The organism is Macrococcus sp. S115 (genome assembly GCF_030067655.1).
Classification (GTDB): domain Bacteria; phylum Bacillota; class Bacilli; order Staphylococcales; family Staphylococcaceae; genus Macrococcoides; species Macrococcoides psychrotolerans.
On sequence record NZ_JASJES010000001.1, the window covers coordinates 1 to 54,549 of the forward strand.

The window sequence follows — 54,549 nt, forward strand, 5'->3', positions numbered from 1 at the left end:
TTAGATATTTGATTTTGATTATATATTCATTTTGTTTAATACCTGGCATTTACTAGATAAATTCTATTTGTCTTTGATTTAATAAGCAATATGCAGCCTACTTCTATTAATACTGTTTCATATATTGGTCACGTTCCCACTCAGACACCTGCATACGGTATACAATAGACATTTATTTCATATTTTTCTACATTATCCTTCCTTATATTATCAATAATTCCCCTTAATTTTTATCTTTCAATTTTCACACCATTATATATTATTGAGACATCTACTGAGACATCCGAAAAATATTCAGTAATTAGGTCTCAACTCTAGAAATTCTCTTGATTTAATACGAACATACGTTCTATAATTTAAATAAAGGAGATGATAAATATGAGAGTATACGATTTAATTGATGAAGAACAATTTGAAAAGATGAAAGATGATTATGATTTAAAAGAGCTGCAGATGAACTTAGGCGATGAGTTCAAGTATATGATTTTTCTGATCAGCAAAGAAGTCCAGGAGAGAAGCCCTTTAACTTTCTTAACAGAAATGAATGATATTCAACTTTTTGATGAATTGAATGGAGATGACAAATTTTACTTTTGTGTGGTGAATAACTTTGAAAGCCCACAATTTAAACGTTAACCACCCTATCGTTCCAGATCACCTAGTGGAAGAAACTAATTATAAAAATGTTCCTTCACAATATCTCGAAAGAAACATACCTAAAGGTCGTGGTATGATTAAATGGGCGCCATTCGCAACTATGCCACAACAGTATGCCGACATAAAACGTCAAATAGAAACGCAAGACTATTTTTATATGCCTGCATTAAGCGATGAACAAATAATTGAAATCAACGTTAAGTTACATCACTATTCGTGTATGCCTTCATCGTGTACTATAATCTATCACAATGATCATCAATTACATGAAATTGATTGTGTCATTGAAAAAATAGATGAATTCAATCAAGAAGTGCAAGTCAGAATATGTTATGATCACGAGAAAATGCAACTTAAGTTTAAATTTATTGTCGAAGTAAGATGATAAATACAAGGATATTATATTAATATGATTTAAAAAGCACCCTACTATAATCCGTAAGGTGCTTTTTAAGTATAAAAAAACACCTATATTTATAGGTGTCTGAACTTTTGGTGCTTTGAGCTGCAGGCAATATACAATATCTTTGTGCGACTCGCATTGTTATAGTCGCAATTAGTCAAAGTAGCAACTCATTGACGAGCTAACTGTTTTATTGGTCGTAGTCGACGTTGACCAGCTCATGTTCTTATCGGCGTATTATATATAACTGCGTGTACTATAATTCTACAACAATTTACTTGTATAATCAAACATTCGGGTAAATAACCGAATTTTAAAATATTCGGGTATTTACCCGAAATAATCAAAAGATTATAGATAACGAATAAATCTTTTTAATCTTTTTCGTAGTAATTTAAAATGTATAGTCTTAGATCTTCTTCATTCTTAAACTTTAGTTGCTTCAAAATCAACCTATTATTATTGAGTTGTTGTATGAATTTATTAATTTCATCTTTGTTTTGATCTATTATACAATTAATCATTTCTCCGATAACAATTTTATGACTAAACTTTTCTATACACTTACTTGGATAATCTTCTAATTTAGTCAATTTTTCATGAACCGTCACTTTTATTTCTGTTGTCCTATGTCCCGAATGATATACATCACATAAACCATGGAATGTTACTTCGTGTATATTAATTTGATAATTATCCTTATCTTTTTTCAAATCATTTTCTATATAATTTTTAATATCCTGGTTTAATCTATTATTTAGTGTTGCAGCAGAAATCCCACAATTTCCGAAATCTTGAATAAATAATTCAGTAGGATATCCTATGATTTGAGAAGTATCAACAAGATCAGTTTTAACTTTGTTGAATTCTCGATTAGCATTAATAGTAGGAATCATACGTTGAGAGAAAGTTAATATATCAACCTCTTTATATAAATTATGATTATTAATAATTTCACTAAACTCTTTTAGGAATCTCATATCTTCTTTTTTATGTTCTCTAAAATCCGACATAATTAACTCGTTCTTCATTAATCGAGTAGCATTTTCTCCGGATATCTTAGCCCCTAAGTATGCACCATATCCTGTCGCAAAAATATTTAAAATAGCTATAGGAATCGCAATTGCTTCTATAGTACTTCCGGGTTGAATTATACTCAATGCGAATACAATTATTAATGATGAAACAAATACCGCTATTACAACAAAAAGTACAATCATATATTTATTTTTCAATTCAAATCACCTCAATAGGATTATACTTTTTTCTTCAAATAAAAAGAAGCACCTAATCATTGATCAGGTGCTTTATTATATATATTTCATTAGATGTTATCTTTTTTAGTTTTAATATCTTTTTTTTGTAGTTTTTAAGATACTAATTCTCTTTCTAACAGTACATCAACACTAGCATTAAGATGCTTAGCCATTTTCAACAATGAATCTTTTTCTTCTTGCATTTCATCTTCTAAAATAAAAATAATGTTTATATCGTTTAATATAGAAAAGGAGATATACGATTTAGCAGTAAATAGTGCTTGATTTGATTTATTTATTATTTTATATGCTATATGTTCATCATTATTATTAATATAAAAGTCAAAAGTAGCATTATCCTTATCTATAAAACCTTTAATTGTCTTAGATTTCTTAATATTAGGATTTTCATACTTATTGATAATATAATTAGATATATATCTTTTCCTGTCTTTATCATTTAAGCGACTTTCTTTCGGCAAGCCAATGTGTAGTATATATTTTTTTGTATCATCGACAAAAGATTCAACCTCTTTTAAAGATTCAAAATTTGTATTTACAGTTTTACTAAATTTGAAATTATTAGCATATACTTTTTTATATTCCTCTAGTGACACATTGCTATTAACAAATTGATCTTCTAATCCATCTAAAAAATACTCCGTAAATTCTTTATCTAACTCATCATCAAAAGTGTATAGCTTTTCTTTTTGACTAATAAATTTAACTGTCTTTTTATAATAATCATTACTTGTGATTTCGAAAAAGACGCCCACAACAATATTAGAAAGTAGAAACACATCTGGATAGTAATTTATACTCGAATATTTTACTTGATACATCTTAATCACCTCACAATTATTTTAATTAATTCATCTATTAAGTCATCATAGACTTCTTTTTGCTTTTCTAAAAAATTTACTAATAAATCTATATCATCACTAGTCAAATTTTTCAACAATTCATTGGGTATTCTACTTATTAATTCAGTAAAATCAATAGTATCAATTTTTACTTTGATAACATCTGCACATTTTTTAACTTCTTCTACGGTAAAACTTTTGTTTTCAATCAAAAATTGATGATAACCATGATCATATACTCTGCCAACGGTTTCTGATGGGTTAGGAATACTTTGTCGTAAAATATCTCTCCATAAACATCTGCCAGGTAAAATATGAGTGTAGTCTATAGGAAATAATTTAGGTATCCCATTTTTAGGCGGCATTACAATTAATATATTCCCTTTATTTCTATCAGTATTACTTATAAAAATGTCGAAAATAAAAACATTTAATATTTCACTATTAGGTATTTTATCGACCATTTTTGGAGAAGTAATCTGCATTACTTTAATTTCGTGCTCAGTAAATGTAAATAAATCATTATGATTACATTCAAATGGTGCATTTGATTTATCTGTGATTGCATCATCAACAAAACCATACCCAAAAGCAGGATATCTTAGGCCTAATTCTTTAGCTAAATTGTAACCTAATAATTCATTGAATAGAGCTATATAGCCATCATCATTCCTTATACTTTTGGCAACAACATGTTTTTGATTAACCACTGCATAAACTGGAGTTGTAACACCTAGTTCTACATAACCATTTATTTCAGAAAAAGTGTTCATTATTGTTATTACCTTTCAGCAAACATTATTAATAATAATAGGGAATAATAATGAATTAGTCAAATAACTAAAACTTATCATTAAAAATATAAGTTACATTTAACTAGAGATTTTCCTTATCATTCTTAAAAGGTCTAGGAGGTTAATGCTCATTGCTAGTTACATCCTAACAAATTAATTTCCATCATAATGGAGGTACATATTTTATAATATAAAAAAGCCCCACACTCTAATTTGAGTGCAGGGCATGAAATGTTATCTATTTAATTGTATGCTTATGAACCCAACCGTTATTGCTAGGCGAGTAAGTTCTGCACCATATGTTACCTTGTGCGTCTTGAATTTCTTCGAAGATATAGACAGTCTCTCCTTTTTTAAGCGTTCCAATTTCTTTACCGAAACTAAAGTTACTGAAATCACTACCTGAGCGTTGTCTTAGTGATGCGTTATATTGAATCGTTCCTTTATAGTGTGGTGTCTTTGACCATGGTTTGATACGTTTACACCCTTTAGCTTTAGCAGGTTGCTTAGCAGGTGCTTTTTGTACAGTTGGTTTGTTAGCAGGCGCGTTACCACCATTCGCATAATATTGAATACGCTCAACGAAATACTTCTTAACACTCGCTACTGAACGACCATGTAACTCCCATGATCTATGTGGGCATGCAGTAGGCGATAACTCTTTGTGCAACCAAACTGTTTTCTCATTGATAGGCATATTGTATGACTTCATCACTTCTGCAACTAGCTTGAATGTTTCTTCTTCGTTACGTAGGAATTGTGCATCACTCGCACTCATAGATTGACATACTTCAAAACCGATTAAATTAGCGTTCCCCCACTGATTTCCTGTATGCCATGCGATTCTATCTGTATACTGTGCTAGCAAGATACTACCTTCTGATACATAATAGTGTGCGAATCCATTTTCTAACGGGTGGTTCGCTAAAAATGATTTATAGCCTACTCCTGTAAGTGGCCCAGCATCATTATGAATCACTACGCCCACTGGTCTCATCGGTCCCGGATTTACATTTACTATACTTTTTACTACGTTTGTCATCTTATTTCCCCTCCATATTGTCGTTGTTTTTTTCGATGTCTAATACCTTTTTAAATTTCTGTGCTTGTTGCGCATTGCGAGTAATATTGTTATTTCTCCAATAAGTCCACGCAATAGATCCAATTAAAAATAAGTCACTTAATGTTTGGTAGATAAATGTTTCGTCACTTTTAATTAATGGCTTTCCATAATGTGCTAAAGCTGAATTGATTAGTGCAATTAATAGTACGACTAAACGTGTCAAAGCTAACTGTAATTCTTTATTCATTTATAAATTCCTCCAATTAAAATAGACGTACCATTTTGGCACGTCCTTTATTTAAAAAAAATTTGCGCAAAAACAAAGGCACTTCCGCCGATTGTAGCGAAAGCACCTATTATTGCGACTATGATCTTGTCGTTCGCATTCTTACGTTTACTGATAAATTCTTCATGTGAATCTACTTTACCTTTTAACTTATCAACTTCACCTTTAAATCCACTCATCGTATCATTTAACGTTACCATCTGACCCTCAATGTTAGTAAGTGACTTTACAAGTGGTTTCTGTGATTCGCTAAATAGCGTTATCGCTTTGTCGAGCAAGTGATAGTTATTTGTGTGTTTGTCATCAACTTCGTCAATATACTGATATATCTTACGTTTATCACGCTCATGCAGTATCTGCAAATCCTTTAAAGACTCGACTCTATCGTTTTGCAAAATAGCTAACACCACCTATAAATCCAATTACACCTAAACCTGCTGAAAGTATCAAGAAGCCTGTAGGTGTTAACCAGTTAATCGAATTGTTTATTCCAGCAACCGCTAAAAAGAAATAAAAGATTGATAGTCCGATACCACCTATCATTACTAGAAGATCATAAATCTTTCTTGTCAGTCGATGCGGGATATAGAAACAGCTCGCTATCAGACATATGCTGAAGAACATAATGACTGCTCCCCAGGTCCATAAAGGGAAAACTTGGTGGAGCGCTTCATATAACGGACTATCATTCACTGCAGAATCAGATTCTAATATCCAGAACGATGCTCTAGCTAATGAATATAGTCCGAACGTAAAGGTTGATGCACATGTCAATTTTTCAGGTGTTGATAGTGGTCGTGAAATCTTTGAATCATCAGGTGTAACATCTTCAATTCTGTTCATTTAATCAACTCCTTTTTAAATTTATTTATAATAAAAACCCCTTAATAAAAATTAAGGGATTGTGTTTAATGCAGTTTTTCATTTCATTATTTTCCAATTAAATTATTTCTTATGGCCCAATCGTACCATCCTGCGTGTGTCAAACAATGCTGTGCCAACCCTTTTTCTACAATGTAATCAATAAGTGCTATAAATTTATCTTTCGACCAGCTGATATAAGGATTTGCAGTTTCATCTTGAACAGTATCATCTATAGGGATTTGATGGAACTGTAAGAATGTAGTACCACCACTTTCAATAGCATAGTCAATCCATTTTTTTGCTTGTTCAAGAGTAACATTTTTAGTAAAGTTCCTACTCGCTATTTCAAACTCATTATCAATCTGGATAGGATTATTCTGACGACACTTAGCAGCACGGGCCGACTTAAAACCCTTAGCTTTCATCAATGCTATAACATTCTTATCATACTCTCCATTCGGATAACATACATGTAATGCACCTTCAGCTGCAAGTCCATTATCTAACATCCAGTCTCTATTCTTTTCTAGGGTGGCAACATATGAAGTTGGCGTGTGATTTCCTCCGAAATAATAGTTATGTTGCCATGTATGATTTGAATGCACCCACCCATTCTTCTCCATCTCTTTTAACTGGTCTTTAGTACAGAAGTGAGGAGAAATTGGATTTGATGGATTATCAACATATTGACCTATCAAATAGAACGTTCCTACAACATCAGCACTTTTCATCTTAGGATATGCATTCTCATACACCGTTTTCCAGCCATCATCAAAAGTTAATACAAGTTTCGGTACACCTATACCGTTATATTGTATGCTATCGAATACAACTGTCGTCTTTTCATTGCTCTTTGGAGTAACAGCTACTTTAATTCGTTTGACTGGTGCTTTCCAATTAAAATTGTTTGTATTTATCATTTCAGAAGGAATTAGCGATACATAGTTCCAGCCATCTTTCAGTAATCCACCACCAACAGAAGCACTGCCTGATGCATCACCCATAACGGTCAATCTTGTATAGTTCCCCCATACAGTATCTTCATTACCTAGATAGACTGTTAGATTTTTAATCAATTTAGAATCTTCAACATACACCTTCAACATTAAAGCGCTTGATTTATCTGAAATAATCATATTGGTAGTTTTCTCTATTCCAGAAGAAACTCCCGCACTATTTACGACAGTAATTCGTTTACTAAGTTGTCCTGTGATATTTACGCGCCTATCATTTTTTATAGCGACATTCGATGTATTTTCGCTAATTTTCCAAGCTTCACTAAAATCTGTAAGCAAATGATAATCTCCTATCTCGTTCATATTAAGTCTCTCCTCTAAGGCACTTAGTTTCTTTCTAAGATTTGCCAAATAATCTTTAAATGACAAGAGCACAGCAGAACCTTCGAACCATGAATGATTATAATTATTAAGATAATACCTTATATCTTCAATAGAAGGCAAGACGAAACCTTTGAATATTTTTGAAACATTTATAGATAATGGTCTGAAGATTTGCAGAGTATTATTCTTTGCTATCGTAGGAGAGGCATAAACAGCTACAAAAAATATCGCAATCTCTTGATTGTTAAACGATTGAGGTATCTCAATGAATCCATCAATGTCATACCAAGTATTCATGGTTGGTTTGCCTATAATTTTTTCTACATTGTTTAGATAAACAGTATTTCCATTAGCCACAGCATACACCTTAAAAAATTCAGCCTGATCATTAGTCACACGCATTCTAGACTTTATATAAATCTTATCGCCTGTTTCTGCTGTAAATCTATATCCTACTTGAGTACTTACCCCTACTGTTCCATAAGTACCCTTACCTGTAACTGATAATGTATTAGCAGAAACATTGAGTGTCGAATCGTTAGCAAAAGCTGAAAAACCTGTCGTTCCATTAGAAAAAGCACCATTAACTATATAGTTTTGTCCATTAAAAGTAAGCTCATCAGGTATTACCGTTGATTGAAATTGTAAGCCTTTAATCCATGATTTATCATAGTAATACCAGTAACCATCTGACTTCACAATATAAATACCAGAATCTCCTTTTGGGTATGCCTTCCGTAAATCTTCTAAAGTATTGAAGACTGCTTTAGGAGTATTATTTAACAGGATTGCTTTTAATTCCTCTGAAAGGAGGTTAATATCGATTTTCCCTCTCGATACATCTATGTCATTCACACTGACTTTACCTTTCTCGATATAACCATCGAGCACTTTATTGAGTATATTTAGACTGTTCCAAAGCTCATTCAGATCAGTTTTATTTACAGTAGAACCTAATGTATCCATGATAGTATTGAATCTATTCATAACTTGTTGTGTAACAACACCTAGAGCCAATTCTGTAGGAACGCTTTTTATAATTTCTAAAAGTTTATTATCATGCGTTTCTGTTACATATATGTGAAAATTATCATCTGCAGGAAACTTTACTCCTGAATAGGTAGTAACTTCTAATTTGTGTGTGTAAGGCAAAAGGTCATTTGCAATTTTAAAACTTAGTACACCATTAACCACTTTTTCTTCACTGATCTGTCTAATCTCGTTTGAATTAGTATCATAGATAGATACTGTACAGTCTTCATTTAAGTTTGAAAGTAATGCGCCCTTTGAATCACATAAAAGAACCTCTATAGGACTTGTATTGTCTGATTGCTTTATAGTAACATAGTTGTGAAAACTATCCTTGGTCTTTATAGAATTAATATCCATCTTATTCCTCCGCTTCTTTCGAGATTACTACTGGAATAATCTCCTTTAGTTTTGTTGCTTCATTAAGTTCTTTTAAAGTTAAAAGAGTCGCATCGGCTTTCACTGATACAATTCCGTCTTTTACTTCTAATTTTTCTGATTGTCTTGCTTTGACTTCATCGACAATGATTGCTCTGTCGTAGTCATCATCTACTACGAGATTCAGTCCTGCTCTAACTATCTTTTCTTCTCCATCAATCACCTTAGTTAATACTGCCCAGGCCTCCATATCATCCCTCCTAATAATCTGTTGTTCCAACATATAAGGTCTTTACATTAATACTCGATGCACTGTTCGATTTAATTCTGAAATAGAAGTTAAGCACTCTTTTTGTCGGTCTTCCTAAATCAATTAATAACTCATTCAACCTCTGATTGCCTTTACCTATAGAATCTACAATAACTGAATTGTAGTAAGTCGTTGTTACACCGTCATAGCTAAAGACCTCTATTACTCCACTTCCAGCATCACTCATATAAGATGAGAAACTTACTTTGAGATACCTTTGGAAATGTATAACGGTATATCCATCAAACTGAAGTGGTGTATTACTCGTTGTAGTGAAGAAACCATCGCTAATCTGAACACCGTAATCTATTTGTGGCGGACTTACTCTGAATACTGACATCCCAACGTTCAACGTACTATTCTTGATTGGTTGAAATCCGTTAATATCACTCAATGTCACACCTGAAGTCACACCGGTGATTAACTGTTGTTGCGATTGAATGTTTGTTTGTAATGTTGAAGTTGATTGATTAAATCCCTTTGTTACGTTTTGCAGATCATTAGATACTGTACCAATTTTAGAATTGAGGGCTGTTGTTGATTCTGCTAACTTTCTTTCAACTTCTTTTGTGCGCTCTCTGGCAATCTGCTTCTGAACATCTTCCATTGTCCAAGGCTTATCTCCTATTGTTACAGATTTGTTATGCGGTTGAATTAAATCAATACTCTCCCCGATTATTTTCATCTTGTCGTTAATATTCAAAGGTGATACTTCTACAAGATGTGTATTATATATTTCCAAAGAATCAGGACGTAATCCAATCAACTCTAAATCAATTGCATCTAATGAGATAGATACGTTTGCCACTTTCTTATTCTGCTCTTTTATCCATTTGTTAGCTGCTGCTTTTAAAGTTTCTGGTGTATACATATCGTTAAAATCAACTGCACCTGTTTGAACTCCATATATACTAATCAATTCAGGAATATCTATATATGGATTACCTTTATTAACATTAGCAATTGTTAACTTAATCTCTTGCCCGTTTGCAGTTTCACTTGATACTCCTAAAGGCTTTAATCTTGTAATAATGTCGGTAGGATCTATCTTGTATTGGATGTTCTGTAGATTTTCTCCGAGTGCAATTTTAGTACTCTTTTCTTTAGAGTAATCTTTATACCAATGTATGATATTTGCAGATTCAGTGATTTCAATGATTATTACACCACCGTATTTATTTACTAAATCTTCCTCGATGGTCGTCAAAGTATCTTTGTCATCATACCTATAAAAGTATTTCTCTTCTTCTCGATATGTTTCATCTGCTGGTATCACAGGCTTAGGTACATCTACAGTCCCTACAGTAAAGCGTTTATATGTTTCAGTCCCAACTTCACTATTATGATGGTTGATAACTAACTTAAGTAAGTCTATTGGTGCTTTATCAAACTCAAATGACTGCTTTTGTAAGCTATCCTTAAGAAATGCTTTTGCACCTTCAAATGTCAGCTGATGTTTGAATTCGCCACTTGATTCCATAGAATGATCAGGAGTTATTACGCGACCTCTAAACTCATATCTATTCTTCTTCGTATTATAGATTTCAAGCATTGTCTTGAAAGATTTAATGTTAAAGTCTGATTGTTGCAAAAAACTATGAAACAACGAGATATTCGATGAATCTATGGAATTTACCTGTCTTTCTAAAGATGCTGATGATACTTCTGATATACCGTTTGATAAATCTAATATTGTATGTTTCTTAGTTGCATCATCAACGTTATATAACTTTAACCGGTACATCATATCACCTCGCTATTATCAATTACATTTCTAGCAAATGGATGACCTTCAAATACTATTTTGAAGTTGATACCATACGATAATATTTCAGGTTCAATATCAACGCATTTAACATAGTATTCTAAGTTTTCGTATACATCACATCGTAATTGACTCATAGGCTTACCATATAGCCACTTTTTAATATCCGTAATAATAACTGACCTATCTTGATAATCGTTGCAAAATACTATCATTTCGAACGATATTTGTCTGTCTTCATAAGATGGTTTTCCATATAAAAAAGAGAAATCATAAGAACCGCTCATATAAGGAACGGTTTCTTTGATTTCTTTCATCTTAGGAGTTGGAAAGCTATAGCTACTCATTAACATATCTCTAGAATGTGAATGTTCACCGTATATACTGAATCCAGCTTGTAATCTATTAGACATTCGCTAACCCCCTATTTCTATACTTAAGATTTTGTGCCATTTCTTTTTCGACATCAGGTGCAACTTCTTTTGCGAATACCTTTTTATCAATTTTTAGTACTGTCTCTCTTTGCGCCATAATACGCTGCAATTCTTTCTGTTCTTCTAGTAGTTGAATCATTCGCATAGTAAGTGCATCATCTTTAGTGAATCCAAGCTTATCGCCAGTATCTTTCCATATCTTCTGCTGTTGAACACGTTGTGATGGATCATGACTGATAATCGATTCTGCAAAGCCACCCTCAGCAATCCATGCTATTTGAGGGATATTTACAATACCACCCTTCGCATATCCTGGTATCTTAAGCTTTCTTCCAGCGTAAATCATATCTGATTTTAAACCATTCAATTTTTTGATAGCAGATACAGATGTATGATATTTTGCTGCAATTCCACCTAATGTGTCGCCCCATTTAATATTATGAGTTCTTGCTTTTTTAGGTTTTGCTTTAGGTGTTACCTTAGCTTTAACTTTTGAGGCTACAGTCTTCTTAACAGGTGCTTTAGGTTTTGCTTTAGGCTTGGTTTTAGGTTTAGCAGTCAAATAGCTAGTTGCTCGACTTTGTAAAGATGTCTGTTGTTTCTTGATTGATGCTACTTCTTTGTCTTTAGCTTTAATTTCATTGTCGTAACCAAATCGTGAATGTTCATTTGAAAGATTGTTAACATAGCTTAATACTTGTTTCTGTAACTTATTAATTTCAAGAACATTCTTCTTACCTCCACCGACTAAAGTTTCTACACGAGGTATAGCAGATTCGATACCACCTGCAAGTATTTCTCTTAAGATTGTTGGATCTAATCCCATCTTTCTTAATTTAGAAACGTTAGCAGCAAACTTCTTCATTCTGTTAAGTCGATATTTCATAAATGCTATAAAGTCTCTTGATGTATTACCTTTTGCAGCTTCAAAGCCTGCATATCCACGATAAGAATCTCTTATGCTATCTCTAAACGACATTTTCGATTCTGTTAATGCTTTGCGCTCTTCATTTTTCTTATTAAGTTCGTTTTGTAGTCGTTGTTTCTGTTTGACTAAGCTATTAAGGAAATTAGTTTTCAATACTTCGCTTTGTTTCAACTTCTTCAAACTATTGATTTGTGCTTGATATGCAGCGATATCCGCACGTGCATTGTTTGCTACTTTGTTGTTAGTGGCACGCTTAATTTTATTTTCAAGCGAAGATATTTTTCGTTGATGCGCTTTGATATCTTTCTTATATTTAGCAATGAGTTTTTTGTTTGAAGTCTTTTTAATCTTGCTATTAAGTGTAGCGATATTATTCTTACGGTTTTGTATCTCTCTGCTTGCACCTTTAATTTCAGCAGACTTAGAAGATTTTACAATCTTATTATTTAGAGTTGCTATCTTACCTTCATTTGATGCAATAACTGAATTTATCTTCTTGTTAATCGCATTAAGATTAGCTTGCATCTTCTCGACAGGTAACTTACCAATATTCTTCATGTTGGCCATGATTAAATTACCGATAGCAATATCTTCTTTACCAGTAACTTTACCGCTCGTTTTACCTCGTTTAGCGATGGCACTACCCGTATTGTACATTCTTTGCGCTTTACTTAATGCCTGTACTGTTGCTTTATGCGTCTTTGTTTGTTGTGATACATTCTTTTTTAACCCTGTAATAGCACCTGTTAATTTAATAATCTGACCAGGATAGATTAAATGATTTTTAATACCATTTAATAATTGCAGCGCTTTTACTGTAGTACCATTTTTACGACTAATATCCCATAGCGTATCTCCCCATTTCACTTTATGAGTAGATGGTTTTTTAGTACCTTTGGCATAACGCTTAGGCTTACCATTAACCATTCTGTCAGCTAAAGCTATGAGTTGATTTGCTCGTTTTTTACGCTTAGGAACAGTAGGAATTACAACCTCTTTACCTTCTTCACCACCACGATAAATGGAATCTTTAGGAATGATACCGCCATTCGCATAGCCACCACGCCATGTACCAGATGCCATACCCGGAATGTTCGTAATGGTCCCGTAACGAGATTTAATCCATTTGATTGAAGCAGTAATGTTATTAATAGGATTCATCATACCTTCAGTTGTTCCCATCAAACCTCTGTATGTTTGAGGAGTTACCTGCATTAATCCACGCGCTTCATTTCCACCTGTATTAACATCGACATAACCATGTTGAACAGCTGCAGGATTAAAACCGGATTCGTATTTAGCAATAGTTTTAAGATACGGAGCCCAGGATGATGGTACACCTGTTCTTTTAATAGCACTTGAAATCCAGTTTGATATATTGCCAGGTGCTGAAACTCCTTTAAGTATTCCAGCACCGCCGCCGCCTTTACCTTTCAAGAATTGTACAGGATCTAGTGTGTTAGCATTAGTAAGCTCTGCAGATGCAGGGCTTTCTACTTGATAGTGTAAATGTGCGCCTGTAGTCCAAGCTCCACTATTACCAGACTTTGCGATTGCATCACCTTGTTTTACAGGTCCTGTTTTCAATACTTTACTTAAATGTAGGAAGTATTGAGCGATTTTACCTGATAACAAACGTGCTACAATACCGCCACCATAGTTACTTTGTTGTTCAACTGTTCCACTAGTTGGCGCATGAATAGTAGTCCCTGATGGTATACCTAAGTCGATACCATAGTGTCGTCCTCCATTGAAAGAAGCAGGATATCCGGGTACTGCAGCATTAGGACTATATGGGGTAGTCATCGGCCATCCAAGAATTTCAGTACCGTCTGCATTACCACCTGTTGCTTCATCTATCCAACCTGTAACTAACTTTACAGTTTGGTCTTTTAGCTTCTTATAAGCACTTAACATCATGTCGCCAGGTAATCCAGCAATACCACTAAAGTCTACTCCGAATTTTTTCATCGCAAGATCTACTAATTTACTAGGATTTTCAATGTAATCCATAATGTCTCCAGCGATTTCTGCACCAGCTCTAGTTACTTTCTCAACTTCTGCACCTTTTTCAGCAGTATAATCAAGTGCCTTCCTAGTATTCTTTGCACCAAATAGTTTAGTCGAACTCGTAACTGCATTACTAGTCGCTTTAACAAGCATTCCCATACCAGGAGTACCTCTTGAATACCTAGCAGGTTCTAATAACTCTTCAGTTTGCTTATTGTTATAAACATGTGTTCCTTTAGGCATCCAGAACGTTGTTTCTTTCTCGAATAATGCTGTGCGTCCGTTTGGGAATTGAACAATTTCTCTTGTGCCTTTTCCGTTACCTGGACCTTTATCTCCTACAGTTGCCCATCCATCTTCAGGATGACCTCCAGTACCACTAGAGTACTTACTAGCATCGATTTTAGATAACGGTTTACCCATTCCTAATTTATCAGCTACCCAGTTTACGCCATCGATCATGGAATTTAGTCCACCAACGACTTTATCCTTTAGACCGGACGCCATCTTTTTACCTGTTTCAATGACGGAATCTTTCATACCGATTACGCCATCTTTAATCGATTTAATCCAACCTTTTATACCATTCCAAGTGTTTTTAAATGCACCAACGACACCGTCTTTTAATCCAACCGCTGCATCAACCGTTGTTTTCTTTATTGCCACCCAAGAATTATAAAGTCCTGATTTTAAATTCTTTATGATATTCATTGAACCTGTCCACAGATTCTTGAAAGCACCAATGACGTTTTTCGATACTTTTGTTGAAGTATCCCATATAAATTTACCGAAATTCTTAAATAAATTGAGGATACCTTGCCACATGGATTTAAAGCTGCCTGCAAATAATTTAGCAAAGGCTAAGCCACCTTTAAGCAGTTTCCCATAGAATAATAATTGGACACCGTTCCAAATTAACTTTATTGCTCCGGAGAAGATATTTTTAATACCCTCCCACATCTTTCTAAAGTCTCCTGTAAATAAACCACTGAAAACTTGAATCAAGCCTTTAATGACTTGAAGACCGCCTTTTATTACACCCTGGATATTCTGCCATATTGAAACTATGATACTTTTAACAAGTGGGAAGACAAACTTAACGACAGCAAGTATTCCATTAAAGATATTCTTAACTGCTTGAAGTAGCTGTTGGCCATCAGGACCTGTAAAGAACTTTTTAATTGATCCTAAGTTATTCATAACAAAGGAACTTACTGCCCGTCCTGCAATTGACAATTGTTGTTTTAACGTATTGAACCAATTTATGATGTTATTTGCTTCTCCGTTACTAAACCCTAACTTTTTAAGTATATTAACTTGTTTTCCACCAGTTAGTTCCTTAATCAATTTACCGATAGTACTAAACCCTTTAGCCATATCTTCAATGATTTTGATACCGCCTTTCAAACCTTTATTAGCGATATCTAGCGCAGGTCCACCATAAGAAGCAAGAAAGTCTTTCCAGGTGTTCTTCAATTGAGCTAAGTTCTTTTCATAGCTATCCGCTTCTTTTACACCCTGACCAAGTACACCAGCTGAAGTATGTTGTCTTATTGATTCTTGTACTTTTAGCTGTTCCTGTTGAGTAACACTTAACTGCTCCCATTTCTTACCGTATTTTTCTTGAGCTTTATCATTAAGCATTGTTTGAGACAAGTTAATCATAACTGTATCTGCAGAATCGTATTCGCCTTTAATAACAGCCATCATACGTCCAGTTGATTCTTCAATCGATTCATTAGCAAATGCTGAACCGTCAACAGTACGTTCTAACCACATTTTAGAAGTTTCATATGCATCTTGTTCATTTAATCCTTTCGATTTAAGAATCGCTTGATATTGAAGCATCGACTTCTTTAATTCGTTAGGATGCACATTATACTTCTGAGCCATCTCTCCAAGATACTTATCAGTTGTATTCTTCATTTTGCCCATTACTTGTTCGTACTGAGAGTTTAATGCTTCGATTTCAGCAGTAGATTCAACTATCTTCTTTGTAAATTCCGTTATGCTTACAGTAGCTAATGCACCTGCAATAACAGGTCCTAATCCTTTAAATGCACCTTTCAAGCCACCAACCGAACCAGTTGCGCCATCAATGTCCTTAGAAATGTTTTTAGTAGAATTAGATAGATTAACATCATCTCCAACGTTCCTAAGTTTTCTATCGAGTTGTTCAGCACGTTCTTCAACCTTACCGAATGCTACATTAGCGCTCATAGACATCGATTCAAAATCAACATCTTTAATATCCTTATTTATCTGATCAAGTGTGTTATCTGCAACCTTACCAGTTGATTGTAATTCTTTTTTAGCTTTATTTAGCTCACTATTGAGCTTATTAAAATCAACCTTATCATCAGTTTTCTCAAGTGATTTACTTGTCTTCTCAACATCTTTTTGTAGTGCTAGTAAATGTTTGCCTGCTTCTTTTGCATCATCAGGTAGTCCTTCAAGAAACTTAACATCATTCAGCTTATTCATATTGCGCTCTACACTGTTAACATTACGAATAACAGTTTTGAATGTATCGCGTGAATTTGCATCTAAAGACTTCCAATCAACACTCTTAATTTCCTTTTGAAGTGATTGCATCGTCTCTTTATTGATATTACCTGTATCTTTAAATTCCTTTTGAGCCTTTTGTAATTCAGACTGCAACTTCTTAGTGTCGAAATCTTTACCAGTTTCAGATAAACGCTTGTCAAATGACTTAAGGGAATCATCTATAGTAGCAAATGCTTTATCCATACGCTTTGTTGATTTTTCGGCCACCTTTGGCAAATTATCAAAGTTCTGTTCAAGTACCTTGAACTTATTCAGCATCCCATCTACAGACATCGTAAATTTAGTGCCTATTTCTTGTATGTTAGCCATATTATCCTCCTTTCCTTATATATTCATTTAAATAATTAATTAAGTTTGTAATGCTTTTAATTGTTCAAGCTGCTCAAAGTTCCACTCTAATTCTTTAGGCATTTCTAGCGCTTTATTTTCTTTCATAGGATCAATACCTTCGATAAATTGATTCTGTCTTTTAACATCATCCTTATCTTGCGCAGGATTCGCATTAATACGTGATAAGTGATTCATATATAATTCCCATTTCTTCGCTTCTGCTTGTTGCTCTTCCTGTTCAATAATGATAATTAAATAAGCTAACGCTTCTTCAAGTGGCATATCAATGATTTCTGACCTTCCACCTAATTTATGCGCTAGCTTATATACGAGAGCATCTTCAAGCTCATAACCACTTAGTTCACTGGACTTAGAGTCGCTTGAGTAACTTTCTCGCCCCATTTGAGACTCTTCTGAAAACTTTTCGTAGACTTTTTTACACGTTCAACAACCTTAGCTAAGTCATTAACTTCTGCAATTGCATCTACAACATCAAAGAATGTATCCATCTCTTGAAGTTTTAATTGATCAGGATGCACATCGGATAGGATTGAAATCAGTTCTAAAGCACTTTCAGGAGCAACCTCTAATAATAATCCGATTGATCCAGCTGAATCCTTAACGAACTGAGCTGATAATGCACTTAATAAGTCCTTAGTATCCATACCTTCTTCTACCGTATCGAAGAGACCAACTAATGCACCGTTGATATTTTCATCAGCATTTAGCTCATTGATTAACGTTTTTAAAACTTTAGTAATAGCAAAGAACTGATATGGTCGCATCGCTTTGATTACTACTTCTTTTTTACTATCGTCTTTTAATACACCTTTTTCATTAACGTATTGAGTGATTAATACTTTTACTTCGTTTGTCATGTTTTATTCCTCTTTTCAATTAATTATTTAAATAAATATAGAAATAACCCTACTAGCATAAGTAGGGTTATATTGTTAGTCAGCTGTAGCTTGTCCAATTTGGAAGAAGTTGTTTGGTTGACTCATATCAAAGTTATCTTTAGGATAAGCTACGAACTCTAAATCAAATTTACCTTGTTCATTTTTAAATGCTCGTTCGAATCCTGATGTAGATGCAACTTTATAGATAACGATGTCCATAGATTTATCCTCAGCTGCTAATTGGCGTGGGTGGATTTCCATTTTTACTCCACGATCTCGGTTAGATGAACCTAGTGGACCATCTGTAATCCCGATTAATTTTGACCCTCCACTATCCTTAATTGCATGTGCACCGGCCATAGCCAATTGAATCAATTCTAGAGTTTCTTGAGATACAGTCATTTTAACTTTTACTTCCCAACCGACAACTCGATTATCGATGTCACTTTCACCAGTATCTTCAAATTGAATTTCTTTAAACTTAGGTTCAATAGTAAGAACCCCACCTTCTGTTTGTAAGAAGCTAGTACCATCTCCTGTTGCTTTACCATCAAAGTTGAGAGCTTTGCTGTCTGTACCTGTCAATTTAAAATTAGCCATACCGAACATGATACTTTTATCAAATGCATTCATATAATTTATTCCTCCTGTTTTTTTGCATAAAAAATAGACATCGTTTCAGATGTCTAAATATGCTTTAGTTTTCAATTCTTAAAGTTGTTCTAAAATTAATGCTATACTCCATCACATTATCCTCTACACCTATTCTAAGTGGCTCAGACAACGCTTCGATGAAGTAAACATGTATTACATTGTTTTGCTCGTTAACTAACCAACCGCTCTTTTTATGGAGCAATGCATAGACTTTAAAAGCTATGTCTCTGCACCTATCAAAATCGCTTGATCTAATATAGATTTGATAGTGCGGATATTTCATTTCATCATCATAGATACCAGGCTTTTCTCCACCGTCCGAATATACTGTACCTGTATTGTCGCCCAACGTACGGTAGTCGACTGACCAAGTAAGCCCAGCTATATTTTCTCTTAACAGATTCATGATTGACTCTTGTATCATCAGTCTAACCCTCCAATACTCGCGCGAGAATTCTTTCGCACATTATATTCCAATCGTCTTCAGTAACTTTAACTGCATTAGTAAGATACTTTCTTCCTGGCTTATATCCATTGACATTCGGTTTGTTACGCGTGTTCTCTCCACGTCCATTTTTATAGTATTCCGGATACTTAACACCTCTTTGATATTTAGGTCTAACACCTTTACTTTCTGGCTGCTCATGAACTCTTAGAGCGTATTTCATGTTAGTACCTATGGTAATCGAGAATGTTTTACCTTCAACTATTACTTTAGAAGTATTTATTGAGTCTTCTAAGTCTCCTGAATCACGTGGAGCAAGTGCTTTTGCGACTTCTTCTACTCTTAATCCAAACTTACTGAGTTCTTGAATAACGATCTTAGTAAAGCGTTCATCAAATTTTTTGAAGTAACTTTGCAGTTCTTTGTAACTATCATCAAATTCAAATTTGAAGTACTCATCGGCCATCAACAAACACCGTCCTAAATAGAACGCGTGAACCTGTAACGTTATTTGCTTCCTCGTAAGAGATAACTTTACCTGTACCATCGTTACCATCCATATCGATATAACTGATTTCTTCTCCTTCTTTAACAATCATTTGAGAAGGTACATCAATCTCGATGTTAGTATTTGTTTCAGTACCATTTGCTGTAATAATCAAGTTAGACTTACGTCTGACACGAGCTTTAGACTCTACTCTTTTCGTTAAAGGCCTTCCGTATTTATCAGTCGTAGGTGTACCATGTTCATTCAAAATCGCTTTATTGACTAAAACTCTTTGATTCATTGGAGGTCTCATTATATCAACCTCCCTGTTCTACCTAAGGATGTCTTTCTTTCCTCAGCTAGTATTCCATCTATTATCGCTAGTAGCGATGGAGATAGCTTTTCATGATTGAATACGACTTTAACATCTTTAACTGTATAGTCTTCAACGTTATGGCGCTTAAGCACTCCAAAGCCCTCTTCTTCCGCTTCTAACTTGTAATCAAGTTGCAGATAAACCATTCTCGGTGTTAACTCGATACTAGGAAAGTAATCCTTAATATCTTGAATGGCCGAAAACAAATACTTCGGTAAGTCTTCACTTGGTACTTCATTAATATAATCAGGTAATGGCATGATGTTCATGTATGCCACTGTGCCATCGATTAATGATTGATGTTGTTCCAATGTTTCCATAACATCACACCTTTACATTATTCTGCTGCTGCTTCTAATGCTTTCACGTAGTCAGGTTTTACTGCTCCATTTTTACCTGTAGCAACGACTTCAAGGCCTTTTTCTTCGACTAGTGCTTTAAGCTCTTCTACATCTAAATCTTTATAAGATTTTTCAGTTGTTTCAGTTGCATCTTCAATTGTCACTAAGTCTTTCACGTTCTCATACTCTTCTTGAGTAAGGTCTAAAGACTGTCTAAAATAAGCTTGTCCTTTGTGAATTACAGTACCTTTATCTACATATACTTTTGGCATCCTTAAGTCCTCCTATTATTTAATAAATAAGACTGCACTAATTAAAGTACAGTCATTAATACTGTTGAGTTGATTGCTTGTAATGCAGGAATAGCAACTTCTCCAACGATTGTTTTTTCGCTTGATGGGTCTTTTTCGATAACAGTCTGAACATATTTACCCGGAACATAGTTATTTTCAACTGAAGGACCAGTAAATGTTTTACCTAATTGAGCTGCACGAAGTACTACTTTTCCATCTTCTAAGTTTTGATACACTTTTACAGTACCGTCTAATTGCTCGATACCAGTGATATTATCATCGATCTGAATTGGCGGTAAGCCTAACTCTGTAAGTAATTCATATACACTGGCATCTCTAACGATTCGAGTATCTGTAGAGTTGCCATAGATTTGACCTTTTAGTTCAGGATTACGTTTAAATGCTGAGAACGTCTTCGAGTTCATAACAATGTAATCAGGTTTTTTGTTACCATTTGTTTTTTGATACTGCTCTACTGCACTTACTAAATCAGCAATCGGAGTACCTTCAGGTGTATTCCATTTGTTAGTGATTTTAATATCATTTTCTGATGGACGCTTTAACTTCACATCGATTTCAATTTTATCTACCGGATTTGAATATTTAAACTCTCCGCGGTAAGTTAAACCAGCTCTTAAAAACTCTTTAATATCATCAACACCATAAGATAAGTCTGCAATCTTTAAGAATACTTTCTCGATTACCGCTTGTCGTTCTTGTGGATCACGTGGTTTGTTGAATTGTAATAACTCAACCTCATCTAAGTAATAACCATGTTGAATCTTTGTTAATTCAATCATTGCTTTTTCGCCTTCGCCTTTCGAACGTAATGGCGCTCCGCTATTAAAACCTGTGATAGATGCAGCAGCACGAACAGTATCAGATACAACATTATAAATTGCATTAATGTCATAAGTAACTTCCTGTGGGAATGCTTCTGCTAATGGATAGTTGTTTGTATTTCTATTATCTGCTTCACGTACAAATGCTTGTAGCGTAGCATCGTCAAATTCTTTAATTTCTAACATCTATTAATTCCTCCTATTTTTTATTAGACATCGAAGTGGAAACGTCCGATAGTCGCTTTGATAAAGTTGTCTGTAACTCCTGTTGTACGCTCTTTAATAACTGATGCTTCACGTACTGCAGGTGCTAAAGCATCTTCTTTCGCAAATACTTTTACATCATTAGCAGTTAATACCGCACCTGACATTGCTTCTGGTGTCGATTCTTGAACTAATTCAAATTTGTTTGACTCTGCATTTCTAAAAACTGCAGTTCCGGCTTTTACAACTGTATCTGCTGAGAATTTAGAACCGTCTAATAATACGTTACCAACAGTGTATTCCACGTTTTTTGCATCACGTAAGAATTCTGGTGCTTTTTTGAAGCTGTCTACTTTTCTAGGGTTAAACATTTAACTTCCTCCTTATTCTTTTTTACCGAGTAATTTATCGGCCATCGATTTTCCAAGTTCACTTGGGTCTGGGTCTTTACCACCATTTCCTTGTTGTCCTCCAGGATTAAGGTTGTTAGGTGGTTTAATACCGTCTTGCTTATCACTATCATCGTTACCTGGTGGTGTCTCGTCACTATTAGTAGGTGTAAATAAATAACTATCTGTTTCTCTTAATGAACTGATAGCTTCATCTAATCCTTTAATAGTTCCGTCATCTTGAACTTCAAGAGATTCACGATCAATTAATTTAAGAACAGCTTTAGGATTATGTGCATCTTTAGCAGTTGCGACTTCAATTGCAGCATTTAGAATGATGTCTCGGCGCTCATCTTTTAATTTTTTATTCTCTTCGCTGTACTCATTCACTTTCTTTTGCAATTCAGGGTCAATCTTTGGATTGCTCTCTAAGTCTTTTAACTGTTTATCACGATTCTCTAAATCCTTTTCAAGCTCATCAATCTGAGTGTCTTTACGACCTACAGTTTTACCATGTTCTTTCATGATTTCATTAATCGTTTCTACTTCAAGTCCTAAGTCTTCTAAAAATTTTCGTCTCATACTATTTCTCCTTCTCGTTTTTATTCGCTGAACGACAGCGTTAGGATAGTACAATACGTTTGTACAAACGTTTCGACTTTTTGCGACTTTCGACAGGTCGAGTGGTATCCACCACCATCGAGATACTTAAGTGATCACTATTCCTTTCTGGACGTGAGTTTTAAAGCTATCCATAATAAAAAGACCTTTTAACGTCATGTCTAGGACGGGTTATTAATCATCGATAAATATACTCATCTTGGTCATCTCTAACATCCCAACTGCTTCGGTATCAGTTATATCTGAATGCATTAAACCAATGTTCTTTTCCTTATCTCTATAAATGATGATGACATCCTCGACATCATACTCATCAATCGCATTTTGTAATTCATCTGCTAAATTTTGAGGTGTAAACTTTTTATAACTATCCAGTTTTACTGTTTTCATCTTTAACAACACCTTTCATTTGTTGTCGTAATGCTTCAAACTTACTTGAGTTATTACGCTTGATATTTCGATATGCACCAATATTCTTTGGCGCTTTATCACCTAATATCGCTTTCATCTTTATGTAGTGCTTATCTTCTTGTCTTGCGATACGTTTCTTATCCTGGTCTTTCTTGTATGCGTCTTTTTGTTTCTGTGCTCTTGGATCAATATCAGGATTAAATGACTTCGCTTTGACAACAGCTTTATTGATTTCAGACTGACTTTTATATTCAATTACAAATGGTCTTATACGACACTCACAGTTCGGATGCAATGGAAATAGTTCATATACATTGACATGAGGAAATCGTTTATCTTCTCCATCAATACTGAAGACGTGGTTACGATATCTCGCACATATTCCACAAGTAGGCTCTCTTCCTGTTATCGTTACAAGATTGACACCCGCTTCTTCATATCTAGTTAGATGACCATGATTCGTTGCTGTCCTCATTTTCGTTCTGACCACTGTACGTGAGTAGAAGTCCAAAGGTAACTGCTTACCATCTACAGTCTTAAACGAAGTAAATCCATCTTGTAAGAATGTATCTGATACTCGCTTTATGATTGCTTCACGATTGTTGCCATCCAGCATTCCTTTGCTTATGTCACTTCTGACTGCTTCTAATGTCTGCAAGTAAGTATCATTAAAGTTTTCTTTAGCGGTTCTAATTGCTGCTTGCATGTCTAACATCGCGTCAGTAACGATATTGGATAGCGCTTCAACGTTTGCTTGTGTCTTAAAGTTTGCCTGCACTACACCATCAACAATTGCTCGACCATTCAACTGTATGCCTTGCTCTTGTAAATCTTCTGTAGCTTCATCAATCGCAATAAAAAAGGACTTCGCTAATTCAACAGATAACACCTCTTGAACGGTAAGTCCTAGCTCATCAAATATTTTATTGATTGTCAGTAATGTCTTTTGTACATCACTATCTTTTAAATGATCAGTATTATGCAGGAGTGATACAATGTGTTTCTTCAATTCATCAATCAGCAATGTTAGTTGTTCAGCGTTCATCTAATCACTCCTTAATTGAATTCCCTAATTCATCTAATGGCGTTCCATCAGGTTGTCTATTGTTTAGGAAGTTATTCAACGTATTATTGCCATTTAGAACGCTCATGCTGTCTTGTGATGTCGATTCCGACTTGATACGTTCTACCTCTTCATAAACCCATTCATCTGTCTTATCAGGGTTGTTTAGTCTCACTGTTTCTTCAAGCGATTGTACTTTAGCATTGTACTTCGCAATATTCGCATCAGTGATTTCCTTTTCTGGCACCGGAATCATCGCTTGTACTGTGATGTTAGGCTCTTCAATGATGATACTGTCATTCTCTTTGTTCGCTAACCATAAGGCACTCTCGAATAACGTCTTAAGGAATTCAACATAATCATTTCTGATTTGTTCTGCTTTCATCAAAGATACAAGTAAGTCATAGAATTTTGCTACACCAGACTGTGGACTTGCAGTGTCTGTCCTTACAAATTCCATTGCTGCTTGTGATGTCTGCGTTTCTGCTAACATCCCTCTGATAATGTCTTTAAGATATGCCATATCACCTATCTTATCGACATCAATCTGATGTATCTGCATGACTTGACCATTCTCACCGATTTCTTGTATCTCTAAATCACGATGATCAATCTTGTTTTCATCGCCATATCTATCAGCTGCAATTGCTCGAAGTGTATCCATTGTTTCTCTTGTAATACTGATACGTGGCTTACCATTACGCTCAAATGTCTGAGATGCTCTTGTTAAGGTCCAGTTCACTTCGTCTTGTCGCCCTGCAAGTCCTTTAAGTTCAGATGAACCTAGCTTATTATAGAACGTTGCATTATTCGCAAGATAAGCTATAAACGAACGTTTACGACCTTCAAACTCTTGATATAACTGTTCGATGCCAATTTTTTCTTGAATGAAAGATAAATCTTCTACCTCTTCAAGTTGAGATTCACCATTTCTTTTGAATAACTTATGAAGTATAAGAAGTCTATCCTCATCTTCACGTTCAGTATAAATATGGACGTAATCAATACCCGTTTCTTTCTCTTCTTCAGTTTGAGGTAATTCATATACTAAATCATATCCATGTCCATCATCATGAGGATAATAAACATTACGCTCCTTGAACATCAGCTTTAACTGTCCATTAATCATAGAAGGTACAGCTACGATACCACCATCAACTAACAATTGAGTGATGTTCATCTTATGATCAATCTTTGAGTTCTTAACAATCTGGTCTATCGTTTCTTGCTGCAAGTCAATGACTTCACTGTTGTACGAATTATCAACTGTTCCCTCAATCATTTTCGCTTCTTCTGTCGTTGTGTCATTCGCTAACTCTTCCTTATTCGGGAAGTTAGTCTTAACCTTACCAATGCCACGACTGATTAACAGCGAAGGTGTATCAACGATAATTTTACAGATGTTAAGCATGAGATAAGGTGTCATTACGTTCTTAGCGTTGTACTCTCCGTATTGCAAAATATCAATTATCTCGCCTTTACTGATTAACTCTTTAGCTCTAGGAAAGATATTTGCATGTTTACCATCGTATAAATCACGATAGAAATACATGTCATCATGCTTTTTCTTTATAAAGTCTTTATCAAACTTCTTCCACTCGTTCATTGTCGCCCTCCTTTACCATGCGCTTTGTTGTCTAATGTAGTCACCCTTAGGAACTGCTACATCATAATCATCAAGTCCGTACCACATAGCCGAGAATGTATGTGGGTCAATATTGAATTGGTCCTCAATGATTTCATCGTTATTGTTAGTCTTATATGTTAAATCTTGTAGCTCATCGATATGATTTACACATTTATCTGAACATATAATACGTTTGAACCGTTTCACCTTCTTTGTGTATTCGGCACGTGAACCGGCATACTTCTTAGCTTTTCTTAGATTCATACCTTTTTTGTTTAGATATTTGATTGTGCTGTCTTCATGGTCAGCTTTTATAAGTGTTCTGCCTAGATAAGCTAACTCCTGGTACAGTTCTTCATCATCTTGCTCTTTCGTATAGACTTCATCATAAATGTATAACCACATATTCTTTTCATCTATGGCCATTCGTGATAATGCGTTGAATGAAGTAACAAAACCAAAGTCGAGACCGTTCTTTAATAATCTTGCACTCGTTCTGTTTACTACTTTCATTACTTCATCATGCGCCATGACTTCGAATTGAGGTAATACCTTCTTACCATTTGCTCCAAATTGTCCTAGCCTAGCAACTCGGTGCAGATCAATATCATAGTTCTTCATGTCATCAAGCTGTGCAATATAATCATCAGGTAAAAAGTAGTTATCATCAGCTGTTGAATGATGATAGTACGTGTCCCCTAAAACGATTGTCTTTTCTTTGTATAAACGGTAATCATCTAACTTTATGACTTTCGCATCTTTGTTGATAAAGAAATGAAGATATGTCCAATTACTTTTACTCACTGGATTCGTAGACAATATCATGTAGTTTCTTAATCGTGGATGTCTTAAACGACCAATCAACTCTTTAAATCCTGCATACTTTATCTCTGAACACTCTTCTAACCATATCAGTGAGATGTCATTAATCGATTTCAATTTACCTGGCTTATCCATTCCTTTGAAAATAATCTGACTTCCATTTGGAAATGTTATCTTCATAGGACTTGTAGTAAGCCTTACACCTTTTGCATTCAGTTCTAAGTCATATATTATCTCTTCAAAGAGCGAGAAACATGAATCTCTAATAGTCTCAAATACTTCACGAACAACTAACGCTTTCCGCTTCTCAGATATCAATTTAAGAATGATCTTTAATGCAACGTGATACGATTTACTGCTACCATAACCACCAACAAGGAATTGAAACTTCTGATTCCAATCAAACAAGAATTCTTCAAAACGAGGATTAACTTCTTTATTCAACTGAACAGCTTCTGTCATTCTCGTCCCTCTTTTCTTGTGATTAAGATTTCTAATGGTTTATCAGATTGTGCTCCATTCTCATTCTGTTGCTTAATCTGTGTTAATTGTTCATGCATAACAGCAACTTGCAACTTACGATAATCATCATCAGCTGCATGTAATGAGAATTGCTTCAACGCACTCCTTAGTTCAGCCATTGCTCGTGATTGTGCACTTAAAAAAGATGCATACTTTTCATAAGCGAATGAAATCTTATATCCATCTCCAAACTCACTGGTAGATGTTATTCCACTCGTATGATCGTTAGCATCTTCTACCCACATTACTTTTTGCGCTCTTATTATTGCTGCAAATTGTATTTGTATCTGAGCCCATATAATATCTGCTGCATCCATTGAATCAGCTATGCCCATAAGCTCCATCGTCTCTTTAGGAATGTACCTACTCAGTAATCCATGCTTCACAGCAAAGTTGTTCCGTTCTGTGAACTGATTAGGTGGATTAGGATTCCCACTCTTTCTTCTTATATCTGTTGTATCTTGTGGATGCTTCTTTTTTGCAACTTTCTTAGTTGCATCCTTTTTCTTGGTTGCAACCTTATTCCACCCTTCACGACTAATTTTAGATTTCAATGTACCTAATTTAATGTCGTGCTTTTCAGCTAAATCCTTAAGCTTAAACTTACCTGTGTCATAATCTTCTTTTACTGCGTCCCAATTTGTACTCATGCATCATCAACAACTTCAATCTCGTTCATCTCATATCTCACAACCTTTACGTTACTAAACTCTATTTATTTTATTGCATTAAAAAACACCCACATAAGTGAGTGTTAAAATTATTTTATATCAGAATTCATGTAGTGCATTCCCACCGAAGCGATAACATTTCCTAATTTACCATATTCAGTACTTCTGATATAAGAATTATCATAAATTACACCATCAATTGAAGTAAATTGTTTTCTGTTACTAATAATTGATTCTGCCTCTTTATGTGCATCTTCTACCTCTACTGCTTCAACCTTAATTGCCTCAATAACTTCATTGCCGTTTAACATAGTATGTTTTACACCTAGAAATAAATTAAGCATTTCATTCGCTCCCTTTGTAATTAATTGGCACATTTACATGTACAGTTTAATAATACAAAAACCACCTAGAAATTACTAGATGGTTTCCATACATATTTTTTGAAAGGAGATTACTCATGGCAAAGTAAACGAAGAACCGCTAGGTTCATGCAGTGCGAGGTACAAAAACAAGTTTTTGAACGATTGTAGTGTACTACGCTCCGACCTACCTCCCATTATAGAGAATTTTTATAACCTTTCATAATTTTGAAAATAAGTAAAGTAAATTTGTGGATAACTTAGTCTTTCAATAGTTCTGCAATTTCATTAAAAATCTGACTGATTCTTTGAGGGGAGCAATCAAGTTTTTCAGCTGAATCGTATATTGTATATCCTGATAGTTTGTCTGATAATACGATTGCCATTCTTTCATCGATTACTCTGTCCCATCTATTTTGAATGTACTTCACTTTGTTCTCAAGCCTTGTAATTGTCTTATCCGTCTTAAGAATTCGATTAATCTCGTTAAATACTGGATCAGAATTACTTCCATTACCTTTTGGCAGCGTTGCTTCAATGCCATATAACGCTGTATTACCACCCATAATATTTTCATAATAACTTCTTTTTAATTCGAATATTCTTTTGATATAAATCGGATAATTATTGATGATATCTTTAATCTGTTCGGTCGTATAAGTCATGGTTTATTGTTCCCCTTTATAAGTAGTTGTAGATGATTCCGTTACTGCTTGTGATTGGCCTTTTATTCTCTTTAAACCAGGTATATGGAATACTAGCTCTATTTAACGTTTCCTTGAGCTCCTTTAGTTCTTGGATGTCTAATCTATATAACTCGTTGAACTTCGTAAATAAGATAAGAATAAAGCAAATGCCACCCTTTTCATGAGTCTTGGTCAAGTACTCGATCTGGTGCTGCTCGATATTCTTAAATGGCAGATTGGTCAGTGATGTCTGCTTTGTATCGAATGCGATAAATTTACCGTCGTGAATGCCGATAAAGTCGACTGTTGATTTCTTGGTGTACCTAGCATCAAATATCTTTCCGTTCCTACTCCTGTGTGTCATCGGCGTTGGAATCTTATTGATTGTCGCTATACCTTTTAAATCATATTGAATATTGGATCGTTCGATTAATGTCTCGAGGTATTTACCTCTATTACGTTGACTTGTTTTCTTTTGCATTCCTACCTCCCAAGAAGTTCTTTAATACGTTTAAAGATGCCTTTGTTTTGTCCTTAGTACGTTCCACGTTTTTGTCTTGCATGATTCTCTGCGTTCTTTCTGTCGTATGCTTGTTCGATGTCGTCTAACGTGAATGCGTAGTGGTCTGCTAATACGAGTAGATATGCGTAAGTTTCATGTAAATTATCTGATTTAATTAAATGATTTATTTTACACACATCACCTAAATAATTAGTTACATCTTTTAACTGTTCTTCAGTAGGGATATGTTTGTTTATTTTTCCTATATGATACTCCGTATTGAAGCTCATTTTATTCATTATCAAATGCAGGAAGTGAATAACGTCCACTAGTTCATCAATGATTCTATCAGGATTCACTGCTTTCTGTTTCCAATACTTCCATACGTCGTGACATTCATTGACCAACTCGTGCAGTTCTACTCTCAAAGCGATAGAGTGTTGAATATTTAAATCGTATTTCCACTCATCTTCACTAATCCCAAACTTCTCTCTAATCATGCTGTCTAACTCTTCTTGTTTCTTGCTGAACTTCTCGAATAACTCGGTTGTCATTTTAATCATTACTTATCCCTCTCTTCTCATCACTTTATGTTCTTTTACTTTGTAAAATTCTTTATATGGTACTTCTAATGTTTTTAGGTAGTCCTTAGCACATTGTTTGTTTGAAAATGATTCAACAATCTGATTCTGCGGATCAATTACATTCCAGTCGCTATGTGAGTATATAATTTTCATTCGTCATTCTCCTTAACTTTTATTAGAACTCCTAGTTCAATTTGTTTCTCTATATCGTATGGGAAACGGTAGTTGGCATCGAACCACGTCTGATTCTTCTTATCTTCAATTCCTACAGACAAAAAGTAGTAATCGTTAGGTTTGTTGTAGTTTAATGTGTTAGCCATTTCTGTACCGTATTTATATTTGAGTTGGAACATCATTCATTCTCCTTTTCTGTACTTAAATCTATCTACAGGCATAAATAGCTCGAATGGTTCTACTTCTAAAAAATCGGCAATTTTAGTGATTGTTTCATTTTGAATTCCTTTAAACGTTCCGTTCGTCAATGATGTGATTGTTGTTTTAGACATTTTTAATTGATCAGATATTTCTGTAGATGTCACATCTTTAATACTCATGAACACTCTTATATTAGTAGCAACGATTTGATTCAACTCCACAATCCTCTCTCCTTTCGTGATTTACTCTTCTGAACTTATATACTTTCCATCTCTGAATCGTCCTATTACGTCCTCACTTTTCAATGCTCTGTTCATTTTAGTTTTATAAAGTATTAATTTAAGCCATTCATTTTCAGGTCTGTTTCCTTCTTCTAATGCTTGCTGAAACGTGTCATAAATTCCGTAAGCTGAATCGTATGGTATAGAAAGTACATAATATTCTTTCTCGTCTTTACTCATCTCTCATTTCCTCCTTATAATTTACGCATTTAAGATAGGTAGTTCAAAATTCCCAATTCTTAATGAAGCTACACTATAATAATATCCACCATTACCTCCATCAGCTTCCACCATGTTTTGTGCAATTACATTCTGATTATGGAATAAAGTCAATACTGCTTCACTTTCTCTTGTATCTCTACTTTCATTCCACTCGTTGTCTTTAACAACGTTATATTCAACATTAGTAATTGCTGCATCAAGTTCGACATTTTTAAATGTGCCATCAGCCCATGCACAGCAGTCTTGATCTGAACAGTAAACTTCAACTTTTGTTCCGTCTTCTAGGATAATGTAATCTTCTTTCCACTCAATAACTTTCTTATACAATAGTAAGTCTTTCACTTTTTCAAAATCTTGTTTGTTAATTTCCATATTAATCCTCCTAATTGTTCTCGATAAAAGATTGCTTTTAAATGTTTTCTAGTAGTTCTGGATGCTCATGAATGTTGCCGATGACTTCAATCGTCTGGTCTGTATTCATTAAATAACTCAATACATTGCATTCGTAATTCCAATCATCTGGAAATGGAACATCGAATCCAGGGTAATCAAATTCAATCATATTTTTTACAAAACTAATAAAGTAATCATCATCTTGCGACACTTTAACTACATCCCCCTCAAAAATCTCCTTACCATTCTTATCATGTAAGCCTGTTGATTGCATGAGATATTTTTCATCAACATCTTTCCAACCAACCCCCTCTGTTACTTCAACAAAAATCTTATTACCTCTAAAGCGGTTATAAGTTATCCTAACTTGGTCATTCATGAATTTAACATCGTGTTCCCAAACCCTAAACTTCGGTATCATACTTTCTCCTCCTTAAAATAACTCCATCTGTTCTCCCTGCTGTAGCAATCCTTTATTATCTTTAGACCATAGCAGTACCAACTCTCCGTCAATTCTTTCGAATACTTGAATAAATGGACTATTGTATTTTCTAATTGATTCTAGGAACTCATTAACTGAGCCTTTAAATCCATAGTTCGTGTGCTGCTTTCTTAACCCTGTGCCATGTTCTACCATCATGTCTCTATACTTATCCATGTAGCACCTCACAATCAAATATCGTTACCTGCAACCCAGGTACGTAATCAGCTTTATTCTTATAAAATCGTTCCATGTCGTTCATTGAATCGAATTCCTCAACATAGACTTCTGATCCAACGTCTAATGCGACATAGGTATCTCCCTTTTCTTCGTCAGCATCAACTGAGAAGTAGATAGTACCGTAATGGTTATCAGTACTATCAGTCTCCCAATTATTTCGCATGTAATGATTGAAGAGTTGTCTCCACTTGCTATAGCTTAAAAATTTAATCATCTCGCATCAGCGACTTTGTTATCACGTTCTAAGAAGCTGATTATTCTGTCTGCATAATCCACAATCTTTTTAAGTTCATTGATTTCTTCATCCTTACGACCTGTTCTTGTCGCATATTTGATGATGTTACCAATCATGAAACCTTTATACGCTTCATAGCTGAATTGAGATTCCAGGAATCCGATAACATCTGTACCTAGTCCGTTTGGAGCATAATGTGATGGTGGATTGATGTTTTTTATAGCCAGTTCTTTATTTTCAATCTCGCTTAATAATTGAGATTGGATTAATTTATTTCTATCAATATTGAGAGTTAAATGAGGACCTTTTTCCCATTTCGCATTTGAAACATCATCATCTTTCGACATTAATGCTTCATATGATTTTTCTAATGTTACAAACTCAGTTTCTAGCTTTTGAATAGTATTTTGTTTCTCTTCTAATTTCTTTTCATAGCTTGTAACTAATTCTGTTTCTTTATCCTGCTGCTCTTTAATCACTTGATTCGCTTGTTGTAACGATTCTTTCAAATTCTTGTTCGCTTCAGCTGATACTTCAATCGTGCGTTTGTGTTGATTTAACTCTTTCTCATATTTCGATGTTAAGAATCTATCGTTTATCTTTAATGCGTCTGCACTCTTTTTGTCTAAACGATCATAAGAATGTTTTAATGATTTAATGTCACGTTCTTTAGCTTTGATATTTAAATCTTTTAACTGTAGTTCTTCGTCTTTTTTCTCTGCTTTTTCAATGTGCTGTCTGATTTGATTCAATAAATCGTTTCTCTCAGCATTCAGTTTGATAACTTCTTCGTTGCTCTTATTATGTTCTTTTTGAAGCTCTTCAAATTTATTCTTAAGGTCATTCACAATCTTCTGATGTTCTGCTTTCTCAATCACATCATTAACAGGGATAGTGCTTGCTCCTTTATTCTTTTCTACAGGCTTCGTCTTAACTACTGGCACTTCATCAACAATAAGTCCCTGCTCTCTTTCTGCCTTTAACTTTTTAAATTCTTTCATATTCTCACTTCTGAATTGCAGTAGCGTTTGATATGCCACACCAATTTTAGCTGCTGCTTCTTTTAGCGTTTTCGTTTCATGAATGATTTGATCAACCTCTGTTATTACTAAACCTCTTAATGTCTTTGCCATAATTAAATCTCTCCATTCTCATCGATGTTTATCAGTTCATCGATTGTCATATTTAATTTCTTACACAAACTGTTCAATGTATCTGTAAAGTGTCGTTTTCTATTAAGTTCGATATCGCCGAGATAACTCTTAGATATTCCTATAGATTCAGCGAATTCACGTTGCGACATTCTTTTATGTTTTCTAATCCATCTGACTTTTGCACCAATATTCACATTTCCATACTGCATAATCAGGCTCCTGTCCTAGCGTTAAATAGATCCGGATAACGCTCAATGTATTTCTTCGGAATAGGTGCGCCTGCTTCAATCATTCGAATAACAGTCTGTCTACCGCTATCCACCGCTTTTCTCTTTCTTATCGGTGTTGTTGCTGCTTTTTTCAGCGACCATTTGAAAGTGAAATGACGATGCCAGAATATATTCTTGTTGATGCCATTCTCAACTGCTATATCGCTCCACTTCTTGTATTCATCAGAAGTATTGTTAAATCTTTCTTTAGGACTTGTTATCGCTTCTTCAAACGTCATACCTCTTTTGACTACTCGCTCTCTATAAGCGTTGTAACTAACCTTTGAACGGTGTTTGTTATCTATCCAATATTGTCCCATCGGTGTCGCTTTCATAAGTATCTCCCCTTACTCATATTCAACTTCATGCGGCATTGTCATACCTGCGTATGTTTCTTCATTCGTTTCTTTCACGACTTTATAAATAATTGTTTTATCTGAACCATGATTTGTTAATTCGATACGAGCGACATCATCGATGCCGACCTCGTATACGAATAACTCACATCTAATCTTTTTTATTTTCATAAAATCTGAAAGATATCAATTTGTCCTAACTCTTCTTCTCTCATCAAGTTATGGATATTGATAAACTCCTGTAGTTCTTCGCGTGTAACTTCTTTTTGTACATGTTTCAAAATTCCTATTCCAATAAGTCTGTAACCATCACGTCCTCTTAATGGAATTACTGTAACTGTCCATTCTTTCTTCTGGTCATAAAGTTTGAATCTATTTAGCAAACTCATAAGTTCACTCCTTGGTCATATAATTCATGGTTTATATTGTGATTGAGTTGATTAACATTAAACTTGTTGCTGGTCTTATCAACTCTATCGATGCACATCTTTATTTTTATACCACCTTTTTCTCTGGTCATGAGTGTGACATATCCCTTAATGCCTTTGGTCGATAGGTACTCCTGGATTGCATATTCTTCTGAATAGAATCCCGCTTCTTTAAAGCGCTGATCAAAATGCTTTGCAACATCTGAATTCAAGTAATAGACTTCTGATTTTGACATTTGAATCACTCCTTTAGAGCATTATAATTTTGTATTTATCACCATTTCTATGAACTGCAACATCCTTTCCCCTAGTTGTTATGCCGCTGATGTAACCGTGAGATCTTCCTAGAAAAAACCCTGCTCTAGCCTTACTTATAAATTCATATTCAATTCCAGTCTTTATGTGAATTAATTTTACTTCCATATTTGTATTCATTAATCCGTTTTCGAAAGCATGTCTGCTATTTTCTAAATGATTACACCATTCAAGATTTGACACATGATTATTTCTAGGATTTCCATCTATATGATTGATGCATTCTTTTCCTGGTATCACAGGTAAAAATGCTTTTCCAACTAGTTGATGAACTAAGAATGACTTATCTTGTTTATCTTTCCACAAAGAAACTCTTACATCTCTACCTTTCGGATTTTTTTCTTTCAAAACCCTAGATTTCCACACTCTTATTCCGTGCCGATCTGAGTACGTTACCTTACCTTCTTTCGTTCGTACTCTTCCGTGATTACTTACTTCATATATCCCTTCATAACCAACTACGTCTTTCCATATTTCAATATCAGAATGGCAATGTTGAATCATCGGCATACACTTCACCTACAGTTGAATTAGCAAATGGATTTTCATGTTGTTGCGAGTATCCGTTATTTGCGTTATTTTGCCCTCTGTTGACGTTTTGGTTATTTTGGTTATTGTTGTTCGTCTGAGTATGATTCGCTTGTTGTACGCTGTTATTTTGTTGATTTTGGCTATTCTTTGGTTCTAGGAACTGAACGCTATCACAAATCACTTCTGTAACGAATACACGCTGTCCTTCTTTGTTATCGTAGCTGCGTGATTGCAATCTTCCGTCAACACCGACTAGACTGCCTTTACTTAAGAAGTTGTTAACATTTTCTGCTTGTTTACGGAAAGTCACACAGTTAATAAAATCTGCCTGTTTTTCTCCCTGGTCGTTCGTAAACATGCGATTTACTGCTAATGTGAATGTTGCGACTGATACTCCTGATGTTGTGACTCTGAATTCTGGATTTTTTGTTAATCGCCCCGTAAGTACTACTCTGTTAATCATTTCATTTCCTCCATCACAGCATTAATTTGATTGATCATTGAATCTGCAAAATCAAGAAACTGTCCTCTGTCGACATCTTCCTCTGATGCTCTCACGTTATGCCTAGCAATAACGACCTGTACTTTTAATTCCTTAACTTTAGTCTTAAGCTGTCGCAGTTTCTGTTGGTCCATATTCCTCAATCCCCTTTCGAGTTTGTAACTCGTGGTCCTTTTGTGCTACTAGAACACGTAACTCTAATTCATTTGTTGCCCAGTCAATCATTCGTTGCGCATATATTTCTGTACAGTTAAGGCGTCTCATGATTTGTTCTTTAGTCATGCTTGATCACCTCCGTAACATTTTCTAATGCAGAAACCATGCGGCCAGCTATTTTACTTAGCACACGTTCTTTCATTTTCAACTCCTGCATTCTTTCGTTCGATACAACTACGAAGTTTTCATCATGAAGTAGCCTTGCGTATTCCTTAATTGCTTGTTCTTTCGATTGTTCTTTTTGTTGATCCTTAATTTGTTCTAACTGCTCAAAATCCCATTTATAACTTTGTTTTTCGCTTTTTCTATCAACCAGCTTGTCGATTGTTCTTTTAAGAATATCTTCAACATACTGCATCGTTCTGTATTCAGGATTTAGAAATGTTGGTGTACCTAAACCAAACTTTTCATCCATTTCGATTTTCTTTGGTGATAAATCTGTTGCGTGTGCACAATCAAATCCGATGACACCATCGTTCTCATAAGTGATGCCACCATGAAAATTGTTTTCTATAATATCTCTTTCTCCCTCATTTTTAGGCGTGTAATGAAGATAGCCACATAGATGACCCAGGTGCTCATGCCTAACAATTTCATACTTAAAACCTTTGTAGGTTTGAGATTTGAAGTTCCCCTCGTTCTTTATTGCTTCTTTCATTTCCTTGAGTTCCATTCGTTTCACTTCTCCTTTTGTATGTTTATTGCATTCTTCTGTCTGCACCATCTAATGTTAAAAACGTTGCACCATTGCATATTCTTGAATAAGCACGTTTCAGCATAAAATCTGATGGCATTTCATTAATGATGTCTAAGTTCGTTGTATAGATTGTATTCAAGCCTTGTCGCTTATTCGTGATCTCATACAACTTCTCGCATGCCCAGTCTGTTTGCTTGTTTGCTCCTACATCATCCAGGACCAATAAATCTACTTCACTAACTAATCGCATGATTTTTTCTTCTGTATCATCATTCTTTTTGTTAAATGATGCTTTGATGAGTGATAAAAGCTCAACATTATCGATGAAAAGCACTGTATTACCTTTGTCTTTCAAGTATCTTGCTATTGAAAATGCAAGGAATGACTTGCCTGTTCCTGTATCACCCTGTATAACGATTGTTTTAGGATTTTGTTTGCTAAATTCCTTACAAAAGTTAGATGCTACTTTATAAGCGTTGTATATCTCAGGACTTGCTTTTTCGAGATCGATATCATTATTTTTGAATGATGCCTTTTTTAGATCCGGATTAATCAACGATTGATTGAAGTAATAGTTAATCTTTCTTTGCTGCATTCGTTTCTTATCTGCTCTCACTAACTCTCTAAGGTGACAGTCACATTTGATTACTAGCTCGCGCGTTCCATTATCATTTATTTTATATGTGTTCTTTGTACCGCATTTATCACATGTTTCCTCTTCGATTTCTGGAATACCTCGATTTGCTACTGCTTTCATAAGTTCACTATTCAGTAATGATTTCAACATCTTCACCACCTAACATCTGTCTCATGTTTCTTTCGTTACGTTCTTTAAGTCTTGCAATTTCTTCAGGCGAACGTTTTGTCGTCTGCACATTAGGTTTAACTTGATTATTATCCTTAGACTTTCTTCTGCGTTCATTAGCATCTATTTCAGCTATTGTTCTAAATCCTTTGTTATACCAATTCTTCAACGTTCCATTGACATAACTATAGTTTTTAATACCTGCTTCAATACCTACATCTAATGCTTTGCTGACGATAGAGTCTCCTTCATCTCCGAAATCATCTATCCAAGCAAATAACTTCTGCATTGTAATTGGATCGAGGTAGCCATAACCACCATTTTCGAAGATATCGAATGACGAAGGACGAGTTGTTTCTCTCTTTGTCTTCTCTTTCTCTAAATCTATCTCTTTCTCTTTCTCTATCTCTGTGTAACGGTCAGGTAACTCTGCAGTAACGTTGTTACCTTTCAATTGTTTTTGTTCTTTCTCTCTTGCTCGTTTCCTTCTCATCATAGCTGCTTTATCTGTCTCACTACCTATCATTGAAGCTATATTAGTAAGTTCGAATTCATCTTGATGTTCTGTATCAAAAGCGATTAAGCCTTTCTTTTGTAAGAACTGCATAGTTACCTGTACATTCTCAACTGATTCATCGATCTCTAAAGCGACTTCTTCAGAAAATTCATCTGTCAAACCGTCAAAGTAAATTTTTCCGTCATTTTTTAAGCTGAGCAATAATAACTTAAGATATATGATTGTGTACGTATCTCCCCCAGCAATCTTTCTCAGCAGTTTTATTTCTTTTTGATTGAAAAAGTCTTCTTTCAGTTTCAACCAAAAGTACCTTTTTGTCTTGGCCATAACTTACTCCTTTCTAAAACACATATACAGGTTTACCAGTAACCTTCTGTACCTCTTTCTTAAATAACTGTTCATCTGAATTTAAGTCTGATAAATGAATTAAGTATGTTTCTTGTAATTCCGATAAATCACATGACTCAAGAAAAGTTATCAGATTTTCCAAACTAAAATGACTTTTTTCTATACGTTTTTTCAGACTTCCATTTAATCTTCCGTTCATAACATTCATTTCAAGTATTTTCAGGCTATTGTTACATTCAATTAACAGATGTGTGATGCCTTGGAAGTAATACCTGACATAGTAAGTGTCAGTTGCGAAAAGTAACTTCTCACCGGTTAATTCTGATTGAATCAGATATCCCAAGGGACATTCGGTGTCATGCTCTGTTTCAAAAGGTAATATCGTGAATGTACCTATGTTAAACAGCGATAATGGATGCAAACCTTTTAGTCTATGATGGTTATACGCATTATTTTGAGTTATCAATGCATCCTTCTCATCATTTGCTATGAAACAATCAATTCCTTTTGTGAGAAGCGATTTCAAACCTTTAATATGATCACCATGCCTATGACTGATGATGCAACCAGCAAGAGAACTTAATCTGAAACCACATGCTTTTTGAATAGTTTTAATCGTCAATCCACATTCTATTAATATTTCAGTAGCTCCATCAGACAACAAATAGCAGTTGCCTGATGTTCCACTACCGATACATTGAATGTTCATTAGAATAAGCTCTCTTCAAACAATGTGTCTTCAGCTTGAACAGGTAATCCTTGATTAATAACTACAGGTTCTGGCTCTTGTCTCGGTTTTTGTTGATTAAGATCAGGCGCTTGTTCAACAGTTGGGATATCGATTAGCGTTTGATTTGCTTTCTGTTTGATTTCTTCTTGAACATTTACTTGTGGTTCTGATGGTGCTTCTTCTTCTGTATACATTTGATTTAATTTTTCAGGGAACGCTTCACGTAACGCATTTACAATTGCAGTTTTACGAATCATGTTGTTAGGCATCTGTTTCCATGTTGACTGACCTTTCGAAAATTCTTGCATTGATATTTTAATAACTACAGGTCTTTCTCTGTCTTTACGATAAACTTTTGCCCAACCACCTAATAACACATCATTTTTAAGGCTAACTGCTCCTTCAAGTTCAACCATCTGACCGTCACGTTCGACAATAATACCTGCTTCTAATCCGTTGTACTGTTCGTGTGATTCAGCACGCTTCATAAATGCTTCTTTAGATACAATAATTTGAGCAGGTGCTCCCTTGAATTTAATTAGGTAAGCTTCGTTTAGCCACGGATTCAATTCTTGAAATTGACATAGTTGCAAGAACATTAATACTTCTTGATCTGATACCTCAGCGCCGCCTCTTATAAGATATTGTTTAATCATCTCTCCACTAAGTCTTACTGGTTTACCATTCACTTCATACTCTACTGATTTTGTTAATAATGTATTGTTTGTCATATTACTTTTCCTCCACTCTTAATGTTTTGTCTTTTTTACTTACATGTAGTTTTACTTGTTGAGATTCTGTTGCTAAAATATCTGTTACCGATTCTGCATTATCGATCATGATAGGTGCGTAGAAATCATAATGTTTAGATAAAGTATTGATGATATCTAATCCTACATTGATTCTATGAGCAGTATTTAAACCAGCGTCAAATGGAACCCCTTTATATGTCGCTTCGCATACATCATTTACTCCTCCGTTAATCTGAATGTCGAACAGCTTAAATTCAGTTATTTCAAACATGTTGTTGATAGTTGTCTCCATAAGATTTACCTTAGCTTTAGTGAATTCTTCTGTCAGATATATTGCATGTTCTAACTCTTCAAACTCCATAGCTAATTGCGTTTGCGTTGCTTCTAACTCTTTGATTCTTTCAGTAGCTCTAAGATTTACGTCAATGTCATTAAGATTTGTATCAATACTTTTCAGCTGTTCTAAAAGTGGTCTTAACTTCTCATCTTCAACATTTATCACTCTTTCCATATTGCTATTTGTTAAAGTATTTCTTGCTGTTCTTTTAGACTCTAATTCGTTCCAGAGATTCTTATATGCTTTTGAAACCTGTACGTCAGACAATTCTGCTTTAGCTTTATTAACTTCTGCTTTAAGTTCAGTAAGTTTGTTTGTTTCTGCTTCCAGGCTCTCGGTAGTCTTACTTTCTTGTTCTTCCAACTTACTTTCTTGCTCTTTAATCTCAGCAGCTTTAACTTTTGTTCTTTGAATATCTTCTTTGATTTGTTCAAGCAAAGTAGATTTGTTGAAGTTAAATTGTTCCTGCATCTTTTTGATAGCTTCTTGTTGCATATGTTCTGGTATATCTTGACCACAACACTCACAAATTGTCTGAGGCTTAAATTCTTTAGTGTGGTTTGATTCATCTTTATACTTTTCAATTAACTGTCTATAGTCCTTTTCTAGGAATGACTTATCATCATCTAGACGTTCTTTAGCATTCTTTATATTAGATAATTCAGACTTCAAATCATTACATATTCTCTCTTGTTTATTTAATTCATATTCTTTATCCGATAAAGCGCGTTTAGAGTCTTTATCGTGATTGTCAACAAGGTACTTTAAATCAGTTTCAAGTTGTGTGATCTCTCCATTGATTTTGATAACATCATTACCTGATTTAATCTCTGATATTTCGTTTCTGACCGCTTCGATTTTCTTTTCTGTATCAGTCTTATCTTTTAGCAAGGTCTTTTTATCTAACTTTGCTATATCCGGCATATTATGATTAATCTCATCAATTCGATGCGGTATAGCTGTTAACTTTTCATTTATAGCCTTTTTATCTCTACTGATTCTCAACTTGAACTCATCTAATGAGTTATCTCCCATTAATTCCTTTAGTTTCGATAAGTTACTATTCGAATTAATGACATCATCATCTGTCACTTCTGCAACCAGGCTCATTAATATATCCTTACGTTCAGCAGGCTTTAAGCTGTTAAATGCAAGTGGATTTGTAACGAGCTTGAAAATGTATTCATCAGCTACAATTGTTTTGATATATTCATTGAACTCTTTTAACTTCTTAGGTGTCAGTGTTTGTTCGCTAGATCCTAATTCATATAGCGTTTCATGTCCTGAAAAAGTTGCAGTAGGTTGTCCTCTTTTTTGAGTCCATTTCTCTCTGTAGACTTTCTTAATATGATGCTCTTTACCATCTATCTCTAACACGCCGTAAACGGAATGATTCAAGTTATGAATCTCTTTTCCTTTGCTATCGAGTGTTTTAATTGCAAACTTTGTGTCACCTTTTGAATTTTTATTAAAAAGTAACCAGAAGAATGCATCAGCGATAGTTGTTTTACCAGTCTCATTATCACCAAAGACCGAGACATCTTTGCCATCAGTAATCAACTCAAAATATTTAGTGCCTTTGAAATTTTCTAAGACTAACCTGATTAATTTAATATTCATTATTTACTCCCCTTTACTTCTATAACTTCTGTAAAATAAGCAACTCCGCAGTCGCTTTCTAACTCCCACTCAACATCGCAATGCGGTCCGTATTCTTTTATCAATCTGTAGTACTCATCAAGCGTGAAAAATGCTCTTCCGACTTTAACGAACTCTACCTGCCTACAGTAAGGTAACTTCATGCAGTTTCCTCGCTTTCAAATTCAATTACAGGAATGATATCTCTGCGTTTCAAGAATTCGTAAAGGAATAAACGACCTTTCTGTGTCCATTTCGTATGCATTCTCACTGAAACACTTCCATCCTTATGCGTAATCTCAGTTGTTTCTGAATGCGTATAGCCTTTCGCGTGATGATTTGAGTAAAGTAGCCATTGTCCCGACTGTTTATACTGAATTTTGAATCGTTGCAGCAACTTATTCATTTCTTGTGCTGACATACCATAATCTTTTGCGATCTGACCAATAGTGACTAAGCTCTTACTTTTAAGAATTGTGTCTACATAGTTCGCTTTCGGTTTTAACTCTCCAATTTGTTGTTTCTGCATCGTGTTCTCTAGATGTAATTTCTCGTTTTCTTCCACTTGTTCAACTAACTGCAATAATGCTTCTTTGTATGTTCCAGGTAATCTGTTTTGTAATGCTTTCTCCATTTCGTTGAATCTATTGATATATGCCATTTTGAAGTCATTGTGACCCTGGATGTTGAACATGTATAAGATGAAACCGTCTTTAGTTAATAAATATTCTGATTGAGTTCTTCCACGACTATCTTTGTAATCTGACTTAAAAATTAATGCGTCCACATTTGGACTCATTAAAATTTTGTCCAAATCTCTTTTAACATGTTGATGTTGTCTACCTAATTCCTCTGCTACAGCTCTACTGCTTACTACAGGACCTAGTTCTGAATTATTCTCGATTTTGATTAGTGTATTCATTTCCTTCATCCTTTCTGATTGTTTTATTAATGAATGTTCCTGGAATTATTAAATATTTAATACTATTCATCTATCTCACCTCCTTTAAATCTTTGTAAGTTGAAAGCAAAAAGAATGAAGAAAGTTGAATAATCATCGTTAACCCTAATCTTGGTGCTGGTTGCATTTGAAACCCTAGCGCTAGGAATAACACCACTAAGCATGCGAAAAATGTACAAAACAGATAAAGTGATGCATAAGATAACTTCGCTAAATACTTCATGTCACTTCCTCCTTCCGTTAATCCATTCGATCAAGTTTGCTGTGCTGTAACGTGACGAGATTCCTTCAATACGAACGAACTGAAAGTCATCTCGTTTTCTTATTTCATTGAATACTCCAGCGCTACAACCTATAAGATCCATAGCTTCTTCTCTAGAAACTGTTGGATGATATTTCTTTGTCAGTTTGTCCTCAAGCTGTTCTGCGATTGCATCTGTTAAATTGTTAATAACTTCTGGTGCAAACATTTAATCACCTCGTTTTGATTTAAAGTGTTCTCCTAAAGTTTCAAAAAAACACTCTGTAAAAACATCTTTAAATTTTTGAAATGCAATTTCTTTTTGTGGCTGTCTTTTGAAATACTCTTTTTGAATAAATGTAGAACGGATACCATGTGCATCACGAAGAACGTTTAAATTATCGATTGTTTTTAAGTTTCCGATATTAAATATTTGGAAGTCTTTATAATTCTTTTTGTGTAAAAGTAGCTTGCCACGTTCCAATTCAAGAACGATGTATTTTTCATTTACTCCAACTACAATTGCAGGAAAATGATGAATACCTGTACAAAGCACTAACAAATCATCAATTGAATATTTCATCTCTCTCACCTCAGATTCTGCGTTCCATTTTGTAACGCTGATTTCTTGTTTTGGATAATTCTTGAGGATTCAATTGATAATCTATAATGATTTTGTCGATTAGTGCCTGTGCTTCAAAAATCACATCTTGCGTTTCGCTAGCGATACATCTTACATTCTCAAGGTCTTCTTGACTGCAATATTCAGGGCGTTTATCAATACGGTAGAGATTGAGAACATCAATTACTTCTCGTATTTCATTAAGCATCCTCTCTTTTATACATATACGATGATCATCAAATACTACTTCTGACGGTGCAGGTGTCGTATAACCATTTGAAAATTCGTATGACATTTCTTTGATTAGAATTGGATCATCACTTCTTTCGTAACTTGTCATTAAGATTTCAGATGAGATATTGCGGCGTCCCTTCTCGATATTGCAGATATTTGGTTTAGTAGTAAGTAACATGTCTGCAACTTGTGATTGAGTTCTACGAGTTCTTTGTCTATGTCTCTGTATACTTGTTTTCATAATTGTTTTCTCCTTGAATATTTTTAGGTCTTTAATGTTTACGTACTTTTGGTCTATACTTTAGTTACGGTGTTGGTCACACCGTACAATTACATTTGGTCGTGTAATTGATGGTTTATGCCAGGCGAGTTTGGTCGCTTGCCTGGTTATCTTTTTCATTTAAATCGTACATTTCGCGTACTTTATCATCAAAAAAAATAGTCCAATTAACATTGAAGTATTTAGCTAAGGCTATAGCAGCTGGAATAGTAATGTTTCTGTGACCTATTTCATAGCTTGAAATAGTTGTGGTTGCTAGACCTACAGCATCTGCTAACTGTTCTTGAGTGATATTGTGTTTTTTACGCAATGATTTTAATGTGTTCATCTTCTCACCTCCAAGTAATACGTATTGCGTACTTATATACTATTACTAAGTGCGTACTTTGTCAACAATAAATACTCATTTTGTACTACTTTAAGTTTTTTTATAGTCAATGTACGCATATTGCGTATAATTGAAGTATAGGTGGTGTTATTAATGTTTGCTCAAAATATAAAAAAATTAAGAAAGCAGTATGGTTATACTCAAACTCAAATGGCAGAAAAACTAGGAGTAGCAAAAACAACATACGCTTCTTATGAGCAAGATAGAAGAACTCCTGATGCTAATATTCAAAAGAAAATCGCAGATATATTCGAAACTTCTTTAGATGCATTACATGGTAGAGAAAAGTTAAACAATGTAAAAGTTGAATCTTTGTTTTTCAACCATATCGAAGGGTTAAATGAACTACCGAAAGAAGAACAAGATAGAATTATTCAGAATCTGCTAGAACAAGGAGCCTTCTTAGTAGAGCGTTCTAAGAGAAATAAGAAATAATAATTAAATTTAAGGGGGATGGATAAATTGAAAAAATTAATTATTGGTTCGTTGGCATGTAGTTTAATATTATCCGGTTGCGGGTCAAAAGATAGTAATAAAGCGGGAAACGATGATGTCGAAACAGAAGAAAAAGCAATAGGACAAGCTGGACCAACTGTTGTGACGGATCCTATTGAGTTTATTACAATGAAAGATGTGGTGCTAAACGATACTGAAAGCGGCGCATCTTATAAAATAGTCAAAGTATTCAAAAATAACTCTTCAGATAAAGATGGTTTTAATAATATCGACAATAATGGTTTTGTTAATAATCTAGCCTTCGCATTAGTTCAAAATACAGAAGACAATACATTAGGTTTAGGTTACTTTGGAGAAATGCGAAACAATACAGAAAAACATATCGAGTTTCTTGGAGGTATTGAATTTACTACTAATACTGGTGAACAACTACGTCCTGAAGGTGGAGTATTTACTCAAGGTAATAAGTTAATAAAAGATTACAATCCAAATGTTAAATCTAAAGGTTTCGGGATAGTACCTTTAGAGTACCAAGATGAAAAACCTAGTTCAATTGATGTAATTATTGAACAGCCACACAACAATGACGATATAGATACATGGGGAGAAGATATAACTATCAAAGATTTAAAATAAATTTAAGGGATGGGATATAGTTGGAAAAAGTTGTTATAGAGAAATATCTAGTTGATAACGGAGAAGTATTTGATTATCTAATTGAAGCAGATTTAAACAATTTTACTTCTACTAATTATGCAGCAATAAAAAAAGGTTCCCCCACATTTAATCTTATAGAGATAGAAACAGTAAAAAAAGCATCAACATCAGATGATGTTAAAGGCAAGGAAGAAAAAATTACAAATCACAAAATTCTAAAGACATTTGATTTAACTAATGTAGTCTCAGCAGATTTAGATAAATTTCTAATGAGTAAAGTTTATAGATTTGATAATGGAGACGTTATAAGGGTAAATCAAAACAATGAAATATTTGAGGATTATCTTAAACAATTAAATATTAAATTTAATGAGTTAGAAAGACCATGGTATAAAAAGATAGTAGGATTCAGAAGTGGGACACCATGGAAGATGATCTTATCATCGCTAATTATATTAACACTACTATTTTTTACTTTAACAGTATTGCCAAGTGCAGTAAGTGGAATATTGATTCCCTTGCTAGGAATAGTTAGTTTTGCAGGTATTTTATATTATAGTTTTAGAGGAGCGAAAAATTTAAAAAACAAAAGCAAAAACAAGAATATAGCCTTTCCGTTCTTTATGTCCTTAGCATTATTTTTCTTAGCGATGTCGGTTAGCGAAGCAGATGAATCCACTAACTCAAAAAGTGATAGTAATGATAAAGATAATGCTAAACAAACACTTGTCGCTACCCCTGCTGTTAAAAAAACTAGTGAAAAAGAAGATGTAACCACAGAAGAAGTGACAACTGAAAAACCAACTACCGAAAAGCCGACTACTGAGAAACCGACTACTGAGAAACCGACTACTGAGAAACCGGAAAAAGCTTCGATAGATAAAAATAAAATAGGAACTGTTGCACGTTTCCCAGCAGAATTCACTAGACATATAGATGGTGACACGAGTGTATTAAACATAGATGGACAAGACAAAAAAGTTAGATACTTACTAATCGACACTCCTGAAACCAAACATCCAAGAACTGGCGTTCAACCTTTTGGTCCAGAAGCTTCTGCTAGAACTGAAGAATTATTGTCTAATGCATCTAAAATTGAAGTAGAATACGATGTTGGAGAAAAAACCGATAAGTATAACAGAGATTTAGCTTACGTATATGCAGACGGACAAATGATCAATGAAATACTTGTTAGAGAAGGATTAGCAAGTGTTAACTATGTCTATCCTCCTAATACAAGATATTTAGATACTCTTAAAAATGCTGAAGCTCAGGCTAAAGCAGAAAAACTTGGTATCTGGTCTTTAGATAGTGCTTTTGAAAGCGATAACAACTCTAGTCAAAACTCAACTAATAACAATCAGCAGAACACTAAACCTGCTGGAAACAACCAAACATCGAATTTTGTACAACAACAACCTTCTAATGCAGGAGAAAGCTTTGCAAATTGTACTGAATTAAGAAAAGTATACCCTGAGGGTGTAGATTCAAATCATCCAGCTTATACCACTAAAATGGATAGAGATGGAGATGGATATGCCTGTGAAATAAATTAATTAACGCTAGCTGACCACTAGTACCCTATTGGTCGGCTATTTTTAAAACGATAAATAGAACATACGTTCCTATTTTTAACCAAAAATCAAACATACATTCTATACTTGGGGGAGATAACATGAGAATTGAAGAACTTGTGAATGATATTACAGCGTATATTATCGAGAGAGTTGAGGATTTAAGTATTGAAGCTCTCGCTCATATTTATAATCTTCATATTGCATATAATCACGAAATGAGCTGCTATATGAAGTTGGACGGATGTGATGTTATATTCATTAAATTCGGAACACCGCAAGATATGTGGTTCAGATTTGCTCATGAACTTGGCCATTATTTTATGCACGTAGGAGTTTCGAAACAAATGCATCCATCGTATAACTATATGCAGGAAACGGAAGCGGATAAATTCGCCCTACTCTTTATGATGCCTGAACGATTAATAGTTGAATATAACTTATTTACAGTTGAATCAATCATGGATTATTTTAAAGTATCACAGGAACATGCAACAAAACGTGTAGAGTTATTAATCAACAGATCTAAGACACATAAATTAATTGGTTTAGAAAGGATATGATGATATGGCTTCTATTCAAAAAATTAGTACCGGCTATCGTGTGCGAGTATACTATTATGATGAGAATGGTAAACGTAGGACTATCTCGAAAAATGTAAAGAAGGAAAGAGATGCTAAGAAGTTAGCACGAGACTTAGAACGTGATGTTGAACTTAATAAGTGTAAAACTGACATCCCTACTCTTAAATCTTTCATAGACGAATACATAGAAACTTATAGGGTCGGAAAAGTATCCCAGGCATCAATAGATATCGACAAATGGAGTGCTAAGCGATTGTTCAGTATTCGAATCTATGAAAATAAGAAATTGATAGAAGAAGTTAAGCTGCACGATGAAAATATTCGAATTGATAAAGTAACCCCTACTATGCAACAGAAAGTAATAAACAAACTTTTTGAGTATAACTATAGTATCTCAACCATCAAAAAAACAAACTCATTAATGTTTAGAGCGATGGAGCGTGCTAAGTTTGATGGATTAATATCAGTTAATCCCGCTGAATACATTGAATTCAGAATCACTGACAAAGTAAAGAAAGCTGAGTACATTCCAAAAGACTTGATAAAACCATTCCTTACCGATGTCAAAAGACGTAATATTTATCATTATTATTTATTCAGGCTAATTATCGAGACCGGCTTACGTGTCGGCGAAGCCTGTGCATTGAAGTTATCTGATTTCGATAAAAATAACTTATATATAACTGTTGATTCATCATATGATCAGAAACGTGACGTATTAGGAAACACTAAAACTAAACACCATCGTAAAGTTTATATTACTCGTGAATTATACGATGAAATGTTAAACTTAACGAAACTACATGAAACAAACAAGATAATTATTGGCAGCGAGTATTCAAATGAATATAACTTCTTATTCGTTAATGAATTCGGCAAACCTATATCAAGGTCATCAATACATAATACGATGATCTATTGCAGCAAAAAAATTCTTGGTCAACAAATATCCGTTCATAAACTGAGACATACTCATGCAACACTTTTATTAGAAGCTAATGTCCCGATGAAAGTTATCCAGGAAAGATTAGGACATCAATCGATGGAAATGACCGAAAAGATTTATGCCCATGTCACTCCACACCTACAGGAAGAATCAAGAATTTTATACGAAAATACACTAAAAAACATATTCTAAAAATTCCTGAGACATTTATGAGACATTTGGTCATTATTTTCTCAATAAGTCTCAAAGCTTCTATAAAATAAAAACCCCTTAACCATTGCAGTTAAAGGGTTTTCTCTATTAATACTGTTTCATATATTGGTCACGTTCCCACTCAGACACTTGCATACGGTACATGTCCCATTCAATAGTTTTTGAGTGGATGAATGCACGATAGATGTGGTCACCCAGTGCTTCTTTTAAAATATCGTCTTCTTTCATCGCTTTAATCGCTGTGTAAAGTGTTGATGGTAAGTCTTCTACACCAACTGCTTCACGTTCTTCACGATTCATTTCATAAATATTCTGATCAACTGGTGCTGGACAAGCTAATTTATTCTTGATGCCATCTAACCCTGCTTGAAGAATCGTTGCTAATGCCATATATGGGTTAGCAGATGGATCAACCGAACGTACTTCTACACGTGTAGATAGTCCACGTGATGAAGGAATACGAATTAATGGCGAACGGTTTTGGCCACTCCATGCGATATAAACTGGTGCTTCATAACCAGGTACTAAACGTTTGTAAGAGTTTACTAATGGGTTACACACTGCAGTAAATCCTCTTGCATGTTTAAGAACTCCTGCGATAAAGTGACGCGCATCTTCAGATAATTCCATTTCTCCGTTCGGATCATAGAACGCATTTTCTTTCGGCCCTTTGAATAACGAAACGTTAAAGTGCATACCTGAACCACTTACACCATATAATGGTTTAGGCATAAATGTTGCATGAAGATTATGTTTACGCGCAATTGTCTTAACAACTAATTTGAATGTTTGAATGTTATCACATGCAGTAACTGCATCTGCATATTTAAAGTCGATTTCGTGCTGACCCGGCGCTACTTCGTGGTGACTCGCTTCTATATCAAAGCCCATGTCTTCAAGTTCTAAAACGATGTCTCGACGACAGTTCTCACCTAAATCTGTAGGCGCTAAATCGAAGTATCCACCATTATCATTTAATTCAAGTGTTGGTTCCCCTTTTTCATCTAATTTGAATAAGAAGAATTCTGGTTCTGGTCCTAAGTTGAATTCAGTGAATCCTAACGCTTCCATTTCTTTTAAGACACGTTTTAAGTTACTACGTGGATCTCCTGAGAATGGTGTACCATCTGGCTTATATACGTCACAGATCAAACGCGCAACTTTCCCTTTATCAGAAGTCCATGGGAAAATAACCCAAGTATCTAAGTCTGGATATAATTTCATATCTGATTCTTCGATACGAACAAACCCTTCAATTGATGAACCATCGAACATCATTTCATTATCTAGTACTTTCTCTAACTGGCTGATAGGCACCTCTACGTTTTTAATTGTACCTAGAATATCAGAAAATTGTAGTCTTAAATAACGTACGTTTGATTCCTCTGCTAACTTGATGATGTCTTCTCTTGTAAATTTCGCCATAATATCCTCCAGTTGTTTATTTAAAAAATCTTGACAAATCCCCACGGTTAATAGGGACTTTACTACGGTCGAGCTTTGAAACTTCGTAATCAAGAGATTCTTTAATCTCAAATGTGGGTTGTTGTGACTTCTCCTCATTGATAATCGATTTAATACGCTTCATATTAAACCCTTTTTCTAAAAGCAGTTTAATATCAAGTAATAAATCCAGATCGTTCATTGAAAATAGTCTTTGGTTCCCACTTGTTCGTTCAGGTGTAATCAACGACTGTGATTCATAGTATCTAATTTGCCTTGCAGAAAGCTCTGTTAGTTTCATAACGACACTCATTGGAAACACCGGCATATTTCTTCTTATTGCATCACGCATCTTCAACACCCTTTCGAACATAGTTGTAATTTATCATATTTTTTTATAAAAAACAAATCCATGTAAGGAAACCTTACATGGATTTGTTATAACGTTATAATTTCTTTTTCAATCAGTATTTCAATCGCTTTTATTATTGCGAGTTTAACGTGTTCATAAGTTAATCCGCCTTGAACATAAACCTCGTACGGTGAACGTATCGGACCGTCTGCTGTAAGTTCAAGTGATGCGCCTTGTATAAATGTGCCTGCTGCCATAATAACATCATCCGTATAGCCAGGCATATATGCCGGCATCGGTAAATACTGTGAATTTATAGGAGATGCCATCTGAATAGCCTGTGTAAATGCAATCATCTTTTCTTTATCATTGAAGATGACTGATTGAATGAGGTCTGTTCGCTCATCATTCCAAAGTGGCGTTGTATTCAGATTCAAAGACCCAAGCATCGCACTAGTAAATACTGCGCCTTTTAGTGCCTGACTCACAACATGCGGGCTCAGGAAAAATCCTTGATACATTTCATGCAGACTGTAAAGTGAGGCACCTGCTTCTTTGCCGATACCTGGTGCTGTGAGACGATATCCAACACGCTCAATCAAATCTTCACGTCCTGCAATATAACCACCAATTTTACACAGTCCACCTCCTGGATTCTTAATGAGCGAGCCCGCAATTAAATCTGCACCCACTTCTGACGGTTCCTGAATTTCTGTGAATTCACCATAACAATTATCGACAAATACAATAACATCAGGATGTTTATCTTTTATCGCTGATATTGCCTCACCTATCTGTTTAATTGTCAATGATTTACGTGAGCTGTACCCTTTAGAGCGCTGAATACCTATCATCTTCGTTTTTGATGTTATAGCTTCTAAGACATTTTCGATATCGATTTCATTGTTGACCAAATCGATATCCTTATAGGCAACACCATTTTCAATCAATGAACCGATACCGTTACCTGTAATACCGATAACTTCCAAAAGCGTGTCATAGGGTTGACCCGTTATGTAGAGTAATTCGTCCCCGAATTGTAAGTTAGCGCTTAATGCAAGCGTTATTGCATGTGTCCCGCTGATGACTTGTGGACGAACGATGGCATCCTCTGTCTTAAAAACATGTGCATACACCGCTTCTAAGTTATCTCGCCCACTATCATCATAGCCATAGCCATTCGTACCGCCGAGATCAGCGTCTGTAATTTTTATATCATTAAATGCATCTATTACTTTTTTTTGATTATAAAGGGCGATAGATTCTATCCTTTTAAATATCGGCGTGATTTTAATTTCATTGTCATCGATTAATTGCTGGAGCTGTTCATACTTCGTAATTTTCATAGTATTATAACCTCTTTATCTGTTCATTACTTAATAGCTTATTTAATATACCTTCACGACGATGTTCATAGCCACATATTTCATATTTATCTTTGTCTTCATTAAAATTTATTGCTGAAACTAGTGTATGTTCCTTCAGGAAAGCGATTATCTGTCCGGCATCCTTCTCAACTTCAATTGTGTATTTTGACATATTACGCTGCATCATATCAATGAGTTTGCTTTGTATATGTGTCTTATCTTGTTGATCAAACACTGATACAAGCAATTCATCTTTCCCTGCAGCTGTGACGAAGGATTCGAGCTTATCTTTTTTATTCAAAAGCGTAAGTACCGGAATTGTATCCATATCTAGCTCCTTTAACAGAGCAACGACCGTATCGATATGATTCATATAGTTTGGATGACTTCTGTCAACGACGTGAATAAGAATATCTGCATACTTCGCCTCTTCTAATGTCGAACTGAATGCTTCGATTAAATGAGTCGGCAACTGCTGGATAAAACCAACAGTATCACTTAATAGTACTGGATAACCTTCATGCAGCTTCATCATCTTACTCTTCGGATCAAGCGTCGCAAACAGTAGATCTTCCATATATGTGTCACTGTCTGAAAGTGCATTGAACCATGTCGATTTGCCTGCATTCGTATAACCAACAAGCGCAACCTGGAATATATTTCTCTTTTTTCGGTTTTCTCTATAACGCTGCCGATGTTGTTTAATCGTTTCGAGTTGTAGCTTGATATCATGAATTCTGCTTCTGATATGTCGCCTATTCATCTCTAGTTTCGTTTCACCAGGTCCACGTGTCCCGATACCACCACCAAGTCTTGATAAACTTAGTCCGTGTCCAGATAATCTTGGCAATAAATATTCGAGCTGGGCAAGCTCCACTTGTAATTTACCTTCTCGACTTTTTGCACGTTGTGCAAAGATATCCAGTATAAGCTGAGTACGGTCTATTATTTTACAGTCAAGCACTTCATTTAAATGTTTCGATTGACTTGTTGTGAGTTCATTATTAACAACAACCATATCGAATGCTATATCTTCTCGTTCCTTTAACTCTAATATTTCTTCTAACTTTCCTTTACCTATATAATAACTATTATCAGCTCTATCTTTATTCTGAATAACAACTTCGGTAACTTCAATGCCAGCTGTATGGCATAATGATTTAATTTCCTCTAACGATTCACCGAAGTTAAAATCATCGTCCTTTTTTAGATGAACTGCTATAATAAGAGCACGTTCAGTCGCTTTTTGTGTATCTTTCAAAGTTTCACCTCAATTATTTGATACTTCATTTTAACATATTTAGAAAGGATGCGTTTATATGTCTATATACGAATATACGGTTACTAAAGCAAATCACGAATCATATTCACTTGCAGAATACAAAGATCAAGTTGTTCTGATCGTTAATACTGCGAGCGAATGTGGATTTACAAAACAGTTTGATGGACTTGAAAAACTCTACCAGGAATACAAAGGACAAGGGTTTACTATATTGGGATTCCCTTGTAATCAATTTGGAGGCCAGGAACCCGGAAGTGGGGCTGAAGCTGAACAGAATTGTCGTTTGAACTATGGCGTTACTTTCCCGATTCATGAAAAAATAGATGTGAATGGAGATAACGCACACCCGCTGTTTAAATATATAAAAGAAGAGACAAAAGGGATCATGGGCAGTAAGATCAAATGGAATTTCACAAAATTTTTAGTTGATAGACAAGGTAATGTTGTTGCGCGTTTTGCACCTACAACTACACCCGAGCAGTTGAAAAAGCATATAGAAAAATATCTATAAAAATAGAACAATTCCTTTCAGAGGAATTGTTCTTTATTACTTACAACATATTTACACTGCAAAAGTACAGATGGTATGCTTGTAAATGAGATTGTGTTTATCTCCTGCTTTAAGCTGGATGACATTTATCATAGTTGAGTACCACACCTTCTATATGAAAGCCTTTTGTTAAAAATACTGTTAATTCTTGCTGATTTCTTTGGAATTATCTAAAAATGTGTCCTGCAGTTTAGCTGAATTCATCATTATCATCCCTCTGTATGTTTGTAGTAATTTGTTCGACGATTGATTCTATCGTCAATTCAGAAGTATCAAACCATTCAATCGTCATCTGATTATTGAACCATGTCAATTGACGTTTTGCAAAATTCCTGGAGTTTTGCTGCAAATGTTCTATCGCCTGATTCAACGAAACTTCTCCATCTATATAAGGAATCATCTCTTTATATCCTATTGCAGTCATGCTTTGGCTCTGTCTATAGCCCTTACTTATCAATGTCTTCACTTCCTGAACAAGTCCTTGTTCGACCATAAGCA

Annotated in this window: 76 protein-coding genes (1 of these 76 only partly in view); 8 read left to right on the forward strand and 68 right to left on the reverse strand. The window is 34.7% G+C overall.

Features of this window, described 5'->3' with window-relative positions:
- The first annotated feature begins 378 nt into the window (after positions 1-378).
- Positions 379-636 carry a hypothetical protein gene (locus QNJ52_RS00005; RefSeq protein ID WP_283721570.1) on the forward strand — a complete coding sequence of 86 codons (258 nt, stop codon included), beginning with the start codon at positions 379-381 and terminating at the stop codon, positions 634-636.
- Positions 611-1,042: a YolD-like family protein gene (locus tag QNJ52_RS00010; protein WP_283721571.1), complete on the forward strand. Its 432-nt coding sequence runs from the start codon at positions 611-613 to the stop codon at positions 1,040-1,042. Before QNJ52_RS00005 ends, QNJ52_RS00010 begins: the two co-directional genes overlap by 26 nt.
- Before the next feature lie 392 nt (positions 1,043-1,434).
- Here the strand turns inward: QNJ52_RS00010 and QNJ52_RS00015 are convergent, their stop codons facing one another.
- The 63 genes from QNJ52_RS00015 to QNJ52_RS00325 all read right to left on the reverse strand — a co-directional run bounded on the left by QNJ52_RS00015 (position 1,435) and on the right by QNJ52_RS00325 (position 44,567).
- Entirely contained in the window at positions 1,435-2,295 is an 861-nt protein-coding gene (locus QNJ52_RS00015) for a hypothetical protein (RefSeq protein ID WP_283721572.1), read from the reverse strand.
- A gap of 134 nt (positions 2,296-2,429) precedes the next feature.
- Positions 2,430-3,158, reverse strand: coding sequence for a hypothetical protein (locus QNJ52_RS00020; RefSeq protein WP_283721573.1), 729 nt, complete (start codon positions 3,156-3,158; stop codon positions 2,430-2,432).
- Positions 3,159-3,163: 5 nt separating this feature from the next.
- The gene (locus QNJ52_RS00025) at positions 3,164-3,952 is read right to left on the reverse strand and encodes a HipA family kinase (RefSeq protein ID WP_283721574.1); all 789 of its coding nucleotides are present in this window, start codon (positions 3,950-3,952) and stop codon (positions 3,164-3,166) included.
- Between the two features lie 259 nt (positions 3,953-4,211).
- Entirely contained in the window at positions 4,212-5,015 is an 804-nt protein-coding gene (locus QNJ52_RS00030) for an N-acetylmuramoyl-L-alanine amidase (protein WP_283721575.1), read from the reverse strand.
- Position 5,016: 1 nt separating this feature from the next.
- Positions 5,017-5,283: a phage holin gene (locus QNJ52_RS00035; RefSeq protein ID WP_283721576.1), complete on the reverse strand. Its 267-nt coding sequence runs from the start codon at positions 5,281-5,283 to the stop codon at positions 5,017-5,019.
- 47 nt (positions 5,284-5,330) lie between these two features.
- Positions 5,331-5,717: a hypothetical protein gene (locus QNJ52_RS00040; protein ID WP_101151198.1), complete on the reverse strand. Its 387-nt coding sequence runs from the start codon at positions 5,715-5,717 to the stop codon at positions 5,331-5,333.
- On the reverse strand, positions 5,704-6,165 hold the full coding sequence (locus tag QNJ52_RS00045; protein ID WP_101151199.1) for a hypothetical protein: 462 nt from the start codon (positions 6,163-6,165) through the stop codon (positions 5,704-5,706). The genes QNJ52_RS00040 and QNJ52_RS00045 overlap by 14 nt, the downstream gene beginning before the upstream one ends.
- A gap of 86 nt (positions 6,166-6,251) precedes the next feature.
- Positions 6,252-8,915: a polysaccharide deacetylase family protein gene (locus tag QNJ52_RS00050; RefSeq protein ID WP_283721577.1), complete on the reverse strand. Its 2,664-nt coding sequence runs from the start codon at positions 8,913-8,915 to the stop codon at positions 6,252-6,254.
- Between the two features lies 1 nt (position 8,916).
- Entirely contained in the window at positions 8,917-9,183 is a 267-nt protein-coding gene (locus QNJ52_RS00055; protein WP_283721578.1) for a hypothetical protein, read from the reverse strand.
- Positions 9,184-9,193: 10 nt separating this feature from the next.
- A complete protein-coding gene (locus tag QNJ52_RS00060) occupies positions 9,194-10,990 on the reverse strand; it encodes a phage tail spike protein (RefSeq protein ID WP_283721579.1) in 1,797 nt (598 codons plus the stop codon).
- Complete coding sequence (locus tag QNJ52_RS00065; protein ID WP_101141845.1) at positions 10,987-11,421, reverse strand: hypothetical protein; 435 nt, start codon at positions 11,419-11,421, stop codon at positions 10,987-10,989. Before QNJ52_RS00065 ends, QNJ52_RS00060 begins: the two co-directional genes overlap by 4 nt.
- Positions 11,414-17,257 carry a LysM peptidoglycan-binding domain-containing protein gene (locus tag QNJ52_RS00070; protein ID WP_283721580.1) on the reverse strand — a complete coding sequence of 1,948 codons (5,844 nt, stop codon included), beginning with the start codon at positions 17,255-17,257 and terminating at the stop codon, positions 11,414-11,416. The genes QNJ52_RS00065 and QNJ52_RS00070 overlap by 8 nt, the downstream gene beginning before the upstream one ends.
- A gap of 39 nt (positions 17,258-17,296) precedes the next feature.
- Positions 17,297-17,680 (reverse strand): hypothetical protein, encoded by a 384-nt coding sequence (locus tag QNJ52_RS00075; RefSeq protein WP_101041661.1) that lies wholly within the window; start codon positions 17,678-17,680, stop codon positions 17,297-17,299.
- Positions 17,635-18,156, reverse strand: a complete 522-nt coding sequence (locus QNJ52_RS00080) for a hypothetical protein (RefSeq protein WP_086038794.1) — start codon at positions 18,154-18,156, stop codon at positions 17,635-17,637. Before QNJ52_RS00080 ends, QNJ52_RS00075 begins: the two co-directional genes overlap by 46 nt.
- Positions 18,157-18,231: 75 nt before the next feature.
- Positions 18,232-18,810, reverse strand: a complete 579-nt coding sequence (locus QNJ52_RS00085; protein ID WP_283721581.1) for a hypothetical protein — start codon at positions 18,808-18,810, stop codon at positions 18,232-18,234.
- A 64-nt stretch (positions 18,811-18,874) separates the two neighbouring features.
- The gene (locus QNJ52_RS00090; RefSeq protein ID WP_101143305.1) at positions 18,875-19,255 is read right to left on the reverse strand and encodes a minor capsid protein; all 381 of its coding nucleotides are present in this window, start codon (positions 19,253-19,255) and stop codon (positions 18,875-18,877) included.
- A 4-nt stretch (positions 19,256-19,259) separates the two neighbouring features.
- A complete protein-coding gene (locus QNJ52_RS00095; protein WP_283721582.1) occupies positions 19,260-19,742 on the reverse strand; it encodes an HK97 gp10 family phage protein in 483 nt (160 codons plus the stop codon).
- Positions 19,732-20,076, reverse strand: coding sequence for a hypothetical protein (locus tag QNJ52_RS00100; RefSeq protein WP_283721583.1), 345 nt, complete (start codon positions 20,074-20,076; stop codon positions 19,732-19,734). Before QNJ52_RS00100 ends, QNJ52_RS00095 begins: the two co-directional genes overlap by 11 nt.
- A complete protein-coding gene (locus QNJ52_RS00105; RefSeq protein ID WP_283721584.1) occupies positions 20,076-20,459 on the reverse strand; it encodes a hypothetical protein in 384 nt (127 codons plus the stop codon). Before QNJ52_RS00105 ends, QNJ52_RS00100 begins: the two co-directional genes overlap by 1 nt.
- Before the next feature lie 17 nt (positions 20,460-20,476).
- A complete protein-coding gene (locus tag QNJ52_RS00110) occupies positions 20,477-20,752 on the reverse strand; it encodes a hypothetical protein (protein WP_101041655.1) in 276 nt (91 codons plus the stop codon).
- A gap of 41 nt (positions 20,753-20,793) precedes the next feature.
- On the reverse strand, positions 20,794-21,801 hold the full coding sequence (locus tag QNJ52_RS00115) for a major capsid protein (protein WP_283721585.1): 1,008 nt from the start codon (positions 21,799-21,801) through the stop codon (positions 20,794-20,796).
- A gap of 23 nt (positions 21,802-21,824) precedes the next feature.
- Positions 21,825-22,190: a hypothetical protein gene (locus tag QNJ52_RS00120; protein WP_283721586.1), complete on the reverse strand. Its 366-nt coding sequence runs from the start codon at positions 22,188-22,190 to the stop codon at positions 21,825-21,827.
- 12 nt (positions 22,191-22,202) lie between these two features.
- A complete protein-coding gene (locus QNJ52_RS00125) occupies positions 22,203-22,790 on the reverse strand; it encodes a phage scaffolding protein (protein WP_283721587.1) in 588 nt (195 codons plus the stop codon).
- 213 nt (positions 22,791-23,003) lie between these two features.
- Positions 23,004-23,219 (reverse strand): hypothetical protein, encoded by a 216-nt coding sequence (locus QNJ52_RS00130; protein ID WP_283721588.1) that lies wholly within the window; start codon positions 23,217-23,219, stop codon positions 23,004-23,006.
- Positions 23,197-24,285 carry a phage minor capsid protein gene (locus QNJ52_RS00135; protein ID WP_283721589.1) on the reverse strand — a complete coding sequence of 363 codons (1,089 nt, stop codon included), beginning with the start codon at positions 24,283-24,285 and terminating at the stop codon, positions 23,197-23,199. Before QNJ52_RS00135 ends, QNJ52_RS00130 begins: the two co-directional genes overlap by 23 nt.
- 4 nt (positions 24,286-24,289) lie before the next feature.
- Positions 24,290-25,909, reverse strand: coding sequence for a hypothetical protein (locus QNJ52_RS00140; protein WP_283721590.1), 1,620 nt, complete (start codon positions 25,907-25,909; stop codon positions 24,290-24,292).
- A 12-nt stretch (positions 25,910-25,921) separates the two neighbouring features.
- Positions 25,922-27,214 carry a PBSX family phage terminase large subunit gene (locus QNJ52_RS00145; protein ID WP_101176117.1) on the reverse strand — a complete coding sequence of 431 codons (1,293 nt, stop codon included), beginning with the start codon at positions 27,212-27,214 and terminating at the stop codon, positions 25,922-25,924.
- On the reverse strand, positions 27,211-27,924 hold the full coding sequence (locus QNJ52_RS00150; RefSeq protein WP_283721591.1) for a hypothetical protein: 714 nt from the start codon (positions 27,922-27,924) through the stop codon (positions 27,211-27,213). Before QNJ52_RS00150 ends, QNJ52_RS00145 begins: the two co-directional genes overlap by 4 nt.
- A 110-nt stretch (positions 27,925-28,034) precedes the next feature.
- Positions 28,035-28,289: a hypothetical protein gene (locus QNJ52_RS00155; RefSeq protein ID WP_101176121.1), complete on the reverse strand. Its 255-nt coding sequence runs from the start codon at positions 28,287-28,289 to the stop codon at positions 28,035-28,037.
- A 278-nt stretch (positions 28,290-28,567) separates the two neighbouring features.
- Positions 28,568-28,972: a hypothetical protein gene (locus QNJ52_RS00160; protein ID WP_219492021.1), complete on the reverse strand. Its 405-nt coding sequence runs from the start codon at positions 28,970-28,972 to the stop codon at positions 28,568-28,570.
- Between the two features lie 16 nt (positions 28,973-28,988).
- On the reverse strand, positions 28,989-29,474 hold the full coding sequence (locus QNJ52_RS00165; protein ID WP_283721592.1) for a Holliday junction resolvase RecU: 486 nt from the start codon (positions 29,472-29,474) through the stop codon (positions 28,989-28,991).
- A 53-nt stretch (positions 29,475-29,527) separates the two neighbouring features.
- Positions 29,528-30,058 (reverse strand): dUTP diphosphatase, encoded by a 531-nt coding sequence (locus QNJ52_RS00170; RefSeq protein ID WP_283721593.1) that lies wholly within the window; start codon positions 30,056-30,058, stop codon positions 29,528-29,530.
- A gap of 3 nt (positions 30,059-30,061) precedes the next feature.
- On the reverse strand, positions 30,062-30,232 hold the full coding sequence (locus QNJ52_RS00175; RefSeq protein WP_283721594.1) for a hypothetical protein: 171 nt from the start codon (positions 30,230-30,232) through the stop codon (positions 30,062-30,064).
- A complete protein-coding gene (locus QNJ52_RS00180) occupies positions 30,229-30,432 on the reverse strand; it encodes a hypothetical protein (RefSeq protein WP_283721595.1) in 204 nt (67 codons plus the stop codon). Before QNJ52_RS00180 ends, QNJ52_RS00175 begins: the two co-directional genes overlap by 4 nt.
- 3 nt (positions 30,433-30,435) lie before the next feature.
- A complete protein-coding gene (locus QNJ52_RS00185; RefSeq protein WP_101141824.1) occupies positions 30,436-30,675 on the reverse strand; it encodes a helix-turn-helix domain-containing protein in 240 nt (79 codons plus the stop codon).
- Positions 30,676-30,696: 21 nt separating this feature from the next.
- A complete protein-coding gene (locus tag QNJ52_RS00190; RefSeq protein WP_101041640.1) occupies positions 30,697-30,915 on the reverse strand; it encodes a hypothetical protein in 219 nt (72 codons plus the stop codon).
- A 21-nt stretch (positions 30,916-30,936) separates the two neighbouring features.
- Positions 30,937-31,329: a DUF7448 domain-containing protein gene (locus QNJ52_RS00195; RefSeq protein ID WP_283721596.1), complete on the reverse strand. Its 393-nt coding sequence runs from the start codon at positions 31,327-31,329 to the stop codon at positions 30,937-30,939.
- A 37-nt stretch (positions 31,330-31,366) separates the two neighbouring features.
- Positions 31,367-31,771, reverse strand: a complete 405-nt coding sequence (locus tag QNJ52_RS00200) for a YopX family protein (RefSeq protein WP_283721597.1) — start codon at positions 31,769-31,771, stop codon at positions 31,367-31,369.
- Between the two features lie 12 nt (positions 31,772-31,783).
- Complete coding sequence (locus QNJ52_RS00205) at positions 31,784-32,008, reverse strand: hypothetical protein (RefSeq protein WP_101174821.1); 225 nt, start codon at positions 32,006-32,008, stop codon at positions 31,784-31,786.
- The gene (locus QNJ52_RS00210) at positions 32,001-32,234 is read right to left on the reverse strand and encodes a hypothetical protein (RefSeq protein WP_283721598.1); all 234 of its coding nucleotides are present in this window, start codon (positions 32,232-32,234) and stop codon (positions 32,001-32,003) included. The genes QNJ52_RS00205 and QNJ52_RS00210 overlap by 8 nt, the downstream gene beginning before the upstream one ends.
- A 47-nt stretch (positions 32,235-32,281) precedes the next feature.
- Positions 32,282-33,439 carry a DUF3310 domain-containing protein gene (locus QNJ52_RS00215; RefSeq protein WP_283721599.1) on the reverse strand — a complete coding sequence of 386 codons (1,158 nt, stop codon included), beginning with the start codon at positions 33,437-33,439 and terminating at the stop codon, positions 32,282-32,284.
- Positions 33,440-33,441: 2 nt separating this feature from the next.
- A complete protein-coding gene (locus tag QNJ52_RS00220; protein WP_086038821.1) occupies positions 33,442-33,669 on the reverse strand; it encodes a helix-turn-helix domain-containing protein in 228 nt (75 codons plus the stop codon).
- Between the two features lie 2 nt (positions 33,670-33,671).
- Positions 33,672-34,064, reverse strand: coding sequence for a hypothetical protein (locus tag QNJ52_RS00225; RefSeq protein ID WP_101035510.1), 393 nt, complete (start codon positions 34,062-34,064; stop codon positions 33,672-33,674).
- Positions 34,065-34,076: 12 nt separating this feature from the next.
- Entirely contained in the window at positions 34,077-34,256 is a 180-nt protein-coding gene (locus QNJ52_RS00230) for a hypothetical protein (RefSeq protein ID WP_283721600.1), read from the reverse strand.
- Complete coding sequence (locus tag QNJ52_RS00235) at positions 34,253-34,474, reverse strand: hypothetical protein (RefSeq protein ID WP_101040500.1); 222 nt, start codon at positions 34,472-34,474, stop codon at positions 34,253-34,255. The genes QNJ52_RS00230 and QNJ52_RS00235 overlap by 4 nt, the downstream gene beginning before the upstream one ends.
- Complete coding sequence (locus QNJ52_RS00240) at positions 34,471-34,749, reverse strand: hypothetical protein (protein ID WP_283721601.1); 279 nt, start codon at positions 34,747-34,749, stop codon at positions 34,471-34,473. The genes QNJ52_RS00235 and QNJ52_RS00240 overlap by 4 nt, the downstream gene beginning before the upstream one ends.
- Positions 34,750-34,762: 13 nt before the next feature.
- A complete protein-coding gene (locus QNJ52_RS00245; RefSeq protein WP_283721602.1) occupies positions 34,763-35,338 on the reverse strand; it encodes an NUMOD4 motif-containing HNH endonuclease in 576 nt (191 codons plus the stop codon).
- Positions 35,310-35,822, reverse strand: coding sequence for a single-stranded DNA-binding protein (ssb, locus tag QNJ52_RS00250; RefSeq protein WP_283721603.1), 513 nt, complete (start codon positions 35,820-35,822; stop codon positions 35,310-35,312). Before ssb ends, QNJ52_RS00245 begins: the two co-directional genes overlap by 29 nt.
- Positions 35,819-35,995: a hypothetical protein gene (locus QNJ52_RS00255; RefSeq protein WP_283721604.1), complete on the reverse strand. Its 177-nt coding sequence runs from the start codon at positions 35,993-35,995 to the stop codon at positions 35,819-35,821. Before QNJ52_RS00255 ends, ssb begins: the two co-directional genes overlap by 4 nt.
- Positions 35,967-36,143, reverse strand: a complete 177-nt coding sequence (locus tag QNJ52_RS00260; RefSeq protein ID WP_283721605.1) for a hypothetical protein — start codon at positions 36,141-36,143, stop codon at positions 35,967-35,969. Before QNJ52_RS00260 ends, QNJ52_RS00255 begins: the two co-directional genes overlap by 29 nt.
- On the reverse strand, positions 36,136-36,750 hold the full coding sequence (locus tag QNJ52_RS00265; RefSeq protein ID WP_283721606.1) for a hypothetical protein: 615 nt from the start codon (positions 36,748-36,750) through the stop codon (positions 36,136-36,138). Before QNJ52_RS00265 ends, QNJ52_RS00260 begins: the two co-directional genes overlap by 8 nt.
- A gap of 25 nt (positions 36,751-36,775) precedes the next feature.
- Complete coding sequence (locus QNJ52_RS00270) at positions 36,776-37,561, reverse strand: ATP-binding protein (RefSeq protein WP_283721607.1); 786 nt, start codon at positions 37,559-37,561, stop codon at positions 36,776-36,778.
- On the reverse strand, positions 37,539-38,423 hold the full coding sequence (locus tag QNJ52_RS00275) for a phage replisome organizer N-terminal domain-containing protein (RefSeq protein ID WP_283721608.1): 885 nt from the start codon (positions 38,421-38,423) through the stop codon (positions 37,539-37,541). The genes QNJ52_RS00270 and QNJ52_RS00275 overlap by 23 nt, the downstream gene beginning before the upstream one ends.
- 13 nt (positions 38,424-38,436) lie before the next feature.
- Positions 38,437-39,153: an MBL fold metallo-hydrolase gene (locus QNJ52_RS00280; protein WP_283721609.1), complete on the reverse strand. Its 717-nt coding sequence runs from the start codon at positions 39,151-39,153 to the stop codon at positions 38,437-38,439.
- Positions 39,153-39,905, reverse strand: coding sequence for a phage recombination protein Bet (gene bet, locus QNJ52_RS00285; protein WP_283721610.1), 753 nt, complete (start codon positions 39,903-39,905; stop codon positions 39,153-39,155). The genes QNJ52_RS00280 and bet overlap by 1 nt, the downstream gene beginning before the upstream one ends.
- Position 39,906: 1 nt before the next feature.
- Positions 39,907-41,883, reverse strand: coding sequence for an AAA family ATPase (locus QNJ52_RS00290; RefSeq protein ID WP_283721611.1), 1,977 nt, complete (start codon positions 41,881-41,883; stop codon positions 39,907-39,909).
- Positions 41,883-42,065 carry a hypothetical protein gene (locus QNJ52_RS00295; protein WP_101144072.1) on the reverse strand — a complete coding sequence of 61 codons (183 nt, stop codon included), beginning with the start codon at positions 42,063-42,065 and terminating at the stop codon, positions 41,883-41,885. The genes QNJ52_RS00290 and QNJ52_RS00295 overlap by 1 nt, the downstream gene beginning before the upstream one ends.
- On the reverse strand, positions 42,062-42,823 hold the full coding sequence (locus tag QNJ52_RS00300) for a phage antirepressor KilAC domain-containing protein (RefSeq protein ID WP_101144073.1): 762 nt from the start codon (positions 42,821-42,823) through the stop codon (positions 42,062-42,064). Before QNJ52_RS00300 ends, QNJ52_RS00295 begins: the two co-directional genes overlap by 4 nt.
- A gap of 70 nt (positions 42,824-42,893) precedes the next feature.
- A complete protein-coding gene (locus QNJ52_RS00305) occupies positions 42,894-43,085 on the reverse strand; it encodes a hypothetical protein (RefSeq protein WP_219520815.1) in 192 nt (63 codons plus the stop codon).
- 1 nt (position 43,086) lies between these two features.
- A complete protein-coding gene (locus QNJ52_RS00310) occupies positions 43,087-43,332 on the reverse strand; it encodes a hypothetical protein (RefSeq protein WP_283721612.1) in 246 nt (81 codons plus the stop codon).
- Positions 43,333-43,686, reverse strand: coding sequence for a hypothetical protein (locus QNJ52_RS00315; RefSeq protein WP_283721613.1), 354 nt, complete (start codon positions 43,684-43,686; stop codon positions 43,333-43,335).
- A 10-nt stretch (positions 43,687-43,696) separates the two neighbouring features.
- On the reverse strand, positions 43,697-44,200 hold the full coding sequence (locus tag QNJ52_RS00320; RefSeq protein WP_283721614.1) for a hypothetical protein: 504 nt from the start codon (positions 44,198-44,200) through the stop codon (positions 43,697-43,699).
- A 115-nt stretch (positions 44,201-44,315) separates the two neighbouring features.
- Positions 44,316-44,567, reverse strand: coding sequence for a helix-turn-helix transcriptional regulator (locus tag QNJ52_RS00325; RefSeq protein ID WP_086042725.1), 252 nt, complete (start codon positions 44,565-44,567; stop codon positions 44,316-44,318).
- 153 nt (positions 44,568-44,720) lie between these two features.
- On the opposite strand from QNJ52_RS00325, the gene QNJ52_RS00330 reads away from it, so the two are divergent.
- The 5 genes from QNJ52_RS00330 (at position 44,721) to QNJ52_RS00350 (ending at position 49,036) form a co-directional block, all read left to right on the forward strand.
- Positions 44,721-45,062: a helix-turn-helix domain-containing protein gene (locus tag QNJ52_RS00330; RefSeq protein ID WP_101144078.1), complete on the forward strand. Its 342-nt coding sequence runs from the start codon at positions 44,721-44,723 to the stop codon at positions 45,060-45,062.
- Between the two features lie 27 nt (positions 45,063-45,089).
- Entirely contained in the window at positions 45,090-45,719 is a 630-nt protein-coding gene (locus QNJ52_RS00335; protein ID WP_283721615.1) for a hypothetical protein, read from the forward strand.
- 20 nt (positions 45,720-45,739) lie between these two features.
- Positions 45,740-47,296, forward strand: coding sequence for a thermonuclease family protein (locus QNJ52_RS00340; protein WP_283721616.1), 1,557 nt, complete (start codon positions 45,740-45,742; stop codon positions 47,294-47,296).
- A 119-nt stretch (positions 47,297-47,415) separates the two neighbouring features.
- Positions 47,416-47,877, forward strand: coding sequence for an ImmA/IrrE family metallo-endopeptidase (locus QNJ52_RS00345; protein WP_101175925.1), 462 nt, complete (start codon positions 47,416-47,418; stop codon positions 47,875-47,877).
- 4 nt (positions 47,878-47,881) lie between these two features.
- Positions 47,882-49,036 carry a tyrosine-type recombinase/integrase gene (locus QNJ52_RS00350; protein WP_283721617.1) on the forward strand — a complete coding sequence of 385 codons (1,155 nt, stop codon included), beginning with the start codon at positions 47,882-47,884 and terminating at the stop codon, positions 49,034-49,036.
- Positions 49,037-49,144: 108 nt separating this feature from the next.
- On the opposite strand, the gene glnA is transcribed toward QNJ52_RS00350, so the two are convergent.
- The 4 genes from glnA to hflX all read right to left on the reverse strand — a co-directional run bounded on the left by glnA (position 49,145) and on the right by hflX (position 53,480).
- Entirely contained in the window at positions 49,145-50,482 is a 1,338-nt protein-coding gene (gene glnA / locus QNJ52_RS00355; protein ID WP_219494716.1) for a type I glutamate--ammonia ligase, read from the reverse strand.
- 16 nt (positions 50,483-50,498) lie between these two features.
- Positions 50,499-50,852: a MerR family transcriptional regulator gene (locus QNJ52_RS00360; protein ID WP_219494715.1), complete on the reverse strand. Its 354-nt coding sequence runs from the start codon at positions 50,850-50,852 to the stop codon at positions 50,499-50,501.
- An 86-nt stretch (positions 50,853-50,938) separates the two neighbouring features.
- On the reverse strand, positions 50,939-52,198 hold the full coding sequence (locus QNJ52_RS00365; RefSeq protein WP_219494714.1) for a methionine gamma-lyase family protein: 1,260 nt from the start codon (positions 52,196-52,198) through the stop codon (positions 50,939-50,941).
- 4 nt (positions 52,199-52,202) lie between these two features.
- A complete protein-coding gene (gene hflX, locus QNJ52_RS00370; RefSeq protein WP_219494713.1) occupies positions 52,203-53,480 on the reverse strand; it encodes a GTPase HflX in 1,278 nt (425 codons plus the stop codon).
- A gap of 58 nt (positions 53,481-53,538) precedes the next feature.
- Between hflX and QNJ52_RS00375 the strand changes: the two genes are divergently transcribed.
- A complete protein-coding gene (locus QNJ52_RS00375) occupies positions 53,539-54,012 on the forward strand; it encodes a glutathione peroxidase (RefSeq protein ID WP_219494712.1) in 474 nt (157 codons plus the stop codon).
- Between the two features lie 229 nt (positions 54,013-54,241).
- Here QNJ52_RS00375 and miaA read toward each other — a convergent pair whose 3' ends face one another.
- A protein-coding gene (miaA, locus tag QNJ52_RS00380; protein ID WP_219494711.1) for a tRNA (adenosine(37)-N6)-dimethylallyltransferase MiaA crosses the window boundary here: on the reverse strand, positions 54,242-54,549 show its 3' portion. The gene runs 631 nt beyond the window's last position; only the last 308 of its 939 coding nucleotides appear in the window; the start codon falls outside the window, past its right edge; it ends in the stop codon at positions 54,242-54,244.

What these genes read in the sequence shown, in the direction of transcription:
- QNJ52_RS00005 (WP_283721570.1), top strand. Translation starts at nt 379, where the DNA reads ATGAGAGTATACGATTTAATTGATGAAGAACAATTTGAAAAGATGAAA.
- QNJ52_RS00020 (WP_283721573.1), bottom strand. Translation starts at nt 3,158, where the DNA reads ATGTATCAAGTAAAATATTCGAGTATAAATTACTATCCAGATGTGTTT.
- QNJ52_RS00025 (WP_283721574.1), bottom strand. Translation starts at nt 3,952, where the DNA reads ATGAACACTTTTTCTGAAATAAATGGTTATGTAGAACTAGGTGTTACA.
- QNJ52_RS00030 (WP_283721575.1), bottom strand. Translation starts at nt 5,015, where the DNA reads ATGACAAACGTAGTAAAAAGTATAGTAAATGTAAATCCGGGACCGATG.
- QNJ52_RS00035 (WP_283721576.1), bottom strand. Translation starts at nt 5,283, where the DNA reads ATGAATAAAGAATTACAGTTAGCTTTGACACGTTTAGTCGTACTATTA.
- QNJ52_RS00045 (WP_101151199.1), bottom strand. Translation starts at nt 6,165, where the DNA reads ATGAACAGAATTGAAGATGTTACACCTGATGATTCAAAGATTTCACGA.
- QNJ52_RS00050 (WP_283721577.1), bottom strand. Translation starts at nt 8,915, where the DNA reads ATGGATATTAATTCTATAAAGACCAAGGATAGTTTTCACAACTATGTT.
- QNJ52_RS00055 (WP_283721578.1), bottom strand. Translation starts at nt 9,183, where the DNA reads ATGGAGGCCTGGGCAGTATTAACTAAGGTGATTGATGGAGAAGAAAAG.
- QNJ52_RS00060 (WP_283721579.1), bottom strand. Translation starts at nt 10,990, where the DNA reads ATGATGTACCGGTTAAAGTTATATAACGTTGATGATGCAACTAAGAAA.
- QNJ52_RS00065 (WP_101141845.1), bottom strand. Translation starts at nt 11,421, where the DNA reads ATGTCTAATAGATTACAAGCTGGATTCAGTATATACGGTGAACATTCA.
- QNJ52_RS00070 (WP_283721580.1), bottom strand. Translation starts at nt 17,257, where the DNA reads ATGGCTAACATACAAGAAATAGGCACTAAATTTACGATGTCTGTAGAT.
- QNJ52_RS00075 (WP_101041661.1), bottom strand. Translation starts at nt 17,680, where the DNA reads ATGGGGCGAGAAAGTTACTCAAGCGACTCTAAGTCCAGTGAACTAAGT.
- QNJ52_RS00080 (WP_086038794.1), bottom strand. Translation starts at nt 18,156, where the DNA reads ATGACAAACGAAGTAAAAGTATTAATCACTCAATACGTTAATGAAAAA.
- QNJ52_RS00085 (WP_283721581.1), bottom strand. Translation starts at nt 18,810, where the DNA reads ATGAATGCATTTGATAAAAGTATCATGTTCGGTATGGCTAATTTTAAA.
- QNJ52_RS00090 (WP_101143305.1), bottom strand. Translation starts at nt 19,255, where the DNA reads ATGATACAAGAGTCAATCATGAATCTGTTAAGAGAAAATATAGCTGGG.
- QNJ52_RS00095 (WP_283721582.1), bottom strand. Translation starts at nt 19,742, where the DNA reads ATGGCCGATGAGTACTTCAAATTTGAATTTGATGATAGTTACAAAGAA.
- QNJ52_RS00100 (WP_283721583.1), bottom strand. Translation starts at nt 20,076, where the DNA reads ATGAGACCTCCAATGAATCAAAGAGTTTTAGTCAATAAAGCGATTTTG.
- QNJ52_RS00105 (WP_283721584.1), bottom strand. Translation starts at nt 20,459, where the DNA reads ATGGAAACATTGGAACAACATCAATCATTAATCGATGGCACAGTGGCA.
- QNJ52_RS00110 (WP_101041655.1), bottom strand. Translation starts at nt 20,752, where the DNA reads ATGCCAAAAGTATATGTAGATAAAGGTACTGTAATTCACAAAGGACAA.
- QNJ52_RS00115 (WP_283721585.1), bottom strand. Translation starts at nt 21,801, where the DNA reads ATGTTAGAAATTAAAGAATTTGACGATGCTACGCTACAAGCATTTGTA.
- QNJ52_RS00120 (WP_283721586.1), bottom strand. Translation starts at nt 22,190, where the DNA reads ATGTTTAACCCTAGAAAAGTAGACAGCTTCAAAAAAGCACCAGAATTC.
- QNJ52_RS00125 (WP_283721587.1), bottom strand. Translation starts at nt 22,790, where the DNA reads ATGAGACGAAAATTTTTAGAAGACTTAGGACTTGAAGTAGAAACGATT.
- QNJ52_RS00130 (WP_283721588.1), bottom strand. Translation starts at nt 23,219, where the DNA reads ATGAAAACAGTAAAACTGGATAGTTATAAAAAGTTTACACCTCAAAAT.
- QNJ52_RS00135 (WP_283721589.1), bottom strand. Translation starts at nt 24,285, where the DNA reads ATGAACGCTGAACAACTAACATTGCTGATTGATGAATTGAAGAAACAC.
- QNJ52_RS00140 (WP_283721590.1), bottom strand. Translation starts at nt 25,909, where the DNA reads ATGAACGAGTGGAAGAAGTTTGATAAAGACTTTATAAAGAAAAAGCAT.
- QNJ52_RS00145 (WP_101176117.1), bottom strand. Translation starts at nt 27,214, where the DNA reads ATGACAGAAGCTGTTCAGTTGAATAAAGAAGTTAATCCTCGTTTTGAA.
- QNJ52_RS00150 (WP_283721591.1), bottom strand. Translation starts at nt 27,924, where the DNA reads ATGAGTACAAATTGGGACGCAGTAAAAGAAGATTATGACACAGGTAAG.
- QNJ52_RS00155 (WP_101176121.1), bottom strand. Translation starts at nt 28,289, where the DNA reads ATGCTTAATTTATTTCTAGGTGTAAAACATACTATGTTAAACGGCAAT.
- QNJ52_RS00160 (WP_219492021.1), bottom strand. Translation starts at nt 28,972, where the DNA reads ATGACTTATACGACCGAACAGATTAAAGATATCATCAATAATTATCCG.
- QNJ52_RS00165 (WP_283721592.1), bottom strand. Translation starts at nt 29,474, where the DNA reads ATGCAAAAGAAAACAAGTCAACGTAATAGAGGTAAATACCTCGAGACA.
- QNJ52_RS00170 (WP_283721593.1), bottom strand. Translation starts at nt 30,058, where the DNA reads ATGATTAAAATGACAACCGAGTTATTCGAGAAGTTCAGCAAGAAACAA.
- QNJ52_RS00175 (WP_283721594.1), bottom strand. Translation starts at nt 30,232, where the DNA reads ATGAAAATTATATACTCACATAGCGACTGGAATGTAATTGATCCGCAG.
- QNJ52_RS00180 (WP_283721595.1), bottom strand. Translation starts at nt 30,432, where the DNA reads ATGTTCCAACTCAAATATAAATACGGTACAGAAATGGCTAACACATTA.
- QNJ52_RS00190 (WP_101041640.1), bottom strand. Translation starts at nt 30,915, where the DNA reads ATGAGTAAAGACGAGAAAGAATATTATGTACTTTCTATACCATACGAT.
- QNJ52_RS00195 (WP_283721596.1), bottom strand. Translation starts at nt 31,329, where the DNA reads ATGGAAATTAACAAACAAGATTTTGAAAAAGTGAAAGACTTACTATTG.
- QNJ52_RS00200 (WP_283721597.1), bottom strand. Translation starts at nt 31,771, where the DNA reads ATGATACCGAAGTTTAGGGTTTGGGAACACGATGTTAAATTCATGAAT.
- QNJ52_RS00205 (WP_101174821.1), bottom strand. Translation starts at nt 32,008, where the DNA reads ATGGATAAGTATAGAGACATGATGGTAGAACATGGCACAGGGTTAAGA.
- QNJ52_RS00210 (WP_283721598.1), bottom strand. Translation starts at nt 32,234, where the DNA reads ATGCGAAATAATTGGGAGACTGATAGTACTGATAACCATTACGGTACT.
- QNJ52_RS00215 (WP_283721599.1), bottom strand. Translation starts at nt 33,439, where the DNA reads ATGGCAAAGACATTAAGAGGTTTAGTAATAACAGAGGTTGATCAAATC.
- QNJ52_RS00220 (WP_086038821.1), bottom strand. Translation starts at nt 33,669, where the DNA reads ATGCAGTATGGAAATGTGAATATTGGTGCAAAAGTCAGATGGATTAGA.
- QNJ52_RS00225 (WP_101035510.1), bottom strand. Translation starts at nt 34,064, where the DNA reads ATGAAAGCGACACCGATGGGACAATATTGGATAGATAACAAACACCGT.
- QNJ52_RS00230 (WP_283721600.1), bottom strand. Translation starts at nt 34,256, where the DNA reads ATGAAAATAAAAAAGATTAGATGTGAGTTATTCGTATACGAGGTCGGC.
- QNJ52_RS00235 (WP_101040500.1), bottom strand. Translation starts at nt 34,474, where the DNA reads ATGAGTTTGCTAAATAGATTCAAACTTTATGACCAGAAGAAAGAATGG.
- QNJ52_RS00240 (WP_283721601.1), bottom strand. Translation starts at nt 34,749, where the DNA reads ATGTCAAAATCAGAAGTCTATTACTTGAATTCAGATGTTGCAAAGCAT.
- QNJ52_RS00245 (WP_283721602.1), bottom strand. Translation starts at nt 35,338, where the DNA reads ATGCCGATGATTCAACATTGCCATTCTGATATTGAAATATGGAAAGAC.
- ssb (WP_283721603.1), bottom strand. Translation starts at nt 35,822, where the DNA reads ATGATTAACAGAGTAGTACTTACGGGGCGATTAACAAAAAATCCAGAA.
- QNJ52_RS00255 (WP_283721604.1), bottom strand. Translation starts at nt 35,995, where the DNA reads ATGGACCAACAGAAACTGCGACAGCTTAAGACTAAAGTTAAGGAATTA.
- QNJ52_RS00260 (WP_283721605.1), bottom strand. Translation starts at nt 36,143, where the DNA reads ATGACTAAAGAACAAATCATGAGACGCCTTAACTGTACAGAAATATAT.
- QNJ52_RS00265 (WP_283721606.1), bottom strand. Translation starts at nt 36,750, where the DNA reads ATGGAACTCAAGGAAATGAAAGAAGCAATAAAGAACGAGGGGAACTTC.
- QNJ52_RS00270 (WP_283721607.1), bottom strand. Translation starts at nt 37,561, where the DNA reads ATGTTGAAATCATTACTGAATAGTGAACTTATGAAAGCAGTAGCAAAT.
- QNJ52_RS00275 (WP_283721608.1), bottom strand. Translation starts at nt 38,423, where the DNA reads ATGGCCAAGACAAAAAGGTACTTTTGGTTGAAACTGAAAGAAGACTTT.
- QNJ52_RS00280 (WP_283721609.1), bottom strand. Translation starts at nt 39,153, where the DNA reads ATGAACATTCAATGTATCGGTAGTGGAACATCAGGCAACTGCTATTTG.
- bet (WP_283721610.1), bottom strand. Translation starts at nt 39,905, where the DNA reads ATGACAAACAATACATTATTAACAAAATCAGTAGAGTATGAAGTGAAT.
- QNJ52_RS00290 (WP_283721611.1), bottom strand. Translation starts at nt 41,883, where the DNA reads ATGAATATTAAATTAATCAGGTTAGTCTTAGAAAATTTCAAAGGCACT.
- QNJ52_RS00295 (WP_101144072.1), bottom strand. Translation starts at nt 42,065, where the DNA reads ATGAAGTTACCTTACTGTAGGCAGGTAGAGTTCGTTAAAGTCGGAAGA.
- QNJ52_RS00300 (WP_101144073.1), bottom strand. Translation starts at nt 42,823, where the DNA reads ATGAATACACTAATCAAAATCGAGAATAATTCAGAACTAGGTCCTGTA.
- QNJ52_RS00305 (WP_219520815.1), bottom strand. Translation starts at nt 43,085, where the DNA reads ATGAAGTATTTAGCGAAGTTATCTTATGCATCACTTTATCTGTTTTGT.
- QNJ52_RS00310 (WP_283721612.1), bottom strand. Translation starts at nt 43,332, where the DNA reads ATGTTTGCACCAGAAGTTATTAACAATTTAACAGATGCAATCGCAGAA.
- QNJ52_RS00315 (WP_283721613.1), bottom strand. Translation starts at nt 43,686, where the DNA reads ATGAAATATTCAATTGATGATTTGTTAGTGCTTTGTACAGGTATTCAT.
- QNJ52_RS00320 (WP_283721614.1), bottom strand. Translation starts at nt 44,200, where the DNA reads ATGAAAACAAGTATACAGAGACATAGACAAAGAACTCGTAGAACTCAA.
- QNJ52_RS00325 (WP_086042725.1), bottom strand. Translation starts at nt 44,567, where the DNA reads ATGAACACATTAAAATCATTGCGTAAAAAACACAATATCACTCAAGAA.
- QNJ52_RS00330 (WP_101144078.1), top strand. Translation starts at nt 44,721, where the DNA reads ATGTTTGCTCAAAATATAAAAAAATTAAGAAAGCAGTATGGTTATACT.
- QNJ52_RS00345 (WP_101175925.1), top strand. Translation starts at nt 47,416, where the DNA reads ATGAGAATTGAAGAACTTGTGAATGATATTACAGCGTATATTATCGAG.
- QNJ52_RS00350 (WP_283721617.1), top strand. Translation starts at nt 47,882, where the DNA reads ATGGCTTCTATTCAAAAAATTAGTACCGGCTATCGTGTGCGAGTATAC.
- glnA (WP_219494716.1), bottom strand. Translation starts at nt 50,482, where the DNA reads ATGGCGAAATTTACAAGAGAAGACATCATCAAGTTAGCAGAGGAATCA.
- QNJ52_RS00360 (WP_219494715.1), bottom strand. Translation starts at nt 50,852, where the DNA reads ATGCGTGATGCAATAAGAAGAAATATGCCGGTGTTTCCAATGAGTGTC.
- QNJ52_RS00365 (WP_219494714.1), bottom strand. Translation starts at nt 52,198, where the DNA reads ATGAAAATTACGAAGTATGAACAGCTCCAGCAATTAATCGATGACAAT.
- QNJ52_RS00375 (WP_219494712.1), top strand. Translation starts at nt 53,539, where the DNA reads ATGTCTATATACGAATATACGGTTACTAAAGCAAATCACGAATCATAT.